At 44.9% G+C, this 57,671-nt stretch carries 54 protein-coding genes (1 of these 54 running past the window's edge); 3 read left to right on the top strand and 51 right to left on the bottom strand.

Translation table 11 applies throughout. From position 1 onward, the window contains the following. The 3 genes from Q8W40_RS23645 to fadI form a co-directional block, all read right to left on the bottom strand. Positions 1-463 carry the beginning of a hypothetical protein gene (locus tag Q8W40_RS23645; protein WP_305400761.1) on the bottom strand. It extends 581 nt beyond the left edge of the window, so 463 of the gene's 1,044 nt are visible here — the first part of the coding sequence; the start codon lies at positions 461-463; the stop codon falls past the left edge of the window. 268 nt (positions 464-731) lie between these two features. Next, positions 732-2,849 (bottom strand): fatty acid oxidation complex subunit alpha FadJ, encoded by a 2,118-nt coding sequence (fadJ, locus tag Q8W40_RS23640; protein WP_305400759.1) that lies wholly within the window; start codon positions 2,847-2,849, stop codon positions 732-734. Further along, entirely contained in the window at positions 2,849-4,156 is a 1,308-nt protein-coding gene (fadI, locus tag Q8W40_RS23635) for an acetyl-CoA C-acyltransferase FadI (RefSeq protein WP_126608678.1), read from the bottom strand. The genes fadJ and fadI overlap by 1 nt, the downstream gene beginning before the upstream one ends. A gap of 606 nt (positions 4,157-4,762) precedes the next feature. Between fadI and Q8W40_RS23630 the strand changes: the two genes are divergently transcribed. From Q8W40_RS23630 to Q8W40_RS23620, 3 genes are all read left to right on the top strand, one after another. Further along, positions 4,763-5,326: a sigma-70 family RNA polymerase sigma factor gene (locus tag Q8W40_RS23630; protein ID WP_101112731.1), complete on the top strand. Its 564-nt coding sequence runs from the start codon at positions 4,763-4,765 to the stop codon at positions 5,324-5,326. Next, the gene (locus Q8W40_RS23625; protein WP_305400758.1) at positions 5,319-6,035 is read left to right on the top strand and encodes a DUF3379 domain-containing protein; all 717 of its coding nucleotides are present in this window, start codon (positions 5,319-5,321) and stop codon (positions 6,033-6,035) included. Before Q8W40_RS23630 ends, Q8W40_RS23625 begins: the two co-directional genes overlap by 8 nt. A 359-nt stretch (positions 6,036-6,394) precedes the next feature. Then, positions 6,395-7,618 (top strand): OmpP1/FadL family transporter, encoded by a 1,224-nt coding sequence (locus Q8W40_RS23620; RefSeq protein ID WP_305400757.1) that lies wholly within the window; start codon positions 6,395-6,397, stop codon positions 7,616-7,618. An 82-nt stretch (positions 7,619-7,700) separates the two neighbouring features. On the opposite strand, the gene Q8W40_RS23615 is transcribed toward Q8W40_RS23620, so the two are convergent. From Q8W40_RS23615 to Q8W40_RS23380, 48 genes are all read right to left on the bottom strand, one after another. Beyond that, positions 7,701-9,545: an ABCB family ABC transporter ATP-binding protein/permease gene (locus Q8W40_RS23615; protein ID WP_305400755.1), complete on the bottom strand. Its 1,845-nt coding sequence runs from the start codon at positions 9,543-9,545 to the stop codon at positions 7,701-7,703. Between the two features lie 261 nt (positions 9,546-9,806). Further along, complete coding sequence (locus Q8W40_RS23610) at positions 9,807-10,565, bottom strand: MlaA family lipoprotein (RefSeq protein WP_305400753.1); 759 nt, start codon at positions 10,563-10,565, stop codon at positions 9,807-9,809. A 406-nt stretch (positions 10,566-10,971) separates the two neighbouring features. Next, on the bottom strand, positions 10,972-12,192 hold the full coding sequence (gene ccmI, locus Q8W40_RS23605) for a c-type cytochrome biogenesis protein CcmI (protein WP_305400751.1): 1,221 nt from the start codon (positions 12,190-12,192) through the stop codon (positions 10,972-10,974). After that, on the bottom strand, positions 12,189-12,683 hold the full coding sequence (locus Q8W40_RS23600; protein ID WP_305400750.1) for a cytochrome c-type biogenesis protein: 495 nt from the start codon (positions 12,681-12,683) through the stop codon (positions 12,189-12,191). The genes ccmI and Q8W40_RS23600 overlap by 4 nt, the downstream gene beginning before the upstream one ends. Further along, entirely contained in the window at positions 12,680-13,234 is a 555-nt protein-coding gene (locus tag Q8W40_RS23595) for a DsbE family thiol:disulfide interchange protein (RefSeq protein ID WP_305400749.1), read from the bottom strand. The genes Q8W40_RS23600 and Q8W40_RS23595 overlap by 4 nt, the downstream gene beginning before the upstream one ends. Then, complete coding sequence (locus Q8W40_RS23590) at positions 13,235-15,211, bottom strand: heme lyase CcmF/NrfE family subunit (protein ID WP_305400748.1); 1,977 nt, start codon at positions 15,209-15,211, stop codon at positions 13,235-13,237. Next, complete coding sequence (ccmE, locus tag Q8W40_RS23585; protein ID WP_305400746.1) at positions 15,208-15,693, bottom strand: cytochrome c maturation protein CcmE; 486 nt, start codon at positions 15,691-15,693, stop codon at positions 15,208-15,210. The genes Q8W40_RS23590 and ccmE overlap by 4 nt, the downstream gene beginning before the upstream one ends. After that, the gene (ccmD, locus tag Q8W40_RS23580) at positions 15,690-15,896 is read right to left on the bottom strand and encodes a heme exporter protein CcmD (RefSeq protein WP_104402279.1); all 207 of its coding nucleotides are present in this window, start codon (positions 15,894-15,896) and stop codon (positions 15,690-15,692) included. The genes ccmE and ccmD overlap by 4 nt, the downstream gene beginning before the upstream one ends. A 3-nt stretch (positions 15,897-15,899) precedes the next feature. Beyond that, the gene (locus Q8W40_RS23575; RefSeq protein ID WP_305400744.1) at positions 15,900-16,652 is read right to left on the bottom strand and encodes a heme ABC transporter permease; all 753 of its coding nucleotides are present in this window, start codon (positions 16,650-16,652) and stop codon (positions 15,900-15,902) included. Between the two features lie 154 nt (positions 16,653-16,806). Further along, a complete protein-coding gene (gene ccmB, locus Q8W40_RS23570) occupies positions 16,807-17,475 on the bottom strand; it encodes a heme exporter protein CcmB (protein WP_305400742.1) in 669 nt (222 codons plus the stop codon). 3 nt (positions 17,476-17,478) lie between these two features. Next, a complete protein-coding gene (ccmA, locus tag Q8W40_RS23565; protein ID WP_305400740.1) occupies positions 17,479-18,096 on the bottom strand; it encodes a cytochrome c biogenesis heme-transporting ATPase CcmA in 618 nt (205 codons plus the stop codon). Between the two features lie 260 nt (positions 18,097-18,356). Further along, positions 18,357-18,857, bottom strand: a complete 501-nt coding sequence (locus Q8W40_RS23560) for a DUF2802 domain-containing protein (RefSeq protein ID WP_305400739.1) — start codon at positions 18,855-18,857, stop codon at positions 18,357-18,359. Next, positions 18,857-19,351: a chemotaxis protein CheW gene (locus tag Q8W40_RS23555; RefSeq protein ID WP_004407897.1), complete on the bottom strand. Its 495-nt coding sequence runs from the start codon at positions 19,349-19,351 to the stop codon at positions 18,857-18,859. The genes Q8W40_RS23560 and Q8W40_RS23555 overlap by 1 nt, the downstream gene beginning before the upstream one ends. 39 nt (positions 19,352-19,390) lie before the next feature. Continuing rightward, entirely contained in the window at positions 19,391-20,623 is a 1,233-nt protein-coding gene (locus Q8W40_RS23550) for a chemotaxis protein CheW (RefSeq protein ID WP_305400729.1), read from the bottom strand. Continuing rightward, positions 20,616-21,392 (bottom strand): ParA family protein, encoded by a 777-nt coding sequence (locus Q8W40_RS23545; protein WP_305400727.1) that lies wholly within the window; start codon positions 21,390-21,392, stop codon positions 20,616-20,618. The genes Q8W40_RS23550 and Q8W40_RS23545 overlap by 8 nt, the downstream gene beginning before the upstream one ends. 9 nt (positions 21,393-21,401) lie before the next feature. Next, a complete protein-coding gene (locus tag Q8W40_RS23540; protein WP_305400725.1) occupies positions 21,402-22,544 on the bottom strand; it encodes a protein-glutamate methylesterase/protein-glutamine glutaminase in 1,143 nt (380 codons plus the stop codon). A gap of 13 nt (positions 22,545-22,557) precedes the next feature. Continuing rightward, on the bottom strand, positions 22,558-24,786 hold the full coding sequence (locus Q8W40_RS23535) for a chemotaxis protein CheA (protein WP_305400724.1): 2,229 nt from the start codon (positions 24,784-24,786) through the stop codon (positions 22,558-22,560). 9 nt (positions 24,787-24,795) lie between these two features. Next, positions 24,796-25,518, bottom strand: a complete 723-nt coding sequence (locus Q8W40_RS23530) for a protein phosphatase CheZ (protein WP_305400722.1) — start codon at positions 25,516-25,518, stop codon at positions 24,796-24,798. Between the two features lie 59 nt (positions 25,519-25,577). Continuing rightward, positions 25,578-25,946 carry a chemotaxis response regulator CheY gene (gene cheY / locus Q8W40_RS23525; protein WP_000697871.1) on the bottom strand — a complete coding sequence of 123 codons (369 nt, stop codon included), beginning with the start codon at positions 25,944-25,946 and terminating at the stop codon, positions 25,578-25,580. A gap of 44 nt (positions 25,947-25,990) precedes the next feature. Then, positions 25,991-26,725 (bottom strand): RNA polymerase sigma factor FliA, encoded by a 735-nt coding sequence (locus tag Q8W40_RS23520; protein WP_104402269.1) that lies wholly within the window; start codon positions 26,723-26,725, stop codon positions 25,991-25,993. Beyond that, the gene (locus Q8W40_RS23515; RefSeq protein ID WP_305400721.1) at positions 26,718-27,605 is read right to left on the bottom strand and encodes a MinD/ParA family protein; all 888 of its coding nucleotides are present in this window, start codon (positions 27,603-27,605) and stop codon (positions 26,718-26,720) included. Before Q8W40_RS23515 ends, Q8W40_RS23520 begins: the two co-directional genes overlap by 8 nt. Positions 27,606-27,618: 13 nt before the next feature. Continuing rightward, positions 27,619-29,109, bottom strand: coding sequence for a flagellar biosynthesis protein FlhF (gene flhF, locus Q8W40_RS23510; RefSeq protein ID WP_305400720.1), 1,491 nt, complete (start codon positions 29,107-29,109; stop codon positions 27,619-27,621). Positions 29,110-29,134: 25 nt separating this feature from the next. Then, entirely contained in the window at positions 29,135-31,228 is a 2,094-nt protein-coding gene (gene flhA / locus Q8W40_RS23505; RefSeq protein ID WP_305400719.1) for a flagellar biosynthesis protein FlhA, read from the bottom strand. A gap of 119 nt (positions 31,229-31,347) precedes the next feature. Beyond that, complete coding sequence (gene flhB / locus Q8W40_RS23500; RefSeq protein ID WP_305400716.1) at positions 31,348-32,478, bottom strand: flagellar biosynthesis protein FlhB; 1,131 nt, start codon at positions 32,476-32,478, stop codon at positions 31,348-31,350. A gap of 24 nt (positions 32,479-32,502) precedes the next feature. After that, on the bottom strand, positions 32,503-33,285 hold the full coding sequence (gene fliR / locus Q8W40_RS23495) for a flagellar biosynthetic protein FliR (protein WP_305400714.1): 783 nt from the start codon (positions 33,283-33,285) through the stop codon (positions 32,503-32,505). A gap of 8 nt (positions 33,286-33,293) precedes the next feature. Next, positions 33,294-33,563 carry a flagellar biosynthesis protein FliQ gene (gene fliQ / locus Q8W40_RS23490; RefSeq protein ID WP_101112817.1) on the bottom strand — a complete coding sequence of 90 codons (270 nt, stop codon included), beginning with the start codon at positions 33,561-33,563 and terminating at the stop codon, positions 33,294-33,296. A 12-nt stretch (positions 33,564-33,575) separates the two neighbouring features. Further along, positions 33,576-34,445, bottom strand: a complete 870-nt coding sequence (gene fliP, locus Q8W40_RS23485; RefSeq protein ID WP_305400710.1) for a flagellar type III secretion system pore protein FliP — start codon at positions 34,443-34,445, stop codon at positions 33,576-33,578. Continuing rightward, a complete protein-coding gene (fliO, locus tag Q8W40_RS23480; protein ID WP_305400707.1) occupies positions 34,432-34,815 on the bottom strand; it encodes a flagellar biosynthetic protein FliO in 384 nt (127 codons plus the stop codon). Before fliO ends, fliP begins: the two co-directional genes overlap by 14 nt. A 2-nt stretch (positions 34,816-34,817) precedes the next feature. Next, positions 34,818-35,225, bottom strand: coding sequence for a flagellar motor switch protein FliN (gene fliN, locus Q8W40_RS23475; protein WP_101112822.1), 408 nt, complete (start codon positions 35,223-35,225; stop codon positions 34,818-34,820). Between the two features lie 10 nt (positions 35,226-35,235). Beyond that, positions 35,236-36,315: a flagellar motor switch protein FliM gene (fliM, locus tag Q8W40_RS23470; RefSeq protein ID WP_101112824.1), complete on the bottom strand. Its 1,080-nt coding sequence runs from the start codon at positions 36,313-36,315 to the stop codon at positions 35,236-35,238. 7 nt (positions 36,316-36,322) lie between these two features. Continuing rightward, positions 36,323-36,817, bottom strand: coding sequence for a flagellar basal body-associated protein FliL (fliL, locus tag Q8W40_RS23465; protein ID WP_305400702.1), 495 nt, complete (start codon positions 36,815-36,817; stop codon positions 36,323-36,325). 36 nt (positions 36,818-36,853) lie between these two features. Continuing rightward, on the bottom strand, positions 36,854-38,977 hold the full coding sequence (locus tag Q8W40_RS23460; protein ID WP_305400699.1) for a flagellar hook-length control protein FliK: 2,124 nt from the start codon (positions 38,975-38,977) through the stop codon (positions 36,854-36,856). 146 nt (positions 38,978-39,123) lie between these two features. Next, positions 39,124-39,567, bottom strand: coding sequence for a flagellar export protein FliJ (gene fliJ / locus Q8W40_RS23455; protein ID WP_305400696.1), 444 nt, complete (start codon positions 39,565-39,567; stop codon positions 39,124-39,126). An 11-nt stretch (positions 39,568-39,578) separates the two neighbouring features. Next, a complete protein-coding gene (gene fliI, locus Q8W40_RS23450; protein ID WP_305400694.1) occupies positions 39,579-40,901 on the bottom strand; it encodes a flagellar protein export ATPase FliI in 1,323 nt (440 codons plus the stop codon). Further along, positions 40,901-41,701, bottom strand: coding sequence for a flagellar assembly protein FliH (fliH, locus tag Q8W40_RS23445; RefSeq protein ID WP_305400691.1), 801 nt, complete (start codon positions 41,699-41,701; stop codon positions 40,901-40,903). Before fliH ends, fliI begins: the two co-directional genes overlap by 1 nt. 54 nt (positions 41,702-41,755) lie before the next feature. Further along, a complete protein-coding gene (gene fliG, locus Q8W40_RS23440; protein WP_104402258.1) occupies positions 41,756-42,808 on the bottom strand; it encodes a flagellar motor switch protein FliG in 1,053 nt (350 codons plus the stop codon). Next, positions 42,801-44,540 (bottom strand): flagellar basal-body MS-ring/collar protein FliF, encoded by a 1,740-nt coding sequence (fliF, locus tag Q8W40_RS23435; RefSeq protein WP_305400687.1) that lies wholly within the window; start codon positions 44,538-44,540, stop codon positions 42,801-42,803. The genes fliG and fliF overlap by 8 nt, the downstream gene beginning before the upstream one ends. Before the next feature lie 15 nt (positions 44,541-44,555). After that, positions 44,556-44,867: a flagellar hook-basal body complex protein FliE gene (gene fliE / locus Q8W40_RS23430; protein ID WP_101112839.1), complete on the bottom strand. Its 312-nt coding sequence runs from the start codon at positions 44,865-44,867 to the stop codon at positions 44,556-44,558. Between the two features lie 100 nt (positions 44,868-44,967). Further along, complete coding sequence (locus Q8W40_RS23425; protein ID WP_101112841.1) at positions 44,968-46,383, bottom strand: sigma-54-dependent transcriptional regulator; 1,416 nt, start codon at positions 46,381-46,383, stop codon at positions 44,968-44,970. Next, positions 46,383-47,423, bottom strand: coding sequence for a sensor histidine kinase (locus Q8W40_RS23420; protein WP_101112843.1), 1,041 nt, complete (start codon positions 47,421-47,423; stop codon positions 46,383-46,385). Before Q8W40_RS23420 ends, Q8W40_RS23425 begins: the two co-directional genes overlap by 1 nt. Before the next feature lie 121 nt (positions 47,424-47,544). After that, positions 47,545-49,017 carry a sigma-54 dependent transcriptional regulator gene (locus Q8W40_RS23415; protein ID WP_224055233.1) on the bottom strand — a complete coding sequence of 491 codons (1,473 nt, stop codon included), beginning with the start codon at positions 49,015-49,017 and terminating at the stop codon, positions 47,545-47,547. 236 nt (positions 49,018-49,253) lie between these two features. After that, positions 49,254-49,664, bottom strand: a complete 411-nt coding sequence (gene fliS, locus Q8W40_RS23410; protein ID WP_104402253.1) for a flagellar export chaperone FliS — start codon at positions 49,662-49,664, stop codon at positions 49,254-49,256. Between the two features lie 12 nt (positions 49,665-49,676). Next, on the bottom strand, positions 49,677-49,982 hold the full coding sequence (locus Q8W40_RS23405; protein ID WP_104402252.1) for a flagellar protein FliT: 306 nt from the start codon (positions 49,980-49,982) through the stop codon (positions 49,677-49,679). A 3-nt stretch (positions 49,983-49,985) separates the two neighbouring features. Then, on the bottom strand, positions 49,986-51,860 hold the full coding sequence (gene fliD / locus Q8W40_RS23400; RefSeq protein WP_305400682.1) for a flagellar filament capping protein FliD: 1,875 nt from the start codon (positions 51,858-51,860) through the stop codon (positions 49,986-49,988). Between the two features lie 19 nt (positions 51,861-51,879). Further along, positions 51,880-52,284, bottom strand: coding sequence for a flagellar protein FlaG (locus tag Q8W40_RS23395; RefSeq protein WP_104402250.1), 405 nt, complete (start codon positions 52,282-52,284; stop codon positions 51,880-51,882). Between the two features lie 76 nt (positions 52,285-52,360). Further along, the gene (locus tag Q8W40_RS23390; protein ID WP_305400680.1) at positions 52,361-53,494 is read right to left on the bottom strand and encodes a flagellin; all 1,134 of its coding nucleotides are present in this window, start codon (positions 53,492-53,494) and stop codon (positions 52,361-52,363) included. A 570-nt stretch (positions 53,495-54,064) separates the two neighbouring features. Beyond that, complete coding sequence (locus Q8W40_RS23385) at positions 54,065-55,195, bottom strand: flagellin (protein ID WP_305400805.1); 1,131 nt, start codon at positions 55,193-55,195, stop codon at positions 54,065-54,067. Positions 55,196-55,366: 171 nt separating this feature from the next. Then, on the bottom strand, positions 55,367-56,500 hold the full coding sequence (locus Q8W40_RS23380; protein WP_305400678.1) for a flagellin: 1,134 nt from the start codon (positions 56,498-56,500) through the stop codon (positions 55,367-55,369). Positions 56,501-57,671: the final 1,171 nt, after the last annotated feature.

Here is a 57,671-nt window from a genome sequence, read left to right as displayed (position 1 = left end):
AAGCGGCACCGTTCGACTGCACATGGACGTTTACTGTATCGTTACCGTTACCTGTAGATATCTCTCCACGCTTGGCACCATAAACGTTCACCGTCGTTCCTGAATCAGACAAAGCGTTTACATTTACATCCACAAAATTTTTCACGTTAATGAAATCTGTATCGGTCTCAACTAACGCTTCTTTCAGACCATCCGTATTCCACTTATACACGGAAACATCTGTGACGGATTTGCTTTCACCGTTTATCCATTTATGCTGAGAACTTAGTGTTAACGCCCCTTCCTTCAGTACCCCTTCGCCTTGCAAAGTTTGTAAAGAAGGGTTTTTGTCGACCCCATAATCATCCAAATATTGCGCAAATTTCGTTGTTGCAAGCGCTTGCGCATCAATAGCCATTTCATTGACAAGCGTTTCAACTACGCTGCCGACATAAATGTCGGATTTTATTGTGTTACCTAGCATAGCCACTCCTGATATCTATCTTTAAGTTATACCCAAGTGACCTCAAGGCGCAGGATTTAGGCACTTTGAGGTCACTTGGGTATAGAAGTCTACTCTCTCCGCGACTTAGGGAATATTCTCGTTTCGGCAGTTAGTGCTAATTTGGGGAGCAGTACTTCAGATCGTCATACTTTTATCACGCGCACTAATAAGTCAAAATGCCACCTGTGCCAGATAAAAAATAAGCCAGCTATACGCTGGCCTATGAACTTCGCCTTTTTTCTTATTGTTAAGAAGCGGTATGGAAATTTTCTTCGTTACCTGCTCTGGTTAACAAACCATCGCATGGAGCAAAACGATCGCCGTATTTCTGTGCGTATTCGTTCATGATCGCGACCAGTTCTTTCAAGCCAATCTGGTCCATATAACGGAAAGGACCTCCTAAAAACGGAGGGAACCCGATACCAAAGATCGCACCAATGTCACCGTCACGAGCGCTGCGAATAATGCCTTCATCCAAACATCTCACAGCTTCATTCAACATTGGGAGAACACAGCGAAGCGCGATGTCTTTCTCTGGTAGTTTTGATTCAGGTGTAAGCTTGAGCAGCTTATAAACACTCTTATCCACCTCTTTCTTCTTGCCTTTATACGTATAGAAACCTTTTCCACTCTTACGCCCTTTTCGACCGTCGTTTAGCAACGTATCAAAGACATCTGGCGCCTTAAAACGAGCACCCAACTCTTCGATTAGGATGGGCATGATCTTGGCGCCCACATCCACCCCCACTTCATCCAGCAGGGTAATAGGACCAACAGGGAAGCCAAAGTTGAGCAATGCATCGTCCAGCGTTTCAATCGGCTCACCACTCAGTAAAACATGGGCAGCTTCATTCATGTAGGGCGCTAGGATTCGATTAACAAAAAAACCCGCTTTATCGGCAACCACAATGGGGGTTTTGCCTTGCTTTCGCGCAAAACTGACTGCGGTAGAAATCACCTCGTCGGATGTACCTTCATGAGGGATAACCTCAACCAGTGGCATTTTTTCGGCAGGGCTAAAGTAATGCAGACCTACTACATTTTCAGGGCGTTCACATTCTGCCGCTATTTGGTGAATAGGAAGAGACGACGTATTGGTGGCAAATATGGTGGTATCTTTCGCATGTTGCTCTATTTCTTTCACCATCGATTGTTTTAGATCCAAGTCTTCGAATACGGCTTCAATGACAATATCAGCATCACGGTATCCAACGTAATCAGTCCCCCCAGTCAGCTGCGACATATTATATTGCACACCCGCTTTGGTTAGAATTCGACGTTTCTTCTGCTTAGCAAACAATTTATGGTTGTAGTTAATCGCGTTCAAGATGCCATCGTTAGATACATCTTTAACACGAACAGGCACGTTCGCTTTCGCAACCGATACGTGGCTTATCCCTGCTCCCATTAGTCCACCACCTAACACGCCGACTTTCGAAATGTTTCTTGGTTTGGCTTCACTGCCGTTCTCTTTTTTCATTTCAGTGGTTGCGAAAAAGATTGAACGAAGCGCTTTAGACTCGGTAGTCATGCACAGTTCACCAAACTTTTTGGCTTCTGTAGCTAAACCGGCTTGTATCCCTTTTTCTAAACCTTCACCAATAACTTCAAGAATCGCCTCGGCAGCAGGATAGTTACCACGCGTTTTCGCTAAAGTCTTCTTAATCGCTTGGTCAAAGATGAATTTACGACCAAGACGATTGCCAGACATCAACTTCTCTTTTGTATCGACCGAACGCTTAGCTTTCTTTTTACCCGCAAATGTCTTGGCAACATCCAATAGAATGGATTGGGGGACACTGGCATCGACAACGCCCAACTTCTTCGCTTTTTTTGCACGAAGCTGTTTACCTGTCAAAATCAGATCCAAAGAACCTAACAGCCCAATTAACCGAGGAAGCCTCTGAGTTCCCCCGGAACCAGGCAACAAACCTAATTGTACTTCTGGTAGCCCCAATCGTGTTTTATCTGAATCCGTACACACTCGGTAGTCACAGGCAAGCGCCAACTCCAAACCACCACCTAAGCAAGGGCCGTGAATGGCAGCCACTGTGGCAAAAGGCAAAGCTTCGAGCCGAGCAAACATTTGCTGCCCTTGTTTGGCTAACCCTTCCGCTTCTTCCGCAGTGGTGCATGCATCTAGCATTCTTACATCGGCACCAGCCACAAAATTATCGGGCTTAAGCGAATGAATCACTAACCCTGTGAGTTCGTTCTTTTTGGCTTCCAGTTCCAGCAAGATCGCCTGCATTTCATCTGAAAATTCTGCTTGAAGCGTATTCATTTTCTCGCCAGGAATATCAATGGCTAGCCACGCGAGATTTTGATCGTCTATTGATAATGTAAATGCACTTTGACCCGCCATTATTCCACCTCCAAAATCATCGCTGCACCTAAACCACCTGCGGCACACGCAGTATTCAACGCTAATCCCCCTCCACGGCGTTTAAGCTCACGCAGTGTTTGAGTAATCATTCGCGCACCCGTTGCTGCAAATGGGTGCCCATAAGCGATAGACCCACCGAGAACGTTGAATTTATCCATATCGATTTCGCCTATGGCTTTGTCTCTTCCTAGTATTTCTTTAGCAAACTTATCGCTGGCGAACATCTTCACATTAGCCAACGTTTGTGCTGCAAAGGCTTCGTGCATATCAATCAGTGTAAGATCCGATAAACTAATACCTGCACGATCGAGTGCCATTGGCGTCGCATGCGAAGGCCCCATCAGCATATCTTCTTTTACGTCAATGGCCGAAAATGCATAAGAGCGTATGAACCCCATGATGTCGAGCCCTAACTCTTTTGCACGACCTTCACGCATAATAAGCAGCGACGCTGCTCCGTCTGTCAGTGGTGTTGCATTCGCAGCCGTAACACTGCCATATTGGCGATCAAAGGCTGGGCGCAGTTTTGCGTACCCTTCAATGGTTGAGTCCTGACGAATATTATTGTCGGTATCAATCCATTGCTTGTAAGGTTCGGGAAAAGCGGTCATCACTTCGTCTCGAATTTTTCCCTCTTTCCAAGCTTGCGCAGCTAAGGTATGAGAGCGATGAGCTAATTCATCTTGGGCTTGGCGAGTAATTCCGTGTGTTTTTGCCATTTGCTCTGCCGTTTGTCCCATGGACAGCCCTGTCGAATATTCGGCTACTGCTGGAGGCACTGGCATCAAATCTTTGAAGGAGAGCTTGCGCATTATAGAAAGCTTCTGCCCCGCTTTTTTTGCCTTACTCAGAGCAAGTAAAGAGGCTGCTAGTTTTTTGGATACACCGATCGGCAGTACAGAAGAGGAATCAGCGCCACCAGCGACACCAATATCAATCGAACCAGAAATAATGCTTTCTGCCACATTCACCGCGGACTGAAAACTCGTCGCACAAGCTCGCGTTACACTGTACGCGTCAGTATGAATATTCATACCTGTACCTAATACGATTTCACGTGCAATATTTGGCGCTTCTGGCATTTGCACAACCTGTCCAAATACCACTTGATCGATTAGGGCTGGATCAATATCGGCGCGTGTCAGCATTTCACTGACGACCATTTTACCCAAGTCTACGGCGGGTACCTGAGAAAACTCGGTGCTTTGTCTTGCGAACGGCGTTCTTAGCCCAGCAACAACCGCAATCCTTTCTCCGGAACGCGTCCTTAAATCCTGAATGCCCATTATATCTCCTTAAAGAGGTCAGACCTGTCATGTAACAAAAATGTTATCAGATTAAAACGCATGTTTGAATCGCTTTTTATTTTATAGCGTGATCTAGGACTAAAATGTAGAGAGTTACACGTAAGAAATCGTAAGTGTAGTGTAGAAAAGGCGGGGTAATAACTGTGATAAATAATCAGATTGCGTTACATTAAAACTGTGAATCAGGAATTTTAGATAAAAAAAACCACACTTAAAGTGTGGTATGAATCGATATATAGCGTATCGCTAAAATTAAAAAATCAGTTTCCTGATTAGGAGAAAGTAAAGTCAGCCTTCAAAAGGAAGTGTCATCTTGCTCAACGTGCTAACCACGAATGGTTAACCAGATGACAAGACGTACTATAACCAGATTCCATATATGGATTTTGAATTAGATCAATTTATTTGTAGTTTATGCAATGCTGCCTAGTGGATAATCGCTTAAGAAAGATCCGAAATGAAATTTCTAAGCTCGGCTTTTTATGCCAAACCATCCTCTTAATTAGAAGTTCGCTTACTTTCAGTGAGTTAGAACTCTCGGGTGTTGACCTTCCATAGACACAGCGAGAGCAAACGGAGGCTCAAGTGTCGATTATCGATTTTTTTGGAAAGAAAAAAGAGAAGCGTCCGGTCAATTCTGATATGGACAAGCAAAAAAGATACGAAGCGCTCGTGCGCGCTTATCACACCGACCTATATCGCTATGCGTACTGGTTGTGTAAAGACAGTCATGTTGCGGAAGACTTGGTACAAGAAACCTGTTTACGTGCTTGGCGGGCAATAGATAGCCTGCTAGACGAAAAAGCAGCGAAATCTTGGCTAATTACCATTCTACGCCGTGAAAACGCACGCCGCTTCGAACGAAAACAGTTAGAATTGGTGGATATTGATGACCACGGCAACGATGCGAAAGTCTCTGACGACCCGCATCACCAGCAACAGTGGCTTCAAAATCAAATTATGAAATTAGAGGTCGAGTATCGAGAACCGTTGTTTCTCCAAGTTGTTGGCGGATTCAGCGGTGAGGAAATTGGACAAATTCTGGAGCTAAATAAAAATACGGTGATGACACGTTTGTTCAGAGCCAGAAACCAGCTCAAAGAGATGCTTGAAGATTCTCAATCGGATATGGGGGTGCATAATGGATGATTTAGAATTTCGCCGTCGCATTATGTCAGATCCAAAGGACAGAGACGACGAAATCGAGTTGACGATTTCTCAAAACAGTGCAAATGCCAAATTTGTCGATGACATTTTGAGCCTAGATGCGCAATTAGAAAAAGCAATGAAAGTTGATGTGCCAGACGGGTTGGCCGATCGCATTTTGTTTAATCAAAGTGCAGAGACGGAGCAACCTAGGTTTGCGAAAAAAGCGCTCGCAATGGCGGCATCAATAGCATTTGCTTTTGGACTTTTGGTGGGACAAGTCAATTGGGGTGGACTTGTGGTAACTCCAGCTTACGCAACCTTGGCAAATACAGCCTTGGCACATGTTTCGGCTGAGAAACCATTTATTAACCCAATCGATGAAAATGTCTCCTCTAACCAGATCAACGTGAAAATGAAGCCATTTGCGTATCACTTCTCGCAAAACTTTCCTTATCACGTGTATTACTTAAACCACTGTGGTTTTGGGGCTTCAAATGCAATGCATATGGTGTTTGAAGGAGAACATGGGCGAGTGACACTTTTTGTTACTAATATCCCAGCGCCTGAATCTCAGACGTTTGTCAAAGATGGAATGTCTGGCATTGTGATGCCATTGATGGACGCAAGCATGGTAATTGTAGGAAGTATGGATGAAGATGTGGCAAGAATTGCTGAAACATTAAAACCTATCATACACCCTGCAGGCTAAGCGCCAGCCCAAGCTAAACGTTAACTACAAAAGGTCTGCCTTTCTCAAGCAGGCTTTTTTTATTTTACACGTCATTCAAAACTCCATGCGTAGAATCCTTTTCGATAAAAGCCCTACTTTACTACTAATAGGCAATGAAGTAGGGCCTTAAGCTTATCTTTATTCGCTGTTATCTGCTTTTTAAACAATGGTCGGATTTCATTTAATGAATCACAGAATTACTATCTCCGCCGTTGAGTTACTACTCAATCAAGCTTAAAAGTTACATCAGTACATAAAGCAGGGTTGTCTGCCCATTTGGTAGATATACATGTCACCAGACAAACAATGTCTGGGAATACAATAATAAGGTAAATCCTATGAACAACTCGCGTCTGTTTAAACAAACGGTCATCGCTACTACTATTGCTCTCGCATCTCAACAAGCTGTCGCAGCTGGTTTCCAACTTAACGCGCAATCCGCAACCGGTCTTGGCCGAGCGTTTGCAGGCGACGCTGTAATTGCAGATAACGCATCTGTAATGGCACGTAACGCCGCTGCAATGGCGCTATTTGAGTCATCTCAGTTTTCTGGCGGTATTAATGTCATTAACACTGAAATCAAAGTGTCAGATGTTAAAGCCGGTGGTGTTGTAGCGACACAAGATTCAGCGAAGAACACATCTTCAACTCCAGTACCAAACATCTACTACATCCACCGTTTAAGTGACTCTATCGCTTTGGGTGCTGGAATTTACTCGAACTTTGGTACGAAAAACAATTTTGACGATTCTTTTGGTAAAAAGTTAAATCCGCAACTAGCACTTTTTGGTGGTAATACTGAGATTAAGAGCGTTAACTACGCACTAGCCGCTTCTTACCGAGTAAATGAGCAACTTAGCTTAGGTGCGGGTCTGGATATCGTTCAAGGTTCTGGCGTCATGAAACGTGACACGTCTGGTCAACTTCTTGATCTAGATGTATCTGGTACTGGTTATGGTTTCAATGTGGGAGCCGTTTACGAGCTGGATGCTCAAAACCGATTTGGTTTGGCTTACCACTACAGCCCTGAAATAAAAGCTTCAGGTACGATTAAATATCTACCAACCGGTGATATTTCAAACGAAGATCTTCTGCTTCCTCTGCCAAGCATGCTTGAGTTCTCTGGTTACCATGAGCTTAACAACACTGATTTCGCTGTACACTACAGTGTTCAATGGATTGGCTGGAACGCTTTCGACAAGATTGAAACAAGCAAAAGTAGTTTCTCCAAAGATTACAACTGGAAAGATGGCTACCACTTCTCGCTTGGTGGTACATACTTCCTGAACGAAGCTTGGACACTACGTGCAGGTTACATGTACGACACTGCCGCTCAAGATGAGCTAACGTCTATCTCTGTGCCTGATTCTAACCGTCACTGGTTGTCTGCGGGTGCAAGCTACAGCTTCGCTGAAAAGCACACTGTTGACCTAGGCTTTACTTACCTCATGGGGCAGGATGTTTCTGTTACTGAGTACAAGACACCAACAACGGTTGCTATGACAGCTACAACTCATGCAAATGCAATTCTGGCTGGGATTCAATACAGCTACAGTTTCTAAACAAAACGAATTAGCTGAGCTGAATAAAAGAGTGGGCATTGTGCCAACTCTTTTTGTTTGTTTTGAAGTTATAGAAATTTAATTAGACTTCTTTAAGCTGGCTTTGCCACATTTGCGCGTACTGCCCTTTCAAATCGAGTAATGCCTGATGGGTTCCTTGCTCCAAAACCTTGCCCTGTGACAGCACAACGATGGTATCGGCATCTACTATGGTCGAAAGACGATGCGCGATTGTTATCACTGTTCTCCCTTTCGACATCAGTTTCAAGCTCTCCTGGATTTCTCTTTCTGTTTCTGTATCCAGAGCCGAGGTCGCTTCATCAAGTAACAAGATAGGCGGGTTCTTTAACAATGTTCTGGCAATGCCTACGCGCTGCTTTTCACCACCAGACAACTTTAACCCTCGCTCGCCCACTTGGGTTTGATAGCCGTCTGGCAGCTGTTCAATAAAATGGTGAATTTTAGCCGCTTTTGCCGCTTCAACAATTTCATTCTGTGAGGCGTTAGGTCTGCCATAGGCAATATTGTATTGAATGGTATCGTTGAACAACACGGTATCTTGGGGGACAACGCCAATCGCATTATGCAAGCTTTCCTGTGTCACATCTCGTATGTCTTGACCATCTATTAGTATGGTACCGCCGCTTACGTCGTAAAATCGAAACAAAAGCCTTCCTAGGGTCGATTTTCCTGATCCAGACGAACCCACTATGGCAACAGTCTTTCCAGCGCCTACCGAGACGCTCACGTCATTTAAAATTTGGCGCTGAGATTCATAAAAGAAGTCGATGTTTTTAAAACTTAACTTTCCAGCTGACACCGCTAAATCGGGCGCATTTTCTTTATCTTTCACATCCGGCTCTTGGCGAAGTAGATCAAACATCTCCCCCATATCTATCAATGACTGGCGAATCTCTCGATACACAAACCCAAGGAAGTTTAACGGCATCATGACTTGCATCATGTACGCGTTCACCATGACGAAACCACCCACAGTTAACACACCCGAATTAACATCCCTAACGGCAAGCAGCAACGCGAGCACCATACCGCCATTTAACAAAAGGGCTTGCCCTAGGTTGAGTAAGGCGAGTGAATTCACCGTTTTTATCGATGCGGCTTCAAAACCCTCCATCGATTGGTCGTAACGATTCGCCTCTCGCTTCTCCGCTCCAAAATACTTAACCGTTTCAAAATTTAGTAAGCTATCGATCGCTTTCTGGTTCGCATCTTTGTCTTTGTCGTTCATTTCTTTACGAATGCGTACCCGCCATTCCGTTACCTTGGCCGTAAACACGATGTAAATAACAACGGTTAAGCTCACCACAAGCAAGTACCAGACATCAAAAGCAAACAATAAAATAAGAGAAATGAGCAACAGTTCAAGAATGAGCGGACCGATGCTAAAGAGCATAAATCTAAGCAAAAACTCTATGCCTTTTACGCCACGTTCCATGACTCGGCTTAAGCCCCCCGTTTTCCGAGTAAGATGGTAACGAAGAGAAAGGCGGTGAATGTGCGATATGGTTTCTAGCGCGACGGAGCGGAGAGCGTGTTGCCCAACTTTAGCGAAAACGACATTACGTATTTCTTCAAAGCCGATTTTTAAGACTTGGTTCATTCCATACGCAACGACTAACCCAGCAGCACCTAAAGCCAACAACCACTCGGGGGAATCATTTTCGCTCGCCATTATATCGACGACCGCTTTGTACAAAAACGGAGTGAATACGGCTACCAGCTTGGATAAACCCAGAGCAACCATCGCTATGACAACTCTGCGTTTCACCCATGTTTTATCCTTAGGCCACAAATAGGGCGAAATTTTCTGAATAGTATTCCAACCGCTTTCACGCGCTTGGTTTTCTAATTCTCGATTATTTTGAACCGCTTGCTCTGGTTTTCCGGCATCGCTAGTTTCTGACATACGCTTCCTGTTTTTGGGTTATCTAACTTTAATATGATCAAAGATCTGTACCCGAGATTTACTCTACTTTTAGGTGAGTATAGAGAGGTTTTTGATCCGACAATGAGATTCCTTGGTATACGACGGTTCAAAAAGAAAAAAGCCTGACGATTTATCGTCAGGCTTTCAAATTTGTGATGTCTGTATACCCAAGATACTAGGTTTAGCGAGAATTGCTTGGTTTTCGCTTAATCAAACTGCTCATCTAATCAAATTAGTCGTCTAGTCAAATTCTTCATCTAAGTAGTCGTCTAGGAAATCTTCTTCCTCTTCTTCTACTGTTTCGGTAATTCCCGCTTTAAAATCGCGTCGTTGTAGGTATACGTCACGAGACAATGCGTACGGATCCGGTGACGACTCCAACGTACCTTCTTGTGGAATCAACAAGTAACGCTTTTCCAAGCCTTCTAGAGCCCACTTTCCAAGGCCAGCCCAAAAATTCAAATAAGACAACGGAACATACATACCATCAACAGTATCCGTTGTTTTCCGTAACGTTATCGGTCCGTATCCGGGAACCATAAAATAGGGACCATGACCCACGCCGTGGTAACCCAGCATATCACTGAACGCACGGTCATCTTGCTGTGTGATACCAGCAGCGGATGCGACATCAATGAACCCTAATAGACCCAATGTAGAGTTGATCCAAAAGCGATTGAAGTTTGTAAGCGCTTGTTCACCTTCGCCCATTAAAAGGTTGTTGACCATACTGGCTGGCTCATCAAGGTTTGCCAGAAAGTTACCAATACCACCGCGAACTGGTTTAGGCACCGTTTCAACATACGCGACCGACACTGGGCGAACAATGTAAGGATCCAGATAATCATAGTTGATATCAAACATTGTTCGGTTAAAGCTTTCAAACGGGTCATTCGGATGAGAAAGACTGGTATGTTCTTCCTCCGGTACAGAGGAGCAACCGACTAAAAAAGAGGCTAATAACACTAATAGCCAGGAACTAACTTTATTCAACAACATAGTCCTTTACCAAAAACAAAGACCGGCTTCTGCCGGTCTAATACCCAAGTCACCTCAAGGTGCTTGGTTCAGCGAGAATTAACTGGCTTCCAGACAAGACACCGATTTGAAGATCTAGTCATTCTAAATCAAAAATCGGTAACGAAGTATGAAAGCCAGTTAAACTCGCCCTTGGGAGCCCATATTCTTTCCCATTTCATCGTCAAATAACTTGGAAAGGACTGGTCATTCCACTGCGTTCTTCTCCTTGAACTGGAACAGAATATGAGGCTCTGAATTCAGCATCTTGAGGTCACTTGGGTATATTATCAATTCTTAGCGTACTCAAGTAATTTTCTTTATTCTAATGATTTCATATCATTCATCAACTTGAATTGATAACGACGCCAAACACAAAACAATACCATTAATAACGTTTATCTATAGTTAAAGCAACATTATCACCTAATTTAGCAATGTCACTTTGACCATGCCAATCACCGTCTCTGCTGGCAACATTGCCATCAGCATCAATTCTGGCTTTCACTACAAGCTCATCTAAGCTCGATAGTTTAATGCCTTGTATCATGCTATTTCCGTCATCAAGTACGACTGTTCTAGGAAAAGACCCTAGTGGGTAACGCGCAGCAGCGACTGGCATAGGGCTACCATCCGCTCTGTGAACTGATACGATCAAGACAGCATTAGGATCAGGGTTCACTTCATCAGCTAACGCAATACTGACTTGAACTGATTTACCTGCAACCGCAGTGGTTTCTCCCAATTTAAGTTTTGCGTTTTGAATACTGCGACCCAACATTTCATAACGGTTATCTTGTGGACCAATCATTTGTTGCATTGCCCCCCAATAACGTATGGCTGCCGCGTAATCACTACGCTCAAAAGAATCAAACGCTAGCAGTGAAAGAACTCGTAAATCGACTCGATCTTGTTTAACTAATCGGTGTAACAAGGAGCGTGCCTTATTCTGATCCACTTCATCAGATGAAAGCATTAAAGCTTGCGCATAACCTAATTGAATATCGGAATCTTTAGGTTCAATACGATACGCTTTTTTCATAGCGCCTATCGCTGTGGTCACATCTCTATTTGCCAATGCAATACGCCCTAAAAGCATCCAACCAGTTGAGTCGTCTGGTTGATGATGCAAGCGAGTGCGAAGAGCGAGTGTCAAATCCTGCATCTCATCTTCTGTGAGCGCTTGACCTTCTGGCGACATCAGCTTCTTGGTAAGAGCAGGAAGGTTACTCTCAGCTTGATGCCAATCCACCACTTTCTGAGAACCGCCAAATTGGTAATACATCCCGTAGGACAACGCAGCAACAAATAATACCGACGGAATGGCGACGGCCATTGTCGAAATCTGAGTTGTCGCTTCATTTTTCTTGGCTTTAGGAACATCGTCTAGCAGCGTTTGCTTTAGATCCGCAATCAAATCTTCTTGATTTTCGACTAACCCTTCTTTTGCTTCTTCTTCTAGCTCATCTAAACGATCTTTGTAGAACGCTTTATTCAGTTCGTCACGTCGTGCGTCGTCATCAACAGCACGTCGCTGGACTAACGGAAAAGCAATAAGCACGCTAGAGATAGCAATGATAACGGCTGTAGCTATCCAGAAAAAAGTCATTTTCGCTCATCTCCCGTTTCCGATTCTTCTTTGAGTAAAGATTGTAGCTGTGCTTCTTTTTCTGCGTCCCAGTCTTCAGATTTCACGGAATCTTGACGGGAGGGCTTACGACGGCTTCTCAAAATGATAAACCCAAAGCCAATGACCAATACACCAATGGGTCCGACCCACAATATAGATGTAACCACCGTAATCGGCGGGTTGTAGGTAACAAAGTTTCCATAGCGGGCGATCATGTAGTCGATGATTTCCTGCTCCGTTTTGCCTTCTTTCAGCATCTCATAGACTTTCAGGCGGAGATCTTGCGCTAGGGCGGCGTTAGAATCGCCAATGGAGTTGTTTTGACACTTAGGGCAACGCAACGTGTGCCCCAGTTCTTTGAATAGCTGTTCCTGCTCAACAGAATCAAACTCGTATATTTCTATGCTAGCCAATGTAGGTAAGGCGAACAAAGCGATAGCAAGGAATACACTGCGTAATTGCTTAATCATTTCGCAGACTCCTCCACTAAACGCTGATAAATTGGCTGCAATGTTTCTTTCCAATTTTTCACGTTTACATCGCCAACGTGTCGATACTGAATAACACCATTCGCATCAACGATATAGGTTTCTGGTGCGCCGTAAACGCCTAAGTCCAATCCAAGCATACCGTTACCATCAAACAAGCTGATCAAATAAGGGTTGCCCAACTCATTTAGCCATTGAACTGCTTTTTCACGGTTATCTTTGTAGTTAAGACCAATAATCTTCACGCCGTTAGCTGCTAGCTCATTTAGGTATTTATGCTCGGCATAGCATGTCGGACACCAAGTTGCCCATACGTTAATAAGCAATGGTTCTCCGACAAAGATGTTTTGTTCATACAATCGACCGGGTTCGGCTAAGTCTTCAAGCTTAAACTTGGGAACAGGCTGACCAATCAATACTGACTCTAATTTTGTTGGGTCGTCCCCGCCCGCATTGCGGCTTAACTGAGTTGCAAACACCGCGACCAGTATCAAAAAGAAAGCCAGTGGAGCAAAAAGTATATTCCGATTCATTTAGGCTTCCTTCTCTTTCAGCTCTGCCGCTACTTTTGAAGGCTTGCGGAAACGATATCGCTTATCACTGATTGCCACGATGCCACCAAAGGTCATGAATAAACTACCAAGCCAAATCCACCGAACAAAAGGTTTATAATAAATACGGACGGCCCAAGCATCGCCATCATCTAGCCTTTCACCCATTGCGATATACAAATCACGTGTGACGCCACGATCTATCGCTGCTTCTGTCATCATGGATTTTGCCGTGTTGTAAAAACGCTTTTCTGCATGAAGAACATTAACAAACTGACCATCTTTCGTGATTTCAAAATCCGCGATATAACCATCGTAGTTTGGTCCGTCGTTGTCGCGTAACCCTTGGAAATAGAAGTTATACCCTTGGATTTGGAAGTTTTCTCCAGGTGCTAGGCGCACATCACGCTCAATGCTGTAATTTTGCACCATAGCAATACCGATCACGGTAATCGCCATGCCAATATGACCAAGCATCATCGCCCAATGGCTGCGTTGGAGCTTTTTAATTCCCACACTAAAGCTGTGTCGGTGAGTGGCTCTTTGATGCAATTCGAAACCATGCATCGCGATAATCCAAATCGCCATCACCCAGCCTAGGTAAGCCAGCGCTTCAAAGGTATCCGCGAGAAGGAATACAAATATTGCACCAAGCACTAAAGAGATGATGCCTGACACTGCCATCGGCTTTTTGAGGCTACTAAGATCGTCACGCTTCCATCGTATTAGAGGACCTATGCCCAACAAAAACGCAAACGGCACCATCAACCAAGTAAACAACATGTTGAAGAAAGGTGCACCGATAGAAACAGAACCCAAACCCAATTGCTTATGGACTAAAGGAAGTAATGTACCTACAAGTACAACCACCAAAGCAGCAATGAGAATAACGTTGTTAGCAAGTAGCGCATTCTCACGGGAGAACAAAGCGAAACTACCACGAACACGGACAGATGAGCCTTTCAGCGCAAACAGCAGTAACGAACCGCCGATAATGAACACCAAGAACCCTAAGATGAACATGCCGCGAGCGGGATCGGACGCAAACGCATGCACCGAGACCAAAATACCTGAACGTACAAGGAATGTGCCTAGCAAACTGAGTGAGAATGCAGAGATCGCTAATAGCACCGTCCATGCCTTAAATGTTCCACGTTTTTCCGTTACTGCCAGCGAGTGCATCAACGCTGTGCCAGCTAACCAAGGCATGAAAGAGGCATTTTCTACCGGATCCCAGAACCACCAGCCACCCCAGCCAAGTTCGTAATAAGCCCACCAAGACCCCAATGCGATACCTAAAGTTAAAAATAGCCAAGCGGCTGTTGTCCATGGTCTCGACCAACGTGCCCAAGCGGTATCTAACCGTCCGGTCATCAAAGATGCAATCGCGAAAGAAAACGCGACTGAAAAACCGACATAACCCATATAAAGCATCGGCGGGTGAATGATTAAGCCTGGATCTTGAAGCAGAGGGTTTAAATCACGCCCATCAACAGGAAAAAATGGCAATGTGCGAAGAAATGGGTTTGAAGTAACGATGATAAACAGCAGGAATCCTACTGTGATCATTCCCATTACGGCTAAAACGCGTGCAACCGATTCTTGTGGCATTCCTCGGCTAAATGTCGCAACCGCAACCGTCCACGCTGCTTGAATCAATACCCACAAAAGCAGTGAACCTTCGTGAGCTCCCCATACAGCGGTTAGGCGGTAATACCAAGGAAGCAAACTATTTGAGTTAGTTGCAACATACGTAAGGGTAAAATCATTGGTATAAAACGCCCAAAGAAGCACAAAAAAGGAGACGAGAATGAGTAAGAACATTCCCCAAGACAACGGTCTTGCGGTGTTCATTAGTGTGATATTGTTTTTTGATGCACCAACCAGAGGGAGTAGGCTTAGCAATACCGCAAAGCCAAGAGACACTATTAGAGCAAAATGGCCAAATTCAGCGATCATTGTGTGCTCTCCGATTTTTGTGTATCTGTATATTCCAAAGGTTCATGCACTTTCTTCATCGCTTCTGCAATTTCCGGTGGCATGTACTCTTCGTCATGTTTCGCTAAGACCTCAAATGCTTCGATCGTCGTAGCATCTTTTAAGACTCCTTGTGCAACAATACCCTGCCCTTCACGGAACAGATCCGGAAGAATTCCGTCGTACAAAATCGTGACTTTTGGACCAACATCAGCCAGATCAAACTGCACTCTTAGTGACTGAGAGTCGCGAGAAACAGAACCTTTTACGACCATTCCTCCGATTCTTAGGCGCTGACCGACTTCGGGTTTTGAACCGTCTGGCTTACCATTAACAAGCTCAGTTGGTGTGTAGAATAGATCCATATTCTGGTTTAAGGCATACAGCATCAAACCAATAGTGGCACTTAAGCCAAATACAAGGGCAAGAACAAGACCGAGCCTCTTTTTACGTCTTGGATTCATAGGGTGTTCTCCAAATTCTTAGCGGCATCAATTCGCGCTTGGCGATCGATCTTGGCATTCACTTCATTCATTAGATTCCTACCGCGCTTGATGCTACTAAACAGCAGAATCAACATGGAAAGAAACGTAATACCAAATGCACCCCATACATAGGACGCGTAGCCACCCATGGCGAAAAAATCACTGATAGATTCAAAATGCATTGTCTACTCCTTACTACTGGCTGGAGACGACGCCAAAGCTTGTACCCAAGGACGATGGCTTTCTTTGCTGATAATTTCGTTTTTGAATCGGATCATTGTCACTGCGCCGAAGAAAAAAGCGAACCCCAAAATATTCAACAGCAACGGCCAAAGCATATCGTTGGATATAGATGGTTTGGCGAATTTGGTGATCGTTGCGCCTTGGTGCAAGGTATTCCACCACTCAACAGAAAAATGAATGATCGGAAGGTTAATCACACCTACAATGGCCAGAATACCGGCGGCTTTAGCGCCTGTTTTTTGGTCATCAAATGCGTGATAAAGTGCGATTACGCCAAGGTATAAAAATAGAAGAATCAATTCAGAAGTTAATCGTGCATCCCATACCCACCATGTGCCCCACATTGGCTTACCCCATACCGCACCAGTAACCAGTGCAATAAAGGTGTATACGGCCCCAATAGGTGCCATTGCCGCTGCTGCCATATCCGACAAACGTAATTGCCAAACAAGACCAATAAAGGCTGCGATTGCCATCGACATATACACACCCATCGACCAAATCGCCGAAGGAACGTGAATGTAGATGATCCGGAAACTGTCTCCTTGTTGATAATCAGAAGGCGCATACGCTAACCCCCAGATGGTACCAGAGACTAAAAAGACTGCGGCCAAGAGGGAAAACCAGGGCAAAAGCTTATCGCTTAGCCGGTAGGCTTTCTCGGGCTTGGCATAGGGATGTAGCCATTTCCACATGGTTAAGGTCTCACTCTTACTTCTAGGGCTTCCTTTTTTAAGACGGTTAGGTCTTTGGAAGTTGTAATATTAATTATCTATATGTGTTACTTAAAAAGCTGTAGCACATTCCTGACACTTTAACGGAATGTTAACTAAAAAAACTTGTTCAATATCAATTGACGCTTATGCGTAATGATGCACCTATTGCAAAAGGCGTCAGTGTTGCCGCGCCAGCCAACATTGCCCCCAGTATGGCAATTTGACCGTTGTACGCTACCCCCAAACCAGCTGCATCTATCGCTGAGGTGGCAAAAATCAGTATCGGAATATACAGAGGCAATACGAGTAAACTCAAAAGAACGCCACCTTTCTGTAATCCAACGGTAAGTGCGACACCTATTGCTCCAATGAAACTTAATGTTGGCGTCCCCACTAGCAGCGTTAAAACCACAGCACTCCAAGTATTAAAGTCTAGAGACAATAAGATTGCCAACAAAGGACTAATGAGTATCAGAGGCACTCCAGTTAAAATCCAATGCGCTATGACTTTTGCCATCACCGCCAACGGCAAAGGGACAGGCATCAGCATCATCTGTTCCAGTGCTCCGTCTTGAAAATCATCTCGAAAGAGTCTTTCTAATGACAGTAATGCAGACAATAGCGCTGCAACCCATACCACGCCGGATGATATTCTTGCAAGTAAATTTGGCTCAGGACCGATACTTAAAGGAAATAACGTAACGACAATAATGAAAAACCAAAGTGGATTGAGAATGTCGGCCTGACGTCGAAAGGCTATGAGTAGTTCACGTCTGATTATTGATATCATTGCTCCAGTCATTGACTACTCGCCCAATTTAATTTTTCTGAGAAGAGGGTTGTTTACGAACATATCTTGGTGAGTGGTTAAGAGCACCATCCCTCCTTTTTGCGCATGAGAGACAAACAGCGATTCTAGTACTTTAACACCCTGCTTATCGATAGCCGTTAGCGGCTCATCCAATACCCAAAGAGGGTGATCGCTAAGCCATAGTCTTGCTAATGCTACTCGCCTTTGTTGCCCTGCTGACAATTTACCAACTGGTATGTCTTCTCTTCCTGCAAGACCGACTTGAGCTAACGCTTTCCATAATGCTTTTTTGTCCTTCAATCCTTGATGGACGTTCATATAGAACTCAAGGTTTTCTTGTGCACTGAGCTCTTTTTTAACACCAGTTTGGTGCCCTAAAAAAAGAAGGTCGGAGTGGTACTCTTCCCTTGAAGAAAATATGCTTTCACCTTTCCAGCAAATAGAACCTTCTTCAGAGTCCCCAAGACCCGCTATGATCCGCAGCAGTGTTGTTTTTCCTGTTCCATTTCGCCCTTCAACCTGGATCAAATCACCAGGGTTAACCTCAAAAGATAGCGCTTCGAATAGCACTCTTTCATCGCGGACAGCAGTAAGATTGGATACGTCTAACATGGTAAATGTCTTGATTTTATTAAGGGTATATCTTAGCACAATGCTAAATGCACTAAACAGGATGCTCCACTAAGATTCATGAAAGAGCGTAAAAAAACGTTAATCAAAAGTCATATTTTTATAAATATGACTACTAGATCATGTAATTTTCAGAATAGAGAGGCGTTTTTTATCGCGGAAAAAGGGATATTCGATATGGAGAAACACCATAAAAAAAGGAGCCAATGGCTCCTTTCAATTATGTAGAAGTATCTTTTTGATCATTTTACGTTTTTTTGAGGACGTCTTTGATCTTGTCTTCGGCGCGGAGCGGTTCGACCACTAAGGGGAGGAACTTTTTCCTTGCCTGCTATCTTATTTTGTAAAGACATCATGAGTTCAGCTTCAGCTTTAGGTAACTCGCACTCTTCAATAAGTTCGTTTATACCAGCACCCAGTTGAACCATCTTGCTCGCTCGGGTGTACAATCGACCATCATTATCAGTATGCTCAATCTCGGTAATACGCTCGTTTAAGTGCTGAATGATATCCTGCTGCTCTGCCACTTTCTGCCCAAGCCCGACCATTACGGATCTTACTTCAAGCAATTGTTTGTTCGTCTTTTGAAGCTCTTTCTCTAAAGTTCGAACCTGTTGGCGTTGCTGATCTACTTTCTGACGACCGCTTTTTCGAATTCTGAGGAAAAACGATACCAGTAACAAGGCAACTAAAACGGATCCACCTGCTACAAAAGGTAAAACAGAATACAACTCGTCGCTCATTATAGGTGAGCCATTTCTTCCCATTCTTCATCAGAAAGAAGCTTGTTCAAATCAACCAAGATTAGAAGCTTACCATCACGGTTGCTCACACCTTGGATAAATTTAGCACTTTCGTCAGTACCAACACTTGGAGTAGTGTCGATTTCAGAAGAACGTAGGTAAACAACTTCAGCCACGCTATCGACAAGAATACCGATAACCTGACGCTCAGATTCGATAACAATAATACGAGTATTGTCTGTAATCTCACCTTGCATTAAACCAAAACGCGAACGAGTGTCGATAACGGTAACAACGTTACCACGCAAATTGATAATACCTAAAACGTAATCTGGTGCACCTGGAACAGGAGCAATTTCCGTATAGCGTAAAACTTCACGAACTTGCATTACGTTAATACCGTAAGTCTCATCTTCTAGCTGAAACGTTACCCATTGCAGAACCTCGTCGTTAACTTGGTCTTTTCTTACTTCTACTTCATTAGCTTGAGACATGTTTTATCCTCATCTGTGTCGCTACCGACAATTCTACTACTAACTGTCTAATGCTTTGACATCCAGCCCGGCATTGAGCATGGAAACTAACTCTTCTACATGAATTAAAGCACACATTTTCTCTTTAACCATGCCTGCCAACCAAGGTCGCTTACCTGCGCTTTCACGCCAACGAACCTTTTCCGGCTCTAACCACTCGGTACCCATCAATTGATTGGCAGCGAGCCCCCAATGGCTTTCGCCCAGCATTACAATATATTCATAATTCTCACGATGAGAATTATCAACCAGTTTTTCCGACATAACCCACCTAGCTGTATCGACAACATCAAGCTGTTCTTTACGGCTTGTTTGTAAACCCAAATACCAATCAGGTCGACCAATCAGGTGATTCAATTCTTCGTTCTTGCGATGAATCCCGCCTAGTTCATCTAGCGGCACCGCAAAAGTCACGTTATTTACATCAAAGTAGAGCACTTGGAACGCTTCATGCCTTGCGACTGTGTTCCAAGTATCCTCTGAACCGCCACCTGTTTCAGTTTGAGCCTCAACTTCGGTTGCTACTTCAACCTCTGGCTCTTCGACCTTATCTTCAACAATAGGTCTCTGTACCTCAGGTGCACTCTCAACTTTGGCAATTTCAGGCTCATCGACATTTATCTCTGGCTCGTCAACAGTCCACTCTTGAATTTCGTCTGGCTCAAACTGAGTGGCAACCTCTTCAACAGCGGTTTTATCAACAACTGCAATCTCAGGTTCTTCAACGCTAAGTGTCGCAATCTCGACTGTGTTTTGACCGATTAATTCGTCAATTTCCGGCTCATCAGCAATATTGGTCGATTCGAGTTGGCTCAACAAACGTTGAACATCTTCCAAATCCGGCGCTTCAAATTCGTTGTATACCGTTTCAGTATAGGACGGAATAGGCTCAGGTTGTACTTCAGGTTGGGGGTCGAGGTCAAAACTCTCTTGCTCCGACCCCAATCCTTCAGGCAACTGGGCTGTTGACGTTGATTCTACAGAATACTCTGAAGGTTCAGAAAGCGGTATATCATCCTCAGATGCGACATCGTCAGTAAAATCAATTTCCGGCGTGTCTACATTTACAGGGTCTGTTGGATTGACCGATTCTACAGACGTATCCTCTGTCACCCTTTTTTTGGCATCAAGTGCTTCTGCTTCCGCAGACAACAACAACCCCTCTTCATCAAGAAGCGAGGTAAAATATTCATCTAAAGCCTGTTCGCTAGAAAGCACTGAATCTTTAATCATCGAAAGCTAACCTCTCGAGATAAAGTAATAGCTGCTTATAGGCAAAAACGCCACGACTACCTGATGCAAAGTGTGAGGCTGGAAGGTGTTTTAAACTCGCATCTCTAAATTTTGTATCAATAGGGATAGCTGAAGGCCATACCTGATTTGGATAACCTTTCTTTAGCTGCGTTAATGTCTGCAATGAGGCGTTAGTGCGTTTATCATACATCGTAGGAACGATTGTGGTTTTGAATGGATCCGGGCGCGACTTCTGCATAATCGCCAATGTGCGAACCATTCTCTCTAGCCCTTTCATGGCGAGGAATTCGGTTTGAACTGGAATTAATATTCTATCACTTGCCGCAAGCGCATTAACCATCATCACACCAAGAATAGGTGGACAGTCTATAAGCACATAGTCATATTCATCTTGAACAGATACTAGCGCTTTCTTCAGAATCAGCCCCATCCCACTTCGGTTACCCATAACCCGATCCAATGTTGCTAACGACATATGTGCTGGAATAATATCGATATTTTCGATATCCGTACCTAAGATCAAGGCTTGGACAGTCGACTTTTCAATTTGTCGTAACTGAAAAAGATCAAACAAACTCGAGGGGACTTCATCAGAGTCGTAACCCAAATAAGTTGTTAACGATCCATGCGGATCGGTGTCAACCAGTAGCACTCGGTGACCTTGTTTGCTTAACAGCCCTGCAAGAGTAACCGTTGTAGTGGTTTTCCCCACTCCACCCTTTTGGTTAGCAACGCTCCAAACTACCACATTGGCTCCTTAAGATAGTCCAACTTCGACCAGAATACGCTCTGCAATTCGATCCAGAGGCAAATCTTCTGTCGATAAGCCCGCTTTTGCCACAGCTTGTGGCATGCCGTATACAACACAGCTCTCTTCATCTTGTGCCCAAATGGTCGCACCTGCAGTTTTAAGCATCCGCGCGCCTTCACGCCCGTCGGCCCCCATCCCCGTCAGTACCATAGACAGCACTTTGTCTTGATAGATTTTTGCTGCAGAGCCGAACGTTACGTCCACACAAGGCTTGTAGTTCATCCGCTCACCACCATCTATAATCCGCAGTTTCGCAGATCCTGGGCGACCATCGATCATCATCTGCTTACCGCCAGGCGCAAGATACGCACAGCCAGCCTTTAAGACGTCTCCATCTTCTGCTTCTTTCACCTGGATCTTACATAAAGAATCTAAACGAGCGGCGAATGCAGCAGTAAAAGTAGCTGGCATATGCTGAATGAGAACAATCGGGTGCGGATAGTGACCAGGTAATTTGGTCAGAATCTTCTGTAGCGCGACAGGTCCTCCCGTAGAGGTGCCAATCGCTGTAATTTGATATTTCTTACCCGTTGCTCGAAATTTGGCACTCACCGGACGACTGCGTTCCTGTATCGGAGCTGGGGTCGATCTTTGCAATGCAGAAGCCCCAGGACGTACAGGTGCGCGCGTAGTCGCGCTAGTTGAAATGCTACTTTCGGATACGCCACCAATTGGACGACGCATAAACGCACGTTTACGCGATATTTCTTGTACGCGCTGCTGCAATAAAGTTACAGCTTCATCGCGATTACGAGCGATATCTTCGAATTTCTTAGGAAGAAAATCCAAAGCCCCAGCATCAAGTGCATCTAGAGTAGCCTTGGCACCATCATGTGTAAGCGAAGAAAACATCAAAATTGGCGTAGGTTGCGCCTTCATGATTTCACGAACTGCCGTGATGCCGTCCATGACAGGCATCTCGATGTCCATTGTGATTACATCTGGCTTTATTTTGATGGCTTTTTCAACAGCTTCTTTACCATTGACGGCCATATCCACTACTTCTAGGCGCGGATCTGAGTTGATAATTTCACTTACGCGTCTGCGAAAAAAGCTCGAATCATCAACTACTAATACTCTTACCGCCATATTATCCCTTCAATTAAATATGCGAGCGAGTGGCATATTTCTTCAATAAGTTTGGTACATCTAGAATCAATGCAATATGACCATCACTGGTAATTGTTGCACCAGCCATACCTGGTGTACCTTGCAATAATTCATCGAGTGGTTTGATAACCACTTCTTCTTGACCTATCAAAGAGTCCACGACAAACCCAACACGTTGACTGCCCAATTGAACAATAACAACATGCCCATGGTTTGATTTTTTCTGTCCATCAGAGCTACTTGGAACAAGCCAATGCTGAAGGTAGAACAGTGGAATCGATTTTTCTCGAACAATGATCGTAAGTTGACCATCAACGGTGTTAGTTTTGCTCAAATCTAGATGGAATATCTCATTTACACTTGCTAATGGCAGTGCGAATGGTTGTCCAGACACGCCCACCATAAGTGTCGGCAGAATGGCTAAGGTTAACGGAACCTTGATAGTGATCTTGGTGCCTTTACCCATTTCTGAGTCGATATCGATAGACCCGTTCAAGGTATTGATCGCAGTTTTTACCACGTCCATACCTACACCACGTCCTGAAATATCCGAGATTTCTGTTTTGGTCGAAAATCCTGGCATGAAGATGAGGTTGTAACACTCTTTCGGAGACAATCGACCCGCTGCATCTGCATCCATCAAACCGCGATCAACAGCAATGCTTCTGAGTTTGTCGGCATTCATGCCGCCACCATCATCAACAATACTAAGTTCAATATGATCACCTTCCTGCGAGGCAGAAAGTATCACTTTACCTGTACGCGATTTACCATTTTCGACACGGACATCTGGCATTTCTATACCATGGTCAACCGAGTTGCGAACCAGGTGAATCAATGGATCTGCTAGTGCTTCAACCAAGTTTTTGTCTAGGTCGGTCTCTTCGCCACGCATTTCAAGAACAATATCTTTCTTCAAGGTACGTGCTATATCACGTACAACTCGAGGGAAACGCCCGAATACTTTCTTGATAGGCTGCATTCGAGTTTTCATTACCGCACCTTGGAGGTCTGCAGTAACAACATCTAAGTTAGCGACAGCTTTCGACATTTCTTCGTCGTTGCTATTCAAACCTAAGCTAACCAATCGGTTACGAACCAATACAAGTTCACCAACCATGTTCATGATGTCATCCAAAGTTGATGTATCAACACGAACGGTTGCGTCAGCTTGCGGTTTCTTCGTTTCTTTTGCCGGTGTCTGTGCTTTCGCTGGCGCGGCTGGTTTTGCTGCGGCAGGCTTCTCAGCAGGTTTAGGTGCTGGTTTAGCGACAGGTTTCGGCTCAGCTTTTGGAGCTGGTGCTGGTGTCGGTACTGCGGCAGCCGGAGCTACTGGGTTTGTTGCAGCTTCAAGTTCTTCCGGAGATGGACCTTTACCAGAACCATGAAGTTGATCAAGCAAGTTCTCAAATTCATCGTCTGTCATTAAGTCTCCACCAATACCAGCAGAAGGCGCTGCTGGCGCAGGTGCAGCTGGTGTGACAGGAGCAGAGGCTGGAGAATCAGATGCACCACCTGTAGTAGGGCTACCACCTGAACCATGAAGTTCATCGAGAAGTTTTTCAAACTCATCATCGGTAATGTCATCACCTCCAGATGCTATATCAGCAGCTGGAGTTGGGGCTGGTGCCGGCGTACTACTTGAAGCTGATGGTGAACCTTTACCATGCAATTCATCAAGCAAAGCTTCAAACTCATCTTGAGTTATTTCATCAATTGACCCTGCATCGGTGGAATCACTTGAAACAGCTGCAGCAGGCGTTTCCACTACAGATTCAGGAGCCGCGATGGGAGCAGGCTCTTCAGTAACAGGGGCAGCTTCATCGGCACTTTCAGGTTTACACAAGCGATGAAGTTCTTCGATCAATACTGGGTCTGCAGGTGTGAGCGGCTGTCTCTCTTGAACGGCTTCAAACATGATGTTCACTGCATCAAGTGCTTGCAGAATGGTATCCATTAGCTCAGCACTTACAGAGCGCTGACCATTACGTAAAATGTCGAAGATATTCTCCGCGCCGTGACAAACGTCTACCAGCTCGGTAAGAGCCAAAAACCCAGCACCGCCTTTTACGGTGTGGAAACCACGGAATATTGCATTCAACAGATCTTTATCATCTGGATTATTTTCCAGTTCTATTAACTGCTCTGAAAGCAGCTCCAGGATCTCACCAGCCTCGACCAAAAAGTCCTGTAGAATATCTTCGTCTAATTCGTAACTCATATATAACCCCTAGAAGCCAAGACTCGACAGCAAGTCATCAACATCGTCTTGTGAAGCGACAGCGTCTTCACGCTCGTGAGCGTTAATAATTGGGCCTTCTGCTTCGGCACCATTCTTCGCTTTGTCCTCTTCGTGCTCGTCTGTTTGTTGCTCAACACCAAAGGCCGTCAAAATTTCGACAAGTCGGTCTTCTACCTCACGAACTAAGGTAATGACACGCCTAATGATTTGTCCAGTAAGGTCTTGAAAGTCCTGAGCCATAAGAATTTCCGTTAATTGGCTTCTTAACTCAGAGCTATCCCCTTCTACCTGGGTCATCAGTTCATCGATTCGATGGCAAAGAGATTTAAACTCATCCAGCTCAATACGCCCGTTCATAAGTCGGTTCCATTGAGGGCGAACCAGCATTAGATGTTCATGCAAGTTGTCAGCCATTGGAAGAGAACGTTCGACCGCGTCCATAGTTTTATTTGCAGCGGTTTCCGTTTTTTCTATCACATACTCTAGACGACCTCTCGCATCAGGGATTTCATCTGTAGCGATTTCATTCATTCGCTGATCGACTTTGAATTGCGTTAAAGAATCGTGCAATTCGCGAGTCAATGTTCCAATTTCATGGATCACTGGATTCTCGATAGTCTTTGAAATGGATTTGACGAGATCGTTAGCTTCTTCTTGCTTGTCGCTTTCCAACAAGCTAACCAACTCTTTCGCTTGCTCTAAAGAAATCATTCTACTTTTGCCCTTTCAACGCCTCTGTATGTGTGTTTGTTATAAGCGTAATAATGGCTTTACAAACGCTCGAAGATTTTATCTAGTTTTTCTTTCAGCGTTGCAGCAGTAAAAGGTTTGACGATGTAACCGTTAACTCCTGCCTGTGCTGCTTCGATAATTTGCTCGCGCTTGGCTTCAGCAGTAATCATCAAAACAGGAAGGTGCTTAAGCTCATCATCAGCTCGGATATTCTTAAGCAGGTCAATGCCTTGCATTCCAGGCATATTCCAATCAGTTACGACGAAGTCAAATTCGCCTTTCTTGAGCATCGGTAAAGCGGTAAGACCATCATCAGCTTCCTGAGTGTTATTGAAACCCAGGTCACGAAGTAGGTTCTTAACAATACGGCGCATTGTTGAAAAGTCGTCAACAATGAGGATCTTCATGTTTTTATTCAAAATTGCCTCCACTGAGGTCGAAGTCAGTGTTATTACTCATTAAGTGTCCACGCACTAAGCTTAGCTCGTAAACGTTGCATAGATTGGCTATGTATTTGACTAACGCGAGATTCGCTGACATCTAATACTTCCCCAATTTCTTTTAAATTTAGCTCTTCATCGTAATAAAGCGAGAGAACTAGGGCTTCCCTTTCAGGAAGAGTTTTAATAGCTTCAATAAGGGCATGTCGGAAAGATTCGTCTGCTACCCCTTTGAATGGTAGGTTATCTTCGGACGCTTCGTGTGGAGATATTGCATCTTCTGACACACCAAGGTCTTCAATTCCTACCAGTCGTGAACAGTTTATATCAGTTAGCGCATTATGGTACTGTTCTAGCGACATATTTAAGTGTTTGGCTACTTCTGCATCAGTTGGATCACGGTTTAATTGTGATTCTAGCTCATTTATCGCCTGACTGATGCTTCGATTGTTCTTATGTACCGATCTTGGTACCCAGTCACCACGTCGCATTTCATCTAACATAGCGCCGCGAATCCTAATACCAGCATAGGTTTCAAAGCTTGCGCCCTTACTTCCATCGTAGTTTTGCTGAGCTTCAATTAACCCTATCATTCCTGCTTGAATCAAATCATCCACCAATACACTAGGTGGTAATCGACCAATGAGATGATGGGCAATTCGCTTTACAAGATCGGAATAACGCTCCAAGAAAGCCGATTGGCTTCCTGGGTTACCAAATTGATCGTATGTCAGCGCCTTAGTCACCAAAAGGCTCTCCTGCTACTTCTCTGTTATTAAGTAAGCGTTCAACAAAAAACTCTAAATGTCCACTCGGAGTTTTAGGAATTGGCCAAGTTAATGCTTTGTTTGCTAACGAACTGATAGCCAATGCAGCCGGAGAACGCGGAAATGCGTCCACCACAATCTTCTGCTTTTTCACCGCTTGACGTACTTTATCATCAAGAGGGATACAAGCGACGAGCTCGATACTAACATTTAGAAATCGTTCTGTGACCAAGGTCAACTTTGCAAACAATTCTCGCCCTTCACGGTAACTTCTTACCATATTGGCTACAATTTTAAAGCGTTGAACCTGATGTTCACGACTTAATAGTTTAATCAATGCATAGGCATCTGTAATGGATGTAGGCTCATCACACACCACAATCAAGACATCTTGAGCTGCACGTGAAAAACTTACGACCATATCTGAAATACCTGCCGCGGTATCAATCAGAAGCACATCCATATCTTCTTCAAGAGAACCGAAAGCACGAATTAAACCAGCATGTTGGGCTGGTGACAACTCTGTCATGCTTTGAGTACCCGAAGTGGCTGGAATAATTTTAACGCCAAAAGGTCCTTCAACCATGGCGTCTTTTAGCTCGCATTCTCCAGCCAATACATGCCCTAGGTTTCTTTTTGGCCGAATACCTAGCATTACGTCAACGTTGGCTAATCCGAGATCAGCATCCAACACTACAACTTTTTTGCCTTGACGCGCCATTGAAAGTGCTAAACCAAGTGTGACATTTGTTTTACCAACACCGCCTTTACCGCCAGTAACCGAAATTACTTTAGTAAGAGTTGGTTGCGTTAAGCGACGGAGGCCGCTGGCTTGATCTTGTATCATATTTTTATTCATAGTAGTCCGCCGCTTAAAGTCCTTCCGATTCACTATTCCAATAGTGAGGTTCATCTTCCGCTGACTTCTCTAGCAACTCATTTGCTTTTGCAAGCATATACTTAGGTTGAGCTATCACAATATCCTCTGGCACCCTCTGCCCATTGGCAATGTAAGCCACAGGGATGGCATTTTGAATAACCACGCTGATAACCTCTCCTAAGCTCAGGGATTCATCTAACTTGGTCAAAATACAACCAGAAAGAGGGATCCGTTTAAAATGGTCGATGGTTTCTTGCAGCACTTTTCGCTGTGCTGTTGTAGGTAAAACGAGATAGCTGCTAATAACTTCACCGCTTTCCTGCATCAGAGTATCTAGCTGTTCGGAAAGTCGTACATCTCTCTGTCCCATACCAGCTGTGTCAATTAAGATAAGCCTTCGATTTCTAAGCTGATATATGACTTCGGCAAGTTGCTCAGAATCTTTAGCAACTCTTACCGGACAGCCCATAATTCGACCATAAATCGACAGTTGTTCGTGTGCACCGATACGATAGGTGTCTGTTGTCACCAACGCAACGTTATCGGCGCCGTACTCCATAGCAGCTCGCGCTGCCAGTTTTGCTACAGTTGTTGTCTTACCTACACCTGTAGGTCCGAGCAAAGCAACAACGCCACCGCGCTTTAAAATATCTTCACGGGGAATGGTAACTTGATCTGAAATCAGACCTAACAATGCTTTCCAAGCGTGCACAGGTGGGGTGTCTTCAGGGATGTAGCATGCCATTTGATCTGCAAGCTCTTGAGAAACTCCCATTCGCTCCAATCGCTTTATTAACATGGCTCTTAGAGGCTCACGACGTTCTACCTCTTGCCACATTAACCCGGACACTTGATGCTCAAGTAGACGACGAATAGACGTCATTTCTTCACGCATGTTCTCCAGTTCTTCTGGATTTCCACTGTCGCGCGTATTTCGTTCACCTTTGTCGTAGCGAGTAGGATCTAACTTAGGCGTACGCCTTTCGGTAGTAGAGTCATCTTTGAGTAATCGAGACAACCCTGACTCTTCAGCAAGTGAGCGTCCAGACGTCCCCATACCTGAAGGAGCGGAAGAACGACGGCGATCGTAGGGTTCTGAGTCTTTGTTTGAAGATTGACGCTTTAACAGCGCTTCCAACGAATCTGCTTCTGTGCTTTTTTCTGAGTCAGCTTCTTGGCTGTACTGCTTGAGCATATTGGCAAAGCGGCGTGTCATTGAACCGCTCCCCTCGCCTATGCTGACTTTGTCATCTTTTAGTTCTCTTCTCGTCGACGACATTTGTGAATAGTCGTTTGAGCTACGAGAAGCGCTAGAATCTTTATTTCCATTTTTTGCCGCACTGTCACCGTCGATCGCTGCGACAATTTCGACGCCGCCAGTCACTCGCTTGTTAGACATGATCACAGCATCCGATCCAAGTTCCTCTTTAACTTGAAGCAGCGCACCGCGCATATCTTTGGCAAAAAATCGTTTAATTTTCAAAATCGCTTTCCAAATCTAACAATGTTTAGTTTCCGACGGCCTGAACAATTCTAATTTGCTTTTCATCCGGTATTTCCTGATAGGAAAGCACCCTTAGGTTCGGGATGGTGTTCTTCACAAATTTTGCGAGTGTTGTTCTTAATACACCTGATGTCAGTAGTACTGCTGGCTCACCCTTGAGCTCTTGGTCATGTGTGGCTTGGCTCAATGAGGATTGCAATCGCTCTGCTAACCCCGGCTCAATGCCTGCCGACTCTCCACCTGACGCCTGCATAGTTTGATGCAATATTTGTTCCAATTCAGGAATCAAAGTTATTACTGGCAACTCTGGCTCTATCCCATTGATTTCCTGAACGATTAGGCGTTTCAGAGAAATTCGAACCGCAGCGGTAAGTATGTCGGGTTCTTGACTCTTTGATGAATACTCGGACAGAGTTTGAACAATGGTACGAATATCTCGGATAGGAATGGCTTCATTAAGCAAGTTTTGTAGCACTTTAACCACCACACCAAGTTGAAGCTGGTCCGGTACAAAATTCTCGACCAATTTCGGTGCATTTCTTCCCAGCATTTCCAATAGATTTTGGACTTCTTCATGACCAATTAACTGCGAAGCATTGTTTGTGAGTAGCTGGCTCAAGTGAGTCGCAAGTACGGTTGACGAATCGACAACGGTATAACCTAGAGCCTGAGCGGTTTCTTTCTGATCGTCTTTCACCCATACGGCTTCTAGACCAAATGCAGGGTCAATGGTGGCTTCACCCTCTACGACACCATAAACTTGACCTGGGTTAATCGCCAACTCTTGATCGGCACGAATTTCGGCTTCTCCCACTGCCACGCCCATTAACGTTATGCGGTAACTGTTTGGCGGCAGTTCGAGATTATCGCGAATGTGTACAGCTGGTATGAGGAAACCAAAATCTTGTGATAGCTTTTTACGGACACCTTTTACACGCTCAAGCAGTTCTCCACCTTGGTCTCGATCAACTAGCGGAATCAGGCGATAACCAACTTCTAACCCTATAACATCAACTGGCTGAACGTCGTCCCACGACAGCTCTTTCTGAGAAACAGGCTCAGCCTCTTGTTTCGCTGGCGTTTTCGGCTTGTTCGCTTCATCTTTTTGTTTTTTGCTAATGTAGTAAGCACCACCTCCTGCGATGATAGCCAACAATAGGAAGGCAAAGTGAGGCATTCCAGGTACTATACCCATAACCCCTAAAATGCCCGCTGTGATCATTAGCGCCTTGGGGTTATCGAACATCTGGAACACCATTTGTTGTCCCATATCTTCGTCAGTATTTTGGCGAGTCACCATTATTGCTGCGCCAATCGAGAGCAAGAGTGACGGCAATTGAGCGACCAAACCGTCACCAATAGTGAGCAATGTGTAGATTTGAACCGCATCGCCAAAATTCACATCATGCTGGATCATACCGATGGAGAGACCACCGATGATGTTGATAAACAGGATCAAAATACCAGCAATGGCATCCCCTTTTACAAACTTTGAGGCACCATCCATCGAACCATAGAAGTCAGCTTCTTTGGTCACTTCAAAGCGCCGAGTTCTGGCTTGCTCCTGATCGATAAGCCCTGCGTTCAAATCGGCGTCAATCGCCATTTGTTTACCTGGTAATGCATCCAAAGTAAATCGAGCACTTACTTCTGAAATTCGCCCTGCACCTTTGGTGACAACCATGAAGTTAATGATCATCAAAATAAGGAAGACAACCAAACCAACAGCGTAGTTACCCCCAATAACAACGTTACCAAAGGCTTCGATTACGTTACCTGCCGCGCCTGGTCCTTCGTGACCATAGAGCAAAACAACACGAGTAGACGCCACGTTGAGCGCAAGCCTCATAAGAGTCGCGACCAGCAGGACCGTAGGAAACGCCGCAAAATCAAGAGGGCGACGAGTGTATACCGTCACTAACAAAACGACCATTGCGAGCGCAATATTGAACGTGAACATTAAATCCAGCAGAAACGGAGGCATGGGCAACACAATCATCGCGAGTGTCGCGAGGACCAGTACCGGAGCCCCTATTGCGGGCATTGCCCGATTACTCATATTGGGCAGTTTTTCTGCAAATGGCAGGTTCAATTTCATAAGAAGCTAAATAGAAGATTTATAAGTTAAAACGCAAGGTGAAGGCTATTATGCAAATTCCAGTCCATTTGAATAGTCAAAAATTTGTCTTATCGATAGATAGTGAGAGTATTGAGTTATCAATGTCTTAAGTCTGGTGGAATCGGCATGTTCTTCTCTTTTAGTGTAGGGCGTTCTCCGCCTCGTTTTCGGAACTGCTTCAACTGGAATACATACGCAAGTACTTGAGCCACCGCCGTAAATAAACCGTCAGGAATTTGTTGTTCCAACTCAGTTGAATGATAGAGTGCGCGAGCAAGCGGCGGCGCGGGGACAACGTAAATATCGTGCTCTCTGGCGATTTCTCGAATTTTTAACGCGATATGATCGGTACCTTTTGCGACCACAATTGGCGCTTTGTCGGTTTTTTGGTTGTAGCGAAGCGCAACAGAGAAGTGTTCAGGGTTGGTAATAATCACGTCGGCCTGTGGAACGTCTGCCATCATCCGACGCTGCGCCATTTCACGCTGAAGCATTCTAATGCGCCCTTTCACCTCTGGCTTGCCTTCCGTCTCCTTGAATTCGTCTTTCACTTCCTGCTTGGTCATTTTTAACTGATTCGCGTGCTGCCAAATTTGGAAAGGAATATCGATGGCAACCACGACCAACAATGAACAGCTAATGAGCAACGTAAAGTTAAGCAGGATATCCAATGCGTGGAATATGTTGGCTGGGAACAAGTCTAAGCTAAGCTGAAACAGGTCTTTACGAGACGCTTGTATCAGGTAAAACGCAACACCCGCGACCAGCAGCACTTTCAAGATTGATTTAATCAGTTCAACCCAGCTCTGCATACCGACCATTCGTTTTAGACCACTAAGTGGGTTCATTTTAGAAGCTTTTGGCATCGCAGCTTCAACAGAAAAGCTGATCCCCCCTACTCCAGCAGCACCGGCTAAGGCTGCCACAAAAAGAGTAATCAAAATCAAAAGAAGAGGAAGAATCAGGTAAACCATGGCTCCGAAGATGATCTCGATGAGCTTTCCAAAGTCATAAATTTCTTCTCGGCTCAAAGAGAATAGGCGTGACATCACCGTGAACAGCCCTCTTGCGAGAGATTCACCAAACCACATTAGCGCCACAGACCCAATCACTAAAACAGACACGGAAGCAAGTTCCTTAGAGCGGGCAACTTGCCCTTTTTCTCTCGCCTGTTTTAGCCGCCTGGGCGTGGCGTCTTCTGTGCGTTCCTGACCGTCGGATTCTGCCAAAAAAGCCTCCTAGTGCTTATTGACCTAACAATTCATATCGATAAGGCGGCATATTTGCCCACGTCCTTCGAGCCAAATCAAGTCGTAGTGGGTAAACAACCCAGCGATGATATACCAACAAATCAACAAACCGACTAACAAGGCAAACGCAAAACCGAGCGAGAATATGTTCAATTGGGGCGCTGCCCTTGTCATTACTCCGAATGACAAATTAATGGTAAGTAGAGCGATAATACCCGACAACGACATGCTCAGCGCCATTTTAAACATAGTACCAAACCACAAAGCGAGCTCTCGGTAATCAACCGAATTCAACGCCCCTTGTCCGATAGGTAAAGCGGTAAAACTCATAACAACCAATTGGATCATTTGCAGGTGACCATCGGTCGATAAGAAAAACATGGTCGCCAAAAACATAAATAGCTGGCCAAGTAAGGGCGTATTTTGTCCGTTTGCTGGATCTACCATAGACGCAAAACCCAAACTGGATTGCATGCCTAGGATTTGACCCAGTACAACAAACGTTTGCAGCATAAATTGGGTAACGGTTCCCATGGCAATACCAATCACCAACTGCTCAAACGTCGTTAAAAAGCCTTGAAACGACAATAGCTCTATATCTTCAGGAACAGCGGGGATAGCGGGCATTACCGAAAACGTAATGGCAAGACCTAGATACAAACGGATCCGGGTAGATACAAATCTTGCCCCCGTCACGGTCATGACCATTAACATCGCTGAAATCCGGCTATAAGGCCAGAAGTAGTTAGCTATCCAGTCGAGAATGATGTCTGCAGAAAACTCCATACCCGCCTCTAATGCAGAACAGTTGGCATGCGTTCAATCAGCTCGAAGAAAAACTCCATCAGCATACGTGTCATCCAATGCCCGAATAACATCAAAGCCAAGAGCGTAACAACTAGCCTAGGAAGAAAACTCAGTGTTTGTTCGTTGATGGACGTAGCCGCTTGGAAAATGGCAACAACCAAACCAATAATAAGGCTGGGAATAATGATGGCGCATACCATGACCAGAACCAACCAAAGTGATTCTCGGAACAGGTCAACGAACATTTCAGGAGTCATACATTCCCTCCGCTATATTGCAAAACTGCCAGCTAAGGTGGATAAGATGAGATTCCAGCCATCAACCAACACAAATAGCATGAGTTTAAAGGGCAAAGAAACGATCATCGGAGAAAGCATCATCATACCCATGGCCATTAATACAGAGGCAACCACCAAGTCGATGACCAAAAATGGCAAAAAGAGCATAAAACCGATCTGAAACGCGGTCTTCAACTCCGACGTTATAAATGCAGGGATAAGAATACTCATCGGCACGTCTTCGGGGTTATTTACCTGAGCCCCTGAGATATTGACGAATGTTTCCAAATCTTTAACACGCGTCTGCTTAAGCATGAAATCCTTCATAGGCACTTGCGCAAAGTTAAACGCATCACGAGCGGTTATTTGTTCGTTTACGTATGGCTGAATGGCTTCATTATTTACTCGATCTATTACAGGGGACATGATGAAGAAGGTGAGAAAAATGGCAATACCAATAATCACCTGATTAGACGGCGTTTGTTGCAACCCCATAGCCTGACGCAATATCGACATCACCACGACAATTCGGGTAAACGACGTCATCAAAATCACCATTGCAGGCAAGAAGCCCAGCAATGTCATTAAGGCCAAGACTTGTAAGTTTATCGAGTAATCTTCGGTGCCATCAGGGTTCGTAGTTACCGTTATCGCTGGAATACCACTTCCGGGAGCACCACCTGAGATAAACGCACTTGAAGAGCCTGTTGCAGTCTGTGATTCTGCCACCGCAATATTTTGCGAACCTACCGCATTGGTAGGAATGGTACTCGCCAATTCTTCCTGCGCTGCCACCGAGGTTGAATGACATAAAAACAGAAACGCTGCCAGTAAGGCAGCGATAAAATTATTTTTTTTCATCTTTTTTCAATAACTGACTAAGTTGTTGGGCGAAGGGTGCCGACACGGGTTGTGCGTCTTCGACAGGCTTGTCCAGTTTAGAAACTAAATTGATAGAGTTTGCGGTGATACCTACGAGAAACTGCTCTTCTCCAGCCTGCACAATCACTAACCGTTCTTTTGTTCCAACAGGTAACTGGCGAACTATTCTTAGCCCATCTTGCCCCATCATACTGGGCAAACGCATTCGCTTTAATGCCCATGCCAATACGAAAATAATGGCGATAACAAACAGCAAAGACCCCAGTGTCGCAGCCATATCTAACTGACCAGCACTGGAGGCCAATGCTGGCGCAGGTAGAAACAACCACCAGCCAAAGAGTTTTTTCATGGCTACCTAAGTTTCTTAATTCGTTCAGTTTGGCTAATAACGTCGGTTAGACGAATACCAAACTTGTCGTTCACCACAACGACTTCACCGTGCGCGATCAATGTTCCATTAACCAGTACATCCAGTGACTCACCAGCGACTCGGTCCAATTCAACAACCGAGCCTTGGTTCAGTTGTAATAAGTTACGAATGCTGATTTGTGAACGCCCAACTTCCATCGAAATTGTGACGGGAATATCCATGATGGTGTCGAGTTTACGACGCTCATCTTCAGAAATCGGAGCTGGCTCGTTAGACAATTCTTCAAGGGGAGCCGCTTCAACATCATCATCGCCACCAGATGCTAACGGGTCTTCGCCTAATGCAGCGGCCCATTCATCTGCCAGTTTTTGATCTTCGTTTGGATCCATACTCAATCACCTACTCATTTGTTTCTGGCGAGATTTCTTCAAACTCATCGCCACTATCTAGTTCTGATTCCATGTCATTGCCAAGGAATACCAAATCGGATTTAACCACATCTGGACGCTTAATTTTTTCAGAGACCTGCACAGCCAATTTATCACCGGAGCGACCCATTTTAACTCGGTATGTTGGCAGTTCTTCTACAAACATGGTTGCGTTCTCAGGCATCTCAATTGGGATAATGTCGCCAGGTCTTAGTTCCATCAAGTCGCGAAGGGAAATATCCCGCTCTAACAAGTTCACTCGGAAATTGACGGGAACATCCATAATTTCTTCTTTGAGCGCCGAGCTCCAACGTACGTCAGTTTCCATCTTATCGGATTGAACACCAGCATCTAAGAGCTCACGTATCGGTTCAACCATGGAGTAAGGCATTACGACATGAAAATCACCGCCTCCACCATCCACTTCTATATGGAAACTGCTCACAACGATCACCTCTGTCGGGCTCACGATATTCGCCATACTTGGGTTTACTTCTGAATCCAAATACTCAAATTCAACGCCCATAACAGGTGACCACGCTTCTTGATAATCTGCAAATACGATTTTCAGAAGCAGTTGGATAATTCGACGTTCCGTCGGTGTAAACTCTCGCCCTTCGATCCGAGCATGGAAGCGACCATCACCACCAAAGAAGTTTTCCACCAAAATAAAGACTAATCGCGCTTCCATGGTAATAAGCGCTGTACCTTTAAGCGGTCTAAAACGCACCATGTTCAAACTGGTTGGTACATAGAGGGTGTTTTGGTATTCACCAAACTTCACCATTTGCACACCGTTAATCGATACCTCTGCGGTTTTCCGCAGCATGTTAAACAAACTTATTCGAAGGTGCCGAGCAAAGCGCTCATTGATGAGCTCCAAGGTCGGCATTCGACCACGAACAATTCTGTCTTGAGACGAAAAATCATAGTCGGACGTGTTCTCTGGGGACCCACCACCGGCATCAAGATCATCATCATCTCCGTCATCTACATCATCTACACCATGCAGTAACGCATCAATCTCATCTTGGCTTAATAAGTCTGTCACAGGATACCTATTGCATTACGAAGTCAGTAAACAGCACTTTCTCAATGACAGGCTGCCCTACTAGCTGACTCAAAGCAGCTTTAATGTCGTCAGTTGCCTGATCACGTAGCTGCCCACGACCTAAAGGAGTACGAAGTTGCTCAGCAGTAGCGACTCCAAACGTAGAAAGAAGGGTACTTTCAATCAGCGGAGAATGGTGTTTTGCCGTTCCCTCGTTTTCGCTCCCTCTCACCATAATTTGGACTTTGATTTGAACCAATCTGTCTTTCTTATCCCCTGTAACGTTAAATACAAACGGCTGTGGGATATTGACATAAGAAGCGGGCTCATTCGTGGGAACTGCTGCTTCTTCTGCTGCTGGAGCTTCTTCTGCAGGATCGGATCCCATCAAGAAAAAGGCTGCGCCACCGCCACCAGCAAGTAAAACGACTACCGCTATGATGATGATCAGGAGCTTGCTTTTTCCTTTGGGCGCTTCTGTGTCTTGTTGTTCTTCTGCCATAAACGTCTCGGTTAAATAGAAGGTTAAGTTATAATGTTAAGCGTAAAAACTGATTCCATCACGGTTTGGTTTCACATCAACGTTAACTTCGAGCGATTCGTCACCCTCTGAGCCAAATTCGCTATCAATGCCATCGCCATCTTTACCTTTTCCGGAACCCTGCCCCGCAACATACTGACTTTGTTGCTGTTGTCCTGCATTTTGCTGCTGAACGGACGTATCTGCAAGCTGTAAACCTTGTTGAGACAACATTTCTCTCAATCTGGGCATTGCTTGTTCAACAATGTCTCGGGTTTGTTGGTTCGCAACCGTAAATTGAACCGACGCAATGTCGTTATTCATCGTCATACGAATTTGCATTCGCCCTAGCTCTGGCGGGTCTAACCGAATATCGACATTTTTGAGGTTTTTAGACAGCATCATCTGCACACGTTCGGCGAGCTGATCCCCTGCCGCCGCCCCGTCTCGAGACAACTGCAGCGGTGATTGCTGAGTGGCCGCTACGGCTTGCCCCTCTGCTTTAGCTTGTGCACTGGTTAAGCCCTGTTGCGACGCGACACCAGCGAGTTGTTGGGAAAGGTCAGCTTTTTCGCCATGACCATTTTCATTGCCTTTCGCCAGTTTAGTCGCACCTAAAACAGCTGCACTTCCGGCTACAGAAGCTGCTGCCACATTACTGGTTTGGGTCGCTGCACCAGCCGTCATGCTTTGTGCAATCATCTGCTGGTTCATTGCCGTGGCATTGATTTCTTGTGGCATTATTTGTGTTGCGGAAGCCGCCGCCATTCTATCGGCTGGCAACGGAGTCGACGTTGGATTTGCTAAATGGGCAGCAAGAGCTGCGCTAGCGGCCATTTTGGCATTATTGGTAGACTCTATCGCGCCTTTCGCCGCCTGCAATTCCGCTTTGCTCATCTCTGCAGATGTTGTTGTCCACATTGGCTCGGTGTATTGACCTTGAAGTTGTTCAGAAGCCGCCAGTGGTTGCCCATCAAACGATGTCTCAGAAGCTACCTGATTTGCGATAACTCCGGCTCCAACGGCACTGGCTTGAGCACCTTTCAAGTCAACTTGTTGAGTATCTGAAAACGTTGTAGCAAGCTTCGTATCAGAATCCATCGCTGACTGAGTCACTGTATTTTGTGTCCAGTCAATCAGTGCGTCTTGAGGGCTTTGGTTAGAGTGTTTCAAACCGTTTTGACTGACTGTGCTATTAGCGGTTGCTGCACCTGCAGGCAGCGCACCTTCACCACTTAGCTCGGAAGTGCCTTGGGCTATTCCAGCTTGCCCAGTCTTCTGTAGTGACTCGGCTCCAATTTGTACTCCATCAACAGAGGTGTTTGAAACTGCTCCAGCTGATGTTTGTGCGATTTGACCTTGGTTGGCGACAATCATGCCTCCAGAAGCTATGCCTCCAGAAACGGCGACCGCGCCTTTCACAAAGTCACCGCTTGTTTCATCTGTCACTTGCGGAGACGTAAGCTTACTCGTTTCTGCTGATGCTTTATCAAAAGTAGCCGAGCCTACTCCATTAGAAGCGTCGACATTAGACTGTTGAAGGTATTTGGATTTTGCGTCAGCTATATCTTGTTCAGAAACAGCCTTTTCTTTTAATGGCTGGCCTGTCGCCCCTGCGACAACCGCAGAATCTTGTGGCAACTTGTTGCCATTGGCGTCGATGTATTCAGCTGAATTAGCGTCGGTTAGTATGTCTTTTGTTTTTAAGGCTTTATTTGAATCGTCGAGCCGACCAAGCAAGTCATTCCCCTCAGTCATAGTTTGGTCAACGTTTTGTTTTTTAGCGTTTTTCACGTCGCCAGCTACGTCTGAGCTTTCCTCAGAACTGGATAGAAGCTTGTCGACAGATTCTTCTCCACCGGCTTCATCTGCCGCGGCGGCAACCTTTGACGATTCAGAGCCTTTGCCTTCAACATTCTCTGTACCTAGCTCCCCCTTGGTTTTGCTAGATTCTTCTGAACCATCTACTTTAATTTTTTTACTTGATTCTGCGGACTCAGGCTCAGAGGAAAAGACAGATTTGAGTGCGTTAAGAAACCCTCCTGATTCACTTTCTTTTGCAGAATCAGTAGATTGGTTGGATTTCCCCAGCAAATAGGACTTGCTTCCGGATTCGTTCACTGACAGAGGATTTTGGCTCATAAACACACTCTCTATGCGTTGGTTCACTCTTGTGACCAACTGCGTCACGATTAACAGTCGACTTTCGGCGATTCAATTCAGTTTTTATAAGTCAGAAAGTTTGCAAAAAATGAGCCAATTTGAATTCATATACTCAAGTTACAAGCCTAAAAGGAACTTTTTCTACGAGAAAATTGCAAAGTGGAAAACTCATCCATTTGTCTTTGCTCTACTTTTTCTTGCTGAATGCGCTTATCCTTTGCTTTCTTTTCAATCATCCACTCATAAGAACGACGGGTTTTTCGAGTCTCCAGCCAGTGTTCTTCACAATTATTGACCTGTGAAACAAAGTGTTCTTCGGCAGCTTTTTGCTTAGCTAAGGTTTCATCTAGCTGAGTTAAGAATCGATTTAAGTGTCCATACTCACTCGCAGTAAGCCCACCTTTTCCACGCTCTACCAGTTGATTGCAATAATCCAATCTGTATTTTTCTATTTGCTCGACTTGGCGGTAGTAATCTTCGAGCTCTGCTCTCGACTTATTGAGAGCCAGCACGGACTGAGATTCTTTATCTTTGGCCTGTTCAAGTAGAAACTCTAGAGCATTATTCACTTATTCCTCTCTTAAGATGGCTGCAATATACTGCGAAGCATATTCACACACATCTCATATGGGACCGCTTCTCCCATACCTTGCTGTGCGTACTCATCCAATTTAGGTTTGAGAGTAAAAGCGGTATCAATCGCTGGGTCTGTCCCTGGTTTGTATGCACCAATAGAAACAAGATCTTGGTTTTTTCGACAAACCGAAAGCACCTGACGAACGGCTTTCGCCATCATCATGTGTTCATCGGTTGTGATTTGAGGCATAACACGACTGACGGACTTCTCTACATCAATAGCAGGATAATGACCAGCATCTGCCAGCTCACGTGACAACACGATGTGACCATCCAAAATGGCTCGCGACGCATCGGCGATCGGATCTTGTAAGTCATCCCCTTCCGTTAATACGGTAAAGAAAGCGGTAATCGAGCCCTGATTATCATCGCCATTACCAGCACGTTCAACGAGTGCCGGTAACTTGGCGAACACCGATGGCGGATAGCCTTTAGTTGCTGGTGGCTCGCCTACCGAAAGAGCGATTTCACGCTGAGCTTGAGCAAAACGCGTTAATGAATCCATGAGCAAAAGAACATCTAGCCCTTGATCGCGAAAGTACTCCGCAATGGTCAACGCTGTCTGACAACCTTTCAAACGCATAAGAGGTGAAGAATCGGCAGGCGCTGCAACAACGACCGAACGCTGGCGACCTTCTTTTCCTAGAATCTCTTCAATGAATTCTTTTACTTCGCGTCCACGCTCGCCAATCAGCCCCACCACCACTACTTGCGCGGTTGTGCCTCTCGTCATCATACCGAGAGTGACCGACTTACCGACACCAGAGCCAGCAAAGAGACCAATACGTTGACCTTTACCTACCGTTAGCAATCCATTTACCGCTTTCAACCCCACATCCAGCGGTTCTGAAATCGGCTTTCGTGCCAATGGGTTTATGGGCTGAACATTGAATGAGGCTTTTTTCTCTGTATAGATATCACCAAGACCATCCAGTGGATTACCCACACCATCAATGACCCGACCAAGTAACTCCATTCCAACCGACAAACCACTGTCAGTGGTAATTGGCGTTACTTTTGCGCCTGGTAGAACACCCGTAATTTGTTCACTCGGCATTAAATAAAGGCTTTCCCCTGAAAACCCAACTACTTCGGCTTCCATTTCTCCGCTGAGTGTTTCAACCTTGCAAAGGCTACCGATGGGCGCTTTACACCCTGTAGCCTCAAGCGTTAAGCCCACCACGCGGACTAACTTGCCGGAAGCAATCGCCTTCGTGGTTAAGCCTTGGGTTTTATAATTGGAAAGTCTTTCTTCAAGAGCCAGCATTACACTTGCTCCTGATGCCGATTTGACCCGCAGAAGGATTGAATGACTGAACGGATTCGTTCTTCCATTTTAAAGCTCACACTCGATTCTCCAGCTTCGATATGCACATCTCCTCGATTCAGAGATGGTTCACTGGATAACGTCCAACTACGATTTTTGAGTTCTTCCTCGCCGTAAGACGAAAGAACGATGGCCAAATCCTCGGGATTGAGTTTTATGGTAATGGCATGACCTGCAATAGGTAGAGCTTCAACACTTTGACGGACAGTATCTAATATCACTTGTGGGTTCATCTGCACTTCTACGTGAACCACTTCTTTAACCATGGTGAGAACCATGTCCACCAATTGCTTTTCAACCTGAGAATTCATTAACTCAAGAGGTTGAGCAAATTGGCTTGCCAACGTCATAAAGTGTTTTACTTGTTCTTCAATGTAAGTTTGGCCAGCTTCAAGACCTTCTTGTTTACCTTGCTCTGTACCTTCTTGATGACCCGTGGTAAACCCTTCTTCTTTGCCTTTTTCGAACCCGTCTTGGTATCCTTTCTCTTGACCTAAAGTCATGCCCTCTTGATAGGCGGCTTGCTTTATTTCTTCTATTTGTTCTTCGGTCAGTTCTACCGGCTCTTCGGCTTCGGGCGTATCAAAGTTGGGTACCCAAGAAGGATCGTATTTGAGGGCGGTATCTTTGGCATTAGCATTGGCGTCACCTGTATAGTCAGGTAACCCCCACGCTTCCGCTTTTTCGGCTATGTCATCTTCATCCGGTCGTAGAAAGCCGCGTTTACGTTCTAATGACATCACACTACCTATTTTGAATTGTTCAAGCTGCGCTCGCTAATGGAGCGCATGGGATTATAGGAATTCGTCTGCACCACCACCCAGCATGAGCTCGCCATTGTCGGCAAGACGTCGGGCAATCGCCAGAATTTCTTTTTGAGCCGCTTCCACATCGGAAACTTTTACCGGAGCCATCGCTTCCATGTCGTCGCGCATCATCTCTGCTGCACGCTTCGACATGTTCTTGAATACTTTCTCGCGAAGACCATCATCGGCACCTTTGAGCGCTCGTTGTAAAACATCCTGTGGAATATCACGCAGCAACTTTTGAATACCGGCGTCGTCCACTTCCATCAAGTTTTCGAACACGAACATCAGATCTTGAATCTGAGTCGCCATGTCTTCATCTTGTTCACGGATTTGATCCATCAAGATGCCCTCGACACTGTTATCCATGAAGTTCATTATTTCAGCAGCAGCCTTAGTACCACCAATCTTGGCAGCTTGCGCACCAGCTTGGCCCGCGAACTGTTTCTCCATGATTTCGTTTAATTCTGCTAATGCAGAAGGCTGAACTTCTTCTAAGTTGGCGATACGCATAACCAAGTCGAGGCGATCACGTTCAGCAAATTGCGAAAGGATCTCTGCAGATTGGTCGGCTTCGAGATAAGAAAGTACGATAGTTTGAATTTGCGGGTGCTCGTTCACTATGATGCTGGCAACTTGACGAGGATCCATCCATTTAAGGGAATCCAATCCTTTCGAGCCAGTACCTAACAATATTTGGTCAACGAGGTTGTTCGCTTTGTCTTCACCTAATGCAGCAACCAAAGCATTTCGCATAAAGTCTTCGCTGCCCATACCTATATTGGTGTATTTCTGAATATCTTCCAGAAACGCACGATGCACAACGCTAACTTTATCTGAGTTTAGGTCGGCAGCCCTCGCCATAGCACTACCCACTCTTTGAACCTGTTTGGGTTCTAAGTGGCGAATAATGCCTGCGGCATCCGATTCATTTAGGCTCAAAAGCAATATCGCAGCACGTTCCTCTCCAGGAATCGACTCAATATCGATTTCCGAGCCTTTTTCTCCGCCATCTTCTGTTTTTGCAACGTCGTTAGCCATCTTCTGACACCCAATTCTTCACTACTTGTGCTGCGAGCTCTGGTTCGTTTGCAACCAGTGCACGAACCGCTTTTAATACATCTTCATCTTTGTGCAGGTTAGGTAAATCAATGCCCGAGCCAAACTCAAACGAGTCACCTGCATCGATGTCACTACCAATCAAGCTGGTATCGCCATCCGCCGATAATGGAAGTCCATCGGCACCAAATTCTGAATCCTCGTCCTCTTCCGAATGAGGGTTGATAAGTTTCTTCATCGCTGGGCGTACCAAAATCAAGATGATTGCGATGATAACCAGCGCACTTGCCAGCCAACGAATCCAGTCGTTGAAATTCGGGTGTTCCCAGATTGGCACATCCAGCATGACTTCGGCTTCTGGTTCTGCAAACTTAACACTCAGAACATTCAGCAAATCACCGCGTGTTTCGTTAAACCCAACAGCACCTATCAGTACACTTCGAATCGCATCAATCTCAGCTTGTGCCAACGGCTGGTATGTAACATCACCCGTTTCCGCATTAACGCTCGGTTTGTGACGGATAGCCACCGACACCGTTTGGCGATTTACGGTACCTGTTTGCCTACGCTCATGGCTAATCGTGGTATCTAACTCAAAATTTCGAGTGGCTTCTTTGTGAACAGAACCTTGGCCAAGTAAAGAACCATCTTTCATCTGTTTCACATCTTGAGGGATGGACGCATCCGCAGGCGGCTGGTTTGAAAGCGCACCAGGTACACCTGCAACCACATTTCCGTTGTTGTAATCTTCTAACGTATATTCGCTGCGTGTAGAAGGTGTATTGGGATCAAATCGTTTGCGAGTTTGCTCCACAGCACTAAAGTCGAGCTCAATGTCTACTTGAGAGGTGTAGTTCCCGATACCCAAAATAGGGATAAGAACAGAATCGATTTTTTCTCGTAAAGCCTGTTCTTGCTTGCGTTCTAGCTCATGTTCTTTTCGGCGAGCTGTTGCCATTGGATCTTGCGACCCCGAGCTGAGCAACCGACCATGCTGATCGGTTACGGTGACTCTTGTCGGCTTCATACCAGGTACGGCGCTGGATACCATGTCGACAATGGAATCCACTTCTTCTTGCTTGAGAGAGTTTGTGGAACCAAGTGTCAAAAATACGGTTGCTGACGCTTCTTGATTATGACGAACAAAGACACTTTGTTTAGGTAGGGCGAGTAAAACTTGTGCTTTACGAACTTGTCGCATTTGCTCGATAGCTTTACCGAGTTGTCTTTCGCGGCTGAGTTTTAAGCGCTCTTGCTCTAAACGCTGGGAAACACCAAACCCCATATCCTGCAGAAGAATGTCATCACCCGCTGGATCCGGTTGATTCAAGCCCGCTCGGGTCATGTTGAGTTTGATGTTGCTGTATTCGCTCACTGGAACACGAATCGTATTCCCTTCGAGGTTATAGTCAATTTTCTGTTGGTCAAGGTAGTCAAGAACGGGGATCAGTTCTTCTGTCTCATATGTTCCTAGCGGGCGTAACTCAGGTTCACGCACCCAAAAGAACACCATGACGATAAGCGCTACACATATTGAAATAGCAACAACCAAAACCACCTGACGCAATAGGTCTAGATCACCCATTGACATGTCAAACTTCGAGGAGCTTTGCTCATCTAAGTCTAGGTTTTGACTCTCGTTATCCAGGTCACTTCCTACTGCTACTGCACCACCATCGGATACCGCGAGATCTGTTGATTTGTCTTCAGCCACTTGTCACTACCTGTTTTATACTGGCATGTTCATCAGCTCTTTATAAGCTTCTACCAGTTTATTTCTTACTTGAATCGTCGCGTCAAAAGCCACACTAGATTTGTTTCGAGCAATCATCACATCAGACAACGATACGTTAGGGTCGCCTTGGTCAAATCGAGTTGCTAGCTCTCCTGATTGCTTCTGTAACGCGTTAACGTTATTTATGGCGTTATCCAATAATGCACCAAAATCAGAGGAAACCTGCTGTCCTGTAGCGGGCTTAGTGGAGTTTGTCGCTTCAAGCATCATCGCTTGCATTTCCTGATTCATTCCACCAATTTTCATTGTTCACCTCTGTCGTCAATATTCTGACTTGTTACTGCATTCTATTCTTTGACGCTGCAATTAATATGCCACTAACCAGTGGGCGCAAGTATGACGCTTATCAGTTAGGGATATCAATACCTGAATCACGCATTTTTGCTAACTTGTAGCGTAAGGTTCTCGGGCTAATACCTAGCTTTTCTGCCATTTCTTTTCTGCGCCCATTACATTCTGCCAAAGTATCCAAAATAATAGCGTATTCCTGCTCTCTTAGCTCAGAACCTAGACCATCAGCAGAAGCTCCCATTGTTTTTGTGATCTCATTATCGGGTTCAGCAATTGGTTTAACGGAAGGTATGGCCACATCACCCGATTCAACAACGGCTTGTAAGCTATTCGCATCTTCCCAATCGACACCTTCGAGTAGGATATGGTCGGAGCCGATATCACCTTGCTCACTTAATATTAACGCTCGCTGGATAACGTTATCGAGCTCACGAACGTTACCTGGCCAAGGGTATGAAACTAACTTTTGCAAGGCAGTTGCTGAAACGTTAGGAACCGGCATGCCTAATTTTTTACAATGGCGCTCCGCCAAATGTTTGGCGAGCGGCTCAATATCGCCCTGTCGCTGACACAGTGGTGGCCAAGCAATTGGGAATACATTCAAGCGGTAATACAAATCTTCTCGGAAATTGCCTTGAGCAACGTATTGTTTCAAATCACGGTTACTGGTTGCTAACACACGTACATCCAGTTTAATACTTTTACGGCTACCTAAGCGCTCAACTTCGCGTTCTTGTAAAACGCGGAGCAGTTTGGCTTGCAGATTCAAGTCCATTTCACTGATTTCATCTAGCAAAATGGTGCCGCCTTGAGCTTGTTCAAATTTCCCTGGGCACGCCTGAACGGCACCGGTAAATGCCCCTTTCTCATACCCAAACAGTGTGGCTTCCAGCATGTTATCGGGAATAGCGGCACAGTTGATAGCAACAAAAGGGCCATCACTTCGCTGAGATGCATTGTGTATGTACCGAGACATCACTTCTTTACCTGAACCACTTGGTCCAAGCACCATGACGTTTGCGTCTGTTCTCGCGACCTTATCCGCAAGGGCAAGCAATTTGAGGCTCTTCTCATCAGCAACGACGGCATCACCTTCATCATCACTTTTTACTGGGGCATAACGGCTTACCATGTTGAGCAACACTTCTGGCGCAAACGGTTTAGCCATGTAGTCAATGGCCCCTTCTTTCATTGCTGCAACTGCATCTTCAATGTTGGCATACGCCGTCATCAACAATACAGGTAGATTCGGCCAATGCTGTTTAATATTCCTAAGCAGCGCAAGCCCACCCATTCCGGCCATTTGAACATCTGAAATAACAATATCGACTTCTTCTGACTTCAGAATGATCAAAGCTTGTTCTGCGCAATCTGCTTCAACCCACTCGTAACCTGCTAAAGCAAGGGTGTCGACAAGAGCTTCACGTAGACCTTCATCATCTTCAACTATTAATACTTTGCTTTGAGCCATCATTCTTCTCCAGAGTTTGTCGTTGCAAGGGGCAGACAGACAGTGAAACAAGCACCGTCTCCCGGCTCTGAAATCAGTTCTAACCTTCCTTCATGGGCGCGGCAAACCATTTGAACAACGGCGAGCCCTAACCCCGTACCTTGAGATCGGGTGGTAAAGAAAGGTTCCATAATTTTTTGCTGTAATTCAGGTGGGACACCAGGGCCGCTGTCCTGAATCGAAATTTTTAGTTCGTTATTTACTACTCGGAAATAGACATCTATTTGTGCCCCTTTTCCTGAAATTTGGATTGCGTTGATCACAAGATTACTGAGCGCCGAAGCCACTGCATTTGCGTTACCCATCAGCATCGCATCAGGATTTTCCAATTCGAGATGGTAATCAATCGAACTGGTTTTGATTGCGGTTTCCACCATGGGTTGAAATTCAGTGCGCAAGTCTTCAGCTGTAAATGGCTTAACGACCTTGTTGTCTCCCCCTTTGGCAAACAACAGCATGTCGTTTACTTGCTTTTCGAGGTCGTGTAATCGGTCGACCAATTTGGTTTGAAAGCGTTCACGCGTGGGAGCCGGTAGATTTGGCGCACCTAAATTAGAAGCATAAAGCATGGCGCTAGAAAGGGGCGTGCGTACTTGGTGCGCTAGAGATGCGACCATTCGCCCTAAAGAAGACAATCGCTGTAGATCACCAACACGAGCTTGTAATAACCGAGTTTCGGTTAAGTCCGTGATCAATATTAGCTGCCCAGTCTGAGACGCTGAAATAGCGAGACGTACCTTACGTCCATTTCGGAGCGAAATTTCATGTCCATCATCTTCTCGAGGTGCGAATGCGGCTTGAATAACTTCAAACCACTTCTGACCAACCAAAGGAACTTCAAGCAATTTTTCTGCTTCAGGGTTCGCTTCGTAAACACTGCCTTGAGTATCAAGTAAAATAACCCCAGCTGGCATCACATCCAAAACTTGTTTGTAACGCGCAACTTGATCTTCTAAGGATCCTAATGCCGAGGTACTTTCTTGAATTTCTGATGGTGTCATGACAGGTTTCCGACTAAAAACAACAATAGCCTGTAATGCATAATGCATGCCAGGCTATTTTGTGTTGAAAATCAAAAAGTTGAACAATCTGGATAGTGTCAATTGATTGACAAAAATGCGCTTATCGGTTGAGATTATACTTACGCATTTTCTCAACAAGGGTTGTACGGCGCATTCCTAGCATGTCCGCAGCTCGCGCAACGACACCACCTTGAGCCTCTAGTGCTTGGCTGATCATATTCACTTCAACGTCTGCTAAAAGCTCTTTCAAGTTAACGCCTTCTGGGGGTAATTCCTGAGGGCTGTTGGCGTTTTCTTCCATATCGAGTGCGCTTTCTTCAAAATTGAAATCTTCCGAAAAGATGTCAGAAAGTGCATCACGCTCCTGTTCTTCAATGGATTGGCTTGAACCAAGATTCTCCGGTTGAAACTCTGGAATGTCACTGTAGCGATACTTGGTTGGCAAATGATTAACGTCCACCAAGCTGTTTGGAAAAAGAATGACCATGCGCTCAACGAGATTGGCAAGCTCACGGACGTTTCCAGGCCAATCATGTTCCATCATGGAATTGATCGCTCGTGGAGTGAAGCATATCGGCATACCACCTTCCGCTTCCATTCTAGTTAGCAATTCTTTTAACAGCAGTGGAATGTCTTCTTTGCGATCCTTCAGAGCAGGCATATCGATAGGAAAAACATTCAGCCGATAGAATAAGTCTTCACGGAATTTTTCAGCTTCAATCATTTTTTCAAGATTGCGGTGCGTCGCCGCAACAACTCGAACATCTGCTTTGATTGTATTGTTGCCACCAACTCGCTCAAAATTGCGCTCTTGAAGTACTCTTAACAATTTCACCTGCATTGGCATTGGCATATCGCCAATTTCATCAAGGAAAAGTGTACCGCCCTCAGCTAGCTCAAAACGCCCTTTACGTGCAGTGATTGCCCCCGTAAACGCGCCTTTCTCATGACCAAACAGTTCACTTTCCAACAGTTCAGGTGGAATTGCGCCACAGTTAATAGGAACAAATGGACCATTTCGACGCGGCGAGTGATAGTGAATGTTTCTCGCCACCACTTCTTTACCCGTACCAGACTCACCAAGAATAAGAACATTAGCTTCGGTTGCAGACACCTGTTCGATCAAATGGCGTACATCTCGTATACCTTGACTTTGACCAACCAAGCTTCTGAAAAGCGTATTTTTACGGCTAGCAGACGGGAGAGGCCCCCCTTTGCGCCCAAGAAATTCTTGGCAGTGCCGCAACGCATCACTGAGCTGAGGGTAATTCAAAGGCTGTTCAAGCTCGCCAACATAATGTGGAAAATCGTCCACAGAAATGGTGTTACTGCTTAATGTTAGTAGTGGAATATGGTTGGATTGTTTCAGTATCTTGGTAAGAGGCGCTGTCTGCGATTTATGGTTTATGGAGCCTAAAATGCATCCAGCCCATGTCGCGGTCCAATCAATGCTGTCGATTTCATCGGTACTGATAACTTCACAGTGTTCACCGATAAACTCAAGAATTATGCTTAAATTATGTTTAACCTGCTGATCATCTTCAATAACCAACAATTGTGCCAAGCCTTGCATAGAAATAAGTGTTTGCCTTTAGATTTTAATCATTATCGTACAGACCTAAGCCCTGCAACTTTGTTTCATTTACGAATTAAGTGTGCAAAATTATGGGCATTAAGAGCGCAGCAAAAACAAAAAAGCCATTAAAAGAGTAGGCTCTAATAATGACTCTATTCTATGCGATAAAAAAAATAAGGCAACCAAGCACTTTGCGGATGTGAGTTTTGTTCTAAAACATCTTAAATCCGTGATTACTGACCTATTTCTGCAGATGTTAAGTTATGAAACTCTGCTGGAATCTGATCCCACGCTGATTTGATCTCACGAATGATATCAACCACGTCGTCAATCGGCTTAGGTTCATTACTCTGATTCGCTACAGTGATTTGCGTAATCATGAACTCATAAAGCTGATCTAGGTTTTTAGCAATATCACCACCGTCATCCATAGACAAGCAAGATCTGAGTGCGATAACAATGTCTAACGCTTTACCTAAACGCTCACCTTTTGTTGCTATATTTCCCTGCTGCATTGCAGCCTTACCTTGAATCAGGCGCTCAATCGCACCAGCCATCAGCATTTGTATAATCTTATGCGGAGAGGCCGCAGACAGTTGACTGTCTACTGAAACCTTTTTGTAAGCCTGTAAAGAACCTCGCATGGTAATCCTCTCTTATAGAAACTTCTTATAAAGCTGAACAGACTTGTTTCCGTGTCGGTACTTTTTCAAGTGATCAGCAATTTTATTGGTATTCGCCTGCATCAGTAACACAATTTTCTGTGTTCTTTCCACTGCTTGTTGCCACTCTTCTTTATTGACGAGGTCAGGCGATTTTTCAAACTCTTGCAAAGCACTTTGCAACAACTGTTCTCTTTTATCGACCGCAGCAACAATTTCTTCAGCAATTATTTCATCTTTTTCCAAAAAAGATACAAGCTGCTGATCCAGATCGCTTAGGTCTGTCAATATATTGGACATACATTAACCAAATGCATTCATCATGCCAGAAAGTTGCGCTTGCATCTTACTGGTGGCTTCCTGCATAGCAGAAAACTTATCATGTGTTCTTTGTTCAAGGCTGTCCATTCGACGATCTAAGTTAACCTGCTGATCGTTTAAACGGTAGTTCTGCTCATACAGGCTCTTCTCTCGCGTACTTATAGAACCAGTAACACCCGTCATCGAATGTATGGCGTCTTCTACTTTTTTTGCAAAGCCATCATTCCCACCAAAAAACTCTCCAAGCTTGGTGAAGTTTTTATTGAGTTGGCGGTCAAGCATGTCGTAGTTCACTTCAAGTGTACCTTGACGCGTTGTCGTAATACCAAACTCTGTTAGGGTTCGTATGTCTTCTGGTGCATCTTTGATCGCGGTGGTAAATACTGTTTTTAAACGCGACTCTGCACCACGGACAATACTGTCACCAGAAAGAGGACCTGCAACCCCAGAGGCTGGATCTGCCCCCGAAAGTTCCTTGCTGAGCTTGTAGAACTGATTGTATGAATCAACAAATGTCAGGATGTCATTTCTAACGCGTTCTCTGTCGTAGTCTATTCCAATTTCAGTTTGTTTCTTGGAGTCTGATACGCCTTTTAACGTCAAGTCTACGCCATCAATCGCGTTCTCAATAACATTGTTGTCGCTACTGACCTGCGCAATGCCATCCAAAATCACTAGAGAATCTTGACCTTGTTGCAATTCATTCATACCACCGTAGCCATCAAACGCTTTTTGGGCGGCTTGAATTCTTGCTAACGCATCTTTAATGTCTTGATCGTGCTGCGCTTTCGCATTTTCCATCAACATAGCGTCACGTTCTTTCACCGTGACATAAGAATCCGTCAGTGTCCCTGACGCCGTTGGCGACCAACCAGGAATATCGGACGACTTCTCGCGTGCTTTGTCATCCAGCCCGTCGGTTCCGGGCTCGTAGGAGCTTAGTAGTGTCCCTGACGCCGCTTCAGAGAAACCGGGAATAGTGTCTTCCGGTTTAGGTGGCTTTTGCTCTACGCCATCAATAATGACCGGCTCTTCAATTCCCGGTAAATTGACGACATAGACAGGTAGTGCACCGTCAGGATTGATCGGTTTGCCTTCTAGGGCTTCTTCGATTTCCTTTGGTGAATATTTATTCTCCAGAACGGCAACATCTTGCCCATCTGCAGTTAAAACTGGCGAAGTTTGTAATTTAAGGAGTGCCGCTTGCGCTTCTTCCAGGTCTTTAATCCTGTCTTCTAGCGTTTTGTATTCAAGCGCTTCCAAGGGGTTGTTTGGGTCAGCAGAGTTAGCTGAAACGTAGACTTGGTTTTCTACACCCGTTTTTTCTGAGGCTAAAATAATGCGCTGACCATCAACATCGTTGATGATGGCAGCGCGAACACCAGGATTGCCGGGAGCTGCATTGATGCCTTTAACAACATCAATGAGCTTGGCATTTTGTTTTACTTCAACAGTAAAATCCCTGTTTCCTAAACGGATCTGCAGCTCACCAGCCCCATAGCGAGTTTTCTCACCCACAATGTTAGAACCCAACTTATGGTTCTGAGCAAGCTGCACCACATCGACAGCATATTTGCCTGCGATTGCGTCCGTTGTGGCTGTAGCTGAAACTACTTCTTCATCGGATGACTCCACCGAACGTACGGCGAAAGCCTTGTCCTGACGAAACTGAGCCATCAGTGCTTTCATAGAATCCAGTGATTCCCTGAGTCGACCATAGGCGCTGATATTGGTCTCAACTTTGGTGCGCTCATTATCGATCCGTTGCTGCTTTGGAAGCCGCTCCGAATCCACAATTTTGCTCACCATAGAGTTGATGTCCATACCAGACATTCCACCCATTGGGTTTACACTCATTCTCTCACCTTCAAACCTATTACACCTTTTCCACGATTAACCCGGAGGAATTGGCGGCTAGGCGCCTTAATATTTCGAGCATTTCTTCGCTCGGTATCTGTTTGATGATATCGCCAGTATCCACATCGAATACTGTGACAACTCGTCTCCCAGACTCGTCATCGAATTTAAACGACAATCCTTTATTGAGTGAAGAAATAAAATCATTTACTTCATCAATCCGCTTTTCTAACTCATCTGCATTAATCTTAGTACGCTCTTCAGCGAATGATTGTGCGGAATCGTTTTGAATCGCTTCTTTCGGATCCTCATTCTCTGCTCTTTTTAGCGCATTAGCACTGGATACATCCTCAGCTGTAGAAGCAATCTTTGTGCCACTACCATAAGAAGGCTGGGAAATCGATGTGTAGGATGATATGTCCATAACGATCTCACCTCCACCTTGATAGCTTACAAAAGGTTGCCCTTATGCACGCTTCTTACACAGAAGTATACCAGATTTAACCTAACAAACTCAGTGCCGCGGATGGTGACTGTTTTGCTTGAGCGAGGATAGATGTACTCGCCTGCTCAAGGATCTGAGACTTCGTCAATTGAGTGGTCTCTTTTGCAAAATCAGTGTCGCGTATGCGACTCATCGATGCGTTCACGTTTTCGTTAATGCTATCCAAGTTACTGATAGCGTGATCAAATCGGCTTTGGAATGCACCAAGCTCTGCGCGCTTACTGTCGACACTTGTTAGTGCACCGTCAATGACGGCCACGGCTTGTTGAGAACCAGCAACCGTTGTTACGTCAATATCATTAACCGCAACATCAGCGCTTGCTCCCATGCTCAGTTCTCCAGCTAACCCGCCGCTGAACGTCACATCGCCATCTATTTTTTGGTTGTGGGCAAACACACCCAACTCACCATCGTCGCCTACGTAAGCTTTTAGGTAATCCTGCTGACCATTAATGTAAGTTGCAACTTCTTCAATATCGTCGCCGGCCAAAGCGTTGATAGTGATGTTTTGCGCGTTACCCTCTGTGTCCGTAAACGCAAAGGTCATGTCAGTAGCTCCGCTATCCACTACCCAGTTGCCATCTTTCGCATTCGCAGCTGTGTAATTTTTTCCTGCCATGCTTTCATGGTCGGAACGGACGTTACCCATTTTCAACAATACAGCTTCACCGGAACTGGCACCTATCTGAAAAGATTGAGTACCATATTTACCGTTCAGCAACTTATTGCCACCAAATGAAGTCGTTTCTGCAATACGATTTAACTCATCGTTTAGAGCACCCACTTCTTCCTGAATCGCAACCCGCTCTGAGCGGCTGTTGGAACCGTTAGACGATTGAAGTGCAAGGTCTCTCATGCGTTGAAGGATGTTAGTACTTTCCTTCATCGCCCCTTCCGCCGTTTGAGCTATTGATATCCCGTCGTTTGCATTTCGCACTGCCACGTCTAAACCGCGACTTTGTGAATCCAATCGATTCGATATTTGTAACCCAGCGGCATCATCTCTCGCGCTATTTACACGATATCCCGATGATAAACGCTCCATTGATCTGTTCATGTCGGACGCAGCGTTATTCAGGTTACGCTGAGCCGTCATAGCAGACACATTAGTGTTTACTGATATTGTCATATTAGATCTCCTTTGACATTAAGGATGATGGCGTCGCGTCTCTCACCTCGCTAAACCATCTCATTTCTCGCATTCCTTTTAACGGCGGATCCATTAAGTTCTTTAGAGAAAAACCCGTTTTTTTTTATATTTTTTATGGGGTAAAGTTCAGGGATTTGAATAACCGCATGATGATCAGTAAGTTAGCATTACTGGTCATTTCACTAAGAGCTCACAATGTCGTAATGAAAAGATTTCGACAGTAACAAAGACGCCAAGTGTTAGTATTCTTAAATTCTTTAAAAAGCGCCTACAAAGCTTGCTAGAGGGCGAATTACACCTTAAGCAATAGCTTTATGTAGAAAATACGTTTCGATTCACTAGAAGCATCAGAGAGCGTATATGGTAGAAGTGCTGATTCACTTTATTTAGCCCCTATACCAGTAAGATGGGTATTGGTTTTGGTAATACCGAGTTAAGAAGGGTTGAAACCAGAAAAATGAAACTCAGCACATTTGCGATGATTGCGTTTGAGGCTTGAATTTGAAATTGATACGGCTGGTTGTTTTGTTGGTGCAGTAGGTTTGTTGATTAGTGCAGTAGATTTGTCGCTGCTGAAGGCATTTGATTGGCCTGCGCGATGATCGCGTTTGAAGCTTGTTGTAAAATTTTCGATTTTGTCAGACTGGTGGCTTCTTTCGCGAAATCGGCATCTCTAAGTTGCCCCTTGGAGTCATTCACATTAATGCTCATGTTTCCTAGGTTAGAGATACCACTTTCGAATCGATTATGAATTGCTCCCAGCTGGCCACGCTGGCTATCGACATAGGTCAATGACGCATCGAGCACCGCGATTGCTTGCTGCGCGCCGCCTACCGTACTGATGTTGAGAGTATCGACGGTAAGTTGACCCTGTTTCGATAGTGCAAGTTCTGAGGCAAGACTGCCACTAAACGTAAGATCAGATTTTACATCATGATTTGGTGCAAACAGTTGTAGTTGCCCATTTTCATTGACTGAAGCACTGATTTCGTTCGTTTGTCCGTTAATGTATGTCGCTAACTCTTCGATGTTGTCACCGGATTTAGCCACAATTTGCAAATTAACGGGTTGGTTTGCGACATCCTGAAACTGGATATTTAATTCATTGCTTGAGTCGGTAACTATCCAGTCGCTGTCTTTTCCATTTTGTGCTTCGTAGCTGTCTCCTCCCATACGCTCACTATCTGTGCGCATGTCCGTCAGTGATACCATAATGGCGTCAGTGTTAGGTCCGATATGAAACGATTTGGTTCCATATGTTCCGTTAATCAGTTTCTCACCACCAAAGCTGGATGTTTCAGCAATTCGATTAAGTTCGTCATTGAGAGAGGACACTTCGTGTTGCAGTGCCTGACGATCGTCATCGCTGTTATTTCCGTTGGCAGATTGAATGGATAAATCTCGCATTCTCAACATGATATTGGTTGCTTCGTCTAACGAACCTTCAGCCGTTTCAACGATGGACAACCCATCATTTGCATTGCGAATTGCTACATCTATCCCGCGAGTTTGTACATGGAGTCTATTTGAGATCTGCAGACCAGCTGCGTCATCTTTTGCTGTGTTGATTCTCGTACCTGAAGATAAGCGTTCCAGTGATGTATTTGCATTGCTCATAACACCTTTTAATTGGTGTCTGGTTGCCATTGCCGATACGTTGGTGTTAACCGTTAATGCCACTGAAAGCTCCTGAAAATCTTTGAGTCCGTAGAATATCCACTTCAAGCAATGTCCTTGCTTGGGCACGGGATTGACGATTTTAATCAGTAACGGTAAACCGTCTTTATCCCTGTGGAGTGCCAGGTGGTTGCAACACAATCAACCACCTAGTCCGCCCTTAAACTTCGAGTACTAGCCCAACAGCATTAACGCTGAATTTGGAGATTGCTTTGCTTGAGCAAGTACCGAGGTTGATGCTTGTTGCAGAATCTGAGACTTAGTCATTGCTGTTGTTTCTTTCGCAAAGTCTGTGTCTTTGATTCGGCTTTGAGACGCGTTCACGTTCTCGTTGATGTTATCTAAGTTGCTGATAGCGTGGTCGAATCGGTTCTGGAATGCACCCAGTTCAGCTCGATGGCTATCAACATATTGAAGCGCTGCATCCACTACCGCTACTGATTGCTGCGAACCAGAAACACTAGTTACGTCGATGTCGCTAACCGTCGTTGCCTGCGCAGCTCCCATGGCTAATTCACCACCAAGCGCACCACCAAACGTGACTGCACCGTCTACTTTGTTGTTGTCTGCAAAGACTTGAAGCACACCGTCATCACCTACCGACGCCTTAACTGCATCAGTCTGACCATTGATGAACGTCGCAACTTCTTCAATGTCATCACCTGTTTTCGCGGTAATGGTTAGGTTCTGAGCCGCACCATCTTTGTCGGTGAATGCGATGGTTAAGTCTGCAGCTGCTGCATCTACAGTCCAATCAGCACCTTTAGCGTTGGCAGCTTGGTAGCTTTGACCACCCATGCTTGTTGTGTCAGAACGCATACTCTTAAGACCTAGCATTACAGCTTCACCGCTGTCTGCACCGATCTGGAACGAAGCGTTACCGAACGTACCGTTCAGAAGCTTGTTACCACCGAATGATGTGGTTTCAGCAATACGGTTAAGCTCATCATCCAACGCTGTGATTTCTTCCTGAATCGCTACTCGGTCGTCTTTACTGTTCGAGCCGTTAGCAGATTGCAAAGATAAGTCACGCATACGTTGCAGGATGTTAGTGGTTTCTTTCATCGCACCTTCAGCTGTCTGTGCAATAGAAATACCGTCGTTAGCATTTCGTACTGCCACATCCAAACCGCGGCTTTGAACATTCAAGCGGTTAGAAATTTGCAGACCCGCTGCATCATCTTTCGCGCTATTGATTTTGTAACCAGATGATAGACGTTCCATTGATGTATTAATGTCACTAGCTGCGTTGCCTAGGTGACGCTGTGCTGTCATCGCTGATACGTTAGTGTTTACTGTCATACTCATGGTGTTTCTCCCATTGATTTTCCGTTAAGGGCGGTTTCCGACGTCTCGGAAAACCAATTAGTTCTCTCAAAGTCATAAATTGTATCGACTTACTATTTATTTTCTTTAGCTATTTTTGAATAAAAACTTAAAAAATAATCATCAAACAAAGATAAGATACTGAAATTACTATTTAAATATACTAGCTATTTATTTTTCTTATAATACAGACAGTTAAGATGCTATAAAATACAACAAACATTCATTTGACTTAGATGTAATTAACCCCTACCAGAACGGCAGTATGAAGATATAGATGGGCACAGGTATTATGTAATACCTATTTAGAAAGCTAATGTTTTAGATACGCCTAAACAAATAGAAATTAGAAGAACTAGCACCGAGAATAAATGTAGAAATTCAGAGAATACATCGATGCTCTAGCGTCCAGTAAATTACTGACGAGGCACCCGTACTCTACGGTTCTGAATCACCACCCAACCCTTGGATAGATCACTTCTAATGAAACGAATTCGATATGGGTAAGTGTTGTATAAATGTCTGAACTATAAGGTTTCTTCAGTACATTTCACTCTGCCAATATTTTCCCTCGTGACCTAGTTATTGCGTTTTAGGTTGATAGTTCGCAGTTTAATTATCCAGTTACCATGATTGCACCGATCTAGATTCGCTTATCGCGTCCAGATAGATCTATCCCACTTCCCCGTTATATTAAAAAGCAAATCAGCCTGAGCATTGTTTAGCTAATCGTATCTGTCTCCTTAGTTTCTGGTTAATGTCTTCAAGCACCTAATTGAGTTACTTGAACTTTAATAGCGATATCGTTTAAAACTACAATATCGCTTTAAACCTTTTTGCTGTTACGACTGTTCAATCAGAACAGCAAACTGGTCTATGCCGCGAGAGATCTCGATCGTTTGGGATCTCATTTGCCTTTAGATTGTCGTTTTCAATTGGTTTGGAACCGATTGTGTTGCTCTTCCACCCATTTTTTCTCAACGCTTCTCGTGGTTTGTCTCACCACCTCCCTTGAAAGAGAGAGGCGGGAAGGAACGTCATGGGCAGGCGCTCCTCCCCGCGAGAGAGTCGATTAACCAAGCAAGCTCATCGCAGCATTCGGCGCTTGTTTCGCCTGTGCCAATATCGATGTTGAAGCTTGTTGTAAGATCTG

The organism is Vibrio penaeicida (genome assembly GCF_030689305.1).
In the GTDB taxonomy this organism is placed as follows: Bacteria; Pseudomonadota; Gammaproteobacteria; order Enterobacterales; family Vibrionaceae; genus Vibrio; species Vibrio penaeicida_B.
Note: the sequence above shows the minus strand (reverse complement) of the source record. Positions and strands in the feature narration are given on the sequence as shown.

Bases quoted from the DNA above. Each gene is read 5' to 3' on its own strand.
- fadJ (WP_305400759.1), bottom strand. From the start codon at position 2,849: ATGGCGGGTCAAAGTGCATTTACATTATCAATAGACGATCAAAATCTC.
- fadI (WP_126608678.1), bottom strand. From the start codon at position 4,156: ATGGGCATTCAGGATTTAAGGACGCGTTCCGGAGAAAGGATTGCGGTT.
- Q8W40_RS23625 (WP_305400758.1), top strand. From the start codon at position 5,319: ATGGATGATTTAGAATTTCGCCGTCGCATTATGTCAGATCCAAAGGAC.
- Q8W40_RS23620 (WP_305400757.1), top strand. From the start codon at position 6,395: ATGAACAACTCGCGTCTGTTTAAACAAACGGTCATCGCTACTACTATT.
- Q8W40_RS23615 (WP_305400755.1), bottom strand. From the start codon at position 9,545: ATGTCAGAAACTAGCGATGCCGGAAAACCAGAGCAAGCGGTTCAAAAT.
- Q8W40_RS23610 (WP_305400753.1), bottom strand. From the start codon at position 10,565: ATGTTGTTGAATAAAGTTAGTTCCTGGCTATTAGTGTTATTAGCCTCT.
- ccmI (WP_305400751.1), bottom strand. From the start codon at position 12,192: ATGACTTTTTTCTGGATAGCTACAGCCGTTATCATTGCTATCTCTAGC.
- Q8W40_RS23600 (WP_305400750.1), bottom strand. From the start codon at position 12,683: ATGATTAAGCAATTACGCAGTGTATTCCTTGCTATCGCTTTGTTCGCC.
- Q8W40_RS23595 (WP_305400749.1), bottom strand. From the start codon at position 13,234: ATGAATCGGAATATACTTTTTGCTCCACTGGCTTTCTTTTTGATACTG.
- Q8W40_RS23590 (WP_305400748.1), bottom strand. From the start codon at position 15,211: ATGATCGCTGAATTTGGCCATTTTGCTCTAATAGTGTCTCTTGGCTTT.
- ccmE (WP_305400746.1), bottom strand. From the start codon at position 15,693: ATGAATCCAAGACGTAAAAAGAGGCTCGGTCTTGTTCTTGCCCTTGTA.
- ccmD (WP_104402279.1), bottom strand. From the start codon at position 15,896: ATGCATTTTGAATCTATCAGTGATTTTTTCGCCATGGGTGGCTACGCG.
- Q8W40_RS23575 (WP_305400744.1), bottom strand. From the start codon at position 16,652: ATGTGGAAATGGCTACATCCCTATGCCAAGCCCGAGAAAGCCTACCGG.
- ccmB (WP_305400742.1), bottom strand. From the start codon at position 17,475: ATGACTGGAGCAATGATATCAATAATCAGACGTGAACTACTCATAGCC.
- ccmA (WP_305400740.1), bottom strand. From the start codon at position 18,096: ATGTTAGACGTATCCAATCTTACTGCTGTCCGCGATGAAAGAGTGCTA.
- Q8W40_RS23560 (WP_305400739.1), bottom strand. From the start codon at position 18,857: ATGAGCGACGAGTTGTATTCTGTTTTACCTTTTGTAGCAGGTGGATCC.
- Q8W40_RS23555 (WP_004407897.1), bottom strand. From the start codon at position 19,351: ATGTCTCAAGCTAATGAAGTAGAAGTAAGAAAAGACCAAGTTAACGAC.
- Q8W40_RS23550 (WP_305400729.1), bottom strand. From the start codon at position 20,623: ATGATTAAAGATTCAGTGCTTTCTAGCGAACAGGCTTTAGATGAATAT.
- Q8W40_RS23540 (WP_305400725.1), bottom strand. From the start codon at position 22,544: ATGGCGGTAAGAGTATTAGTAGTTGATGATTCGAGCTTTTTTCGCAGA.
- Q8W40_RS23535 (WP_305400724.1), bottom strand. From the start codon at position 24,786: ATGAGTTACGAATTAGACGAAGATATTCTACAGGACTTTTTGGTCGAG.
- Q8W40_RS23530 (WP_305400722.1), bottom strand. From the start codon at position 25,518: ATGATTTCTTTAGAGCAAGCGAAAGAGTTGGTTAGCTTGTTGGAAAGC.
- cheY (WP_000697871.1), bottom strand. From the start codon at position 25,946: ATGAAGATCCTCATTGTTGACGACTTTTCAACAATGCGCCGTATTGTT.
- Q8W40_RS23515 (WP_305400721.1), bottom strand. From the start codon at position 27,605: ATGAATAAAAATATGATACAAGATCAAGCCAGCGGCCTCCGTCGCTTA.
- flhA (WP_305400719.1), bottom strand. From the start codon at position 31,228: ATGAAATTGAACCTGCCATTTGCAGAAAAACTGCCCAATATGAGTAAT.
- fliR (WP_305400714.1), bottom strand. From the start codon at position 33,285: ATGGAGTTTTCTGCAGACATCATTCTCGACTGGATAGCTAACTACTTC.
- fliQ (WP_101112817.1), bottom strand. From the start codon at position 33,563: ATGACTCCTGAAATGTTCGTTGACCTGTTCCGAGAATCACTTTGGTTG.
- fliP (WP_305400710.1), bottom strand. From the start codon at position 34,445: ATGAAAAAAAATAATTTTATCGCTGCCTTACTGGCAGCGTTTCTGTTT.
- fliO (WP_305400707.1), bottom strand. From the start codon at position 34,815: ATGAAAAAACTCTTTGGCTGGTGGTTGTTTCTACCTGCGCCAGCATTG.
- fliN (WP_101112822.1), bottom strand. From the start codon at position 35,225: ATGGATCCAAACGAAGATCAAAAACTGGCAGATGAATGGGCCGCTGCA.
- fliL (WP_305400702.1), bottom strand. From the start codon at position 36,817: ATGGCAGAAGAACAACAAGACACAGAAGCGCCCAAAGGAAAAAGCAAG.
- Q8W40_RS23460 (WP_305400699.1), bottom strand. From the start codon at position 38,977: ATGAGCCAAAATCCTCTGTCAGTGAACGAATCCGGAAGCAAGTCCTAT.
- fliI (WP_305400694.1), bottom strand. From the start codon at position 40,901: ATGCTGGCTCTTGAAGAAAGACTTTCCAATTATAAAACCCAAGGCTTA.
- fliH (WP_305400691.1), bottom strand. From the start codon at position 41,701: ATGTCATTAGAACGTAAACGCGGCTTTCTACGACCGGATGAAGATGAC.
- fliG (WP_104402258.1), bottom strand. From the start codon at position 42,808: ATGGCTAACGACGTTGCAAAAACAGAAGATGGCGGAGAAAAAGGCTCG.
- fliE (WP_101112839.1), bottom strand. From the start codon at position 44,867: ATGAAAATTGGTGGAATGAATCAGGAAATGCAAGCGATGATGCTTGAA.
- Q8W40_RS23425 (WP_101112841.1), bottom strand. From the start codon at position 46,383: ATGGCTCAAAGCAAAGTATTAATAGTTGAAGATGATGAAGGTCTACGT.
- Q8W40_RS23420 (WP_101112843.1), bottom strand. From the start codon at position 47,423: ATGACACCATCAGAAATTCAAGAAAGTACCTCGGCATTAGGATCCTTA.
- Q8W40_RS23415 (WP_224055233.1), bottom strand. From the start codon at position 49,017: ATGCAAGGCTTGGCACAATTGTTGGTTATTGAAGATGATCAGCAGGTT.
- fliS (WP_104402253.1), bottom strand. From the start codon at position 49,664: ATGCGAGGTTCTTTACAGGCTTACAAAAAGGTTTCAGTAGACAGTCAA.
- Q8W40_RS23405 (WP_104402252.1), bottom strand. From the start codon at position 49,982: ATGTCCAATATATTGACAGACCTAAGCGATCTGGATCAGCAGCTTGTA.
- fliD (WP_305400682.1), bottom strand. From the start codon at position 51,860: ATGAGTGTAAACCCAATGGGTGGAATGTCTGGTATGGACATCAACTCT.
- Q8W40_RS23395 (WP_104402250.1), bottom strand. From the start codon at position 52,284: ATGGACATATCATCCTACACATCGATTTCCCAGCCTTCTTATGGTAGT.
- Q8W40_RS23390 (WP_305400680.1), bottom strand. From the start codon at position 53,494: ATGACAATATCAGTAAACACTAATGTGTCTGCTATGACGGCTCAGCGT.
- Q8W40_RS23380 (WP_305400678.1), bottom strand. From the start codon at position 56,500: ATGAGTATGACAGTAAACACTAACGTATCAGCGATGACAGCACAGCGT.